This window comes from Pedobacter westerhofensis (assembly GCF_900182595.1).
GTDB classification, from domain to species: Bacteria; Bacteroidota; Bacteroidia; order Sphingobacteriales; family Sphingobacteriaceae; genus Pedobacter; species Pedobacter westerhofensis.
In genome coordinates this window covers 57,672-115,342 of sequence record NZ_FXTN01000005.1, presented here as the reverse complement: position 1 = coordinate 115,342, position 57,671 = coordinate 57,672, and the positions used below count along the sequence as shown (strand labels likewise).

50 protein-coding genes and 5 tRNA genes (2 of these 55 cut by a window edge) are annotated in these 57,671 nt (G+C 42.3%); 29 read left to right on the top strand and 26 right to left on the bottom strand.

Translation table 11 applies throughout. The features are described from left to right. On the top strand, positions 1–2,535 hold the 3' portion of the coding sequence (locus FN831_RS10790; RefSeq protein ID WP_142528242.1) for a TonB-dependent receptor. It extends 729 nt beyond the left edge of the window; only the last 2,535 of its 3,264 coding nucleotides appear in the window; its start codon lies off the left edge, out of view; its stop codon occupies positions 2,533–2,535. 460 nt (positions 2,536–2,995) lie between these two features. Here FN831_RS10790 and FN831_RS10785 read toward each other — a convergent pair whose 3' ends face one another. After that, positions 2,996–4,747, bottom strand: a complete 1,752-nt coding sequence (locus tag FN831_RS10785; protein WP_142528241.1) for a lysophospholipid acyltransferase family protein — start codon at positions 4,745–4,747, stop codon at positions 2,996–2,998. 79 nt (positions 4,748–4,826) lie between these two features. On the opposite strand from FN831_RS10785, the gene FN831_RS10780 reads away from it, so the two are divergent. The 21 genes from FN831_RS10780 to FN831_RS10680 all read left to right on the top strand — a co-directional run bounded on the left by FN831_RS10780 (position 4,827) and on the right by FN831_RS10680 (position 23,301). Next, on the top strand, positions 4,827–5,714 hold the full coding sequence (locus FN831_RS10780) for a ComEA family DNA-binding protein (protein ID WP_142528240.1): 888 nt from the start codon (positions 4,827–4,829) through the stop codon (positions 5,712–5,714). Continuing rightward, complete coding sequence (locus tag FN831_RS10775; protein WP_142528239.1) at positions 5,707–6,234, top strand: adenine phosphoribosyltransferase; 528 nt, start codon at positions 5,707–5,709, stop codon at positions 6,232–6,234. The genes FN831_RS10780 and FN831_RS10775 overlap by 8 nt, the downstream gene beginning before the upstream one ends. Positions 6,235–6,398: 164 nt before the next feature. After that, positions 6,399–7,571 carry an acyl-CoA dehydrogenase family protein gene (locus FN831_RS10770; RefSeq protein WP_142528238.1) on the top strand — a complete coding sequence of 391 codons (1,173 nt, stop codon included), beginning with the start codon at positions 6,399–6,401 and terminating at the stop codon, positions 7,569–7,571. 261 nt (positions 7,572–7,832) lie between these two features. Further along, complete coding sequence (rpsU, locus tag FN831_RS10765) at positions 7,833–8,027, top strand: 30S ribosomal protein S21 (protein WP_041878250.1); 195 nt, start codon at positions 7,833–7,835, stop codon at positions 8,025–8,027. A gap of 116 nt (positions 8,028–8,143) precedes the next feature. Next, a complete protein-coding gene (locus FN831_RS10760; protein ID WP_142528237.1) occupies positions 8,144–9,028 on the top strand; it encodes a tyrosine-type recombinase/integrase in 885 nt (294 codons plus the stop codon). A gap of 14 nt (positions 9,029–9,042) precedes the next feature. Continuing rightward, positions 9,043–9,390 carry a ribosome hibernation-promoting factor, HPF/YfiA family gene (gene hpf, locus FN831_RS10755; protein ID WP_142528236.1) on the top strand — a complete coding sequence of 116 codons (348 nt, stop codon included), beginning with the start codon at positions 9,043–9,045 and terminating at the stop codon, positions 9,388–9,390. A 177-nt stretch (positions 9,391–9,567) separates the two neighbouring features. After that, positions 9,568–9,640: transfer RNA gene (locus tag FN831_RS10750), tRNA-Thr, on the top strand. Positions 9,641–9,681: 41 nt separating this feature from the next. Continuing rightward, positions 9,682–9,764 (top strand) — tRNA-Tyr (locus FN831_RS10745). A 10-nt stretch (positions 9,765–9,774) separates the two neighbouring features. After that, positions 9,775–9,847 (top strand) — tRNA-Gly (locus tag FN831_RS10740). A 79-nt stretch (positions 9,848–9,926) separates the two neighbouring features. Continuing rightward, positions 9,927–9,998 (top strand) — tRNA-Thr (locus tag FN831_RS10735). A 130-nt stretch (positions 9,999–10,128) separates the two neighbouring features. Beyond that, a complete protein-coding gene (gene tuf / locus FN831_RS10730) occupies positions 10,129–11,316 on the top strand; it encodes an elongation factor Tu (protein ID WP_068403186.1) in 1,188 nt (395 codons plus the stop codon). A gap of 110 nt (positions 11,317–11,426) precedes the next feature. Beyond that, positions 11,427–11,497: transfer RNA gene (locus FN831_RS10725), tRNA-Trp, on the top strand. 13 nt (positions 11,498–11,510) lie between these two features. After that, a complete protein-coding gene (secE, locus tag FN831_RS10720) occupies positions 11,511–11,705 on the top strand; it encodes a preprotein translocase subunit SecE (protein WP_142528235.1) in 195 nt (64 codons plus the stop codon). Between the two features lie 9 nt (positions 11,706–11,714). Continuing rightward, positions 11,715–12,257, top strand: coding sequence for a transcription termination/antitermination protein NusG (gene nusG / locus FN831_RS10715; RefSeq protein ID WP_041878241.1), 543 nt, complete (start codon positions 11,715–11,717; stop codon positions 12,255–12,257). A 77-nt stretch (positions 12,258–12,334) separates the two neighbouring features. After that, positions 12,335–12,778 carry a 50S ribosomal protein L11 gene (gene rplK, locus FN831_RS10710; RefSeq protein WP_037443979.1) on the top strand — a complete coding sequence of 148 codons (444 nt, stop codon included), beginning with the start codon at positions 12,335–12,337 and terminating at the stop codon, positions 12,776–12,778. Positions 12,779–12,801: 23 nt separating this feature from the next. Then, positions 12,802–13,500, top strand: coding sequence for a 50S ribosomal protein L1 (gene rplA, locus FN831_RS10705; RefSeq protein WP_090559092.1), 699 nt, complete (start codon positions 12,802–12,804; stop codon positions 13,498–13,500). Positions 13,501–13,502: 2 nt separating this feature from the next. Beyond that, complete coding sequence (gene rplJ / locus FN831_RS10700; RefSeq protein ID WP_142528234.1) at positions 13,503–14,027, top strand: 50S ribosomal protein L10; 525 nt, start codon at positions 13,503–13,505, stop codon at positions 14,025–14,027. Between the two features lie 64 nt (positions 14,028–14,091). Beyond that, positions 14,092–14,466, top strand: coding sequence for a 50S ribosomal protein L7/L12 (rplL, locus tag FN831_RS10695; RefSeq protein WP_142528233.1), 375 nt, complete (start codon positions 14,092–14,094; stop codon positions 14,464–14,466). Positions 14,467–14,620: 154 nt separating this feature from the next. Beyond that, on the top strand, positions 14,621–18,424 hold the full coding sequence (rpoB, locus tag FN831_RS10690) for a DNA-directed RNA polymerase subunit beta (RefSeq protein WP_142528232.1): 3,804 nt from the start codon (positions 14,621–14,623) through the stop codon (positions 18,422–18,424). 75 nt (positions 18,425–18,499) lie between these two features. Next, positions 18,500–22,792, top strand: coding sequence for a DNA-directed RNA polymerase subunit beta' (rpoC, locus tag FN831_RS10685; RefSeq protein WP_142528231.1), 4,293 nt, complete (start codon positions 18,500–18,502; stop codon positions 22,790–22,792). A 194-nt stretch (positions 22,793–22,986) separates the two neighbouring features. Then, on the top strand, positions 22,987–23,301 hold the full coding sequence (locus tag FN831_RS10680) for a DUF3467 domain-containing protein (RefSeq protein ID WP_142528230.1): 315 nt from the start codon (positions 22,987–22,989) through the stop codon (positions 23,299–23,301). Positions 23,302–23,305: 4 nt separating this feature from the next. Here the strand turns inward: FN831_RS10680 and miaA are convergent, their stop codons facing one another. The 6 genes from miaA to FN831_RS10650 form a co-directional block, all read right to left on the bottom strand. Further along, positions 23,306–24,229: a tRNA (adenosine(37)-N6)-dimethylallyltransferase MiaA gene (gene miaA / locus FN831_RS10675; RefSeq protein ID WP_142528229.1), complete on the bottom strand. Its 924-nt coding sequence runs from the start codon at positions 24,227–24,229 to the stop codon at positions 23,306–23,308. Further along, positions 24,229–24,891: an IS1096 element passenger TnpR family protein gene (locus tag FN831_RS10670; protein WP_142528228.1), complete on the bottom strand. Its 663-nt coding sequence runs from the start codon at positions 24,889–24,891 to the stop codon at positions 24,229–24,231. Before FN831_RS10670 ends, miaA begins: the two co-directional genes overlap by 1 nt. 41 nt (positions 24,892–24,932) lie before the next feature. Next, the gene (locus FN831_RS10665) at positions 24,933–26,348 is read right to left on the bottom strand and encodes a CCA tRNA nucleotidyltransferase (RefSeq protein WP_142528227.1); all 1,416 of its coding nucleotides are present in this window, start codon (positions 26,346–26,348) and stop codon (positions 24,933–24,935) included. Between the two features lie 72 nt (positions 26,349–26,420). Next, a complete protein-coding gene (locus FN831_RS10660; RefSeq protein WP_185960451.1) occupies positions 26,421–26,987 on the bottom strand; it encodes an L-threonylcarbamoyladenylate synthase in 567 nt (188 codons plus the stop codon). A 26-nt stretch (positions 26,988–27,013) separates the two neighbouring features. Further along, positions 27,014–28,141, bottom strand: a complete 1,128-nt coding sequence (locus tag FN831_RS10655; protein ID WP_142528225.1) for a glycosyltransferase family 4 protein — start codon at positions 28,139–28,141, stop codon at positions 27,014–27,016. After that, positions 28,141–28,959: a 2,3,4,5-tetrahydropyridine-2,6-dicarboxylate N-succinyltransferase gene (locus FN831_RS10650; RefSeq protein WP_142528224.1), complete on the bottom strand. Its 819-nt coding sequence runs from the start codon at positions 28,957–28,959 to the stop codon at positions 28,141–28,143. The genes FN831_RS10655 and FN831_RS10650 overlap by 1 nt, the downstream gene beginning before the upstream one ends. A gap of 77 nt (positions 28,960–29,036) precedes the next feature. On the opposite strand from FN831_RS10650, the gene FN831_RS10645 reads away from it, so the two are divergent. Next, positions 29,037–29,453, top strand: a complete 417-nt coding sequence (locus FN831_RS10645; protein ID WP_142528223.1) for an RNA-binding S4 domain-containing protein — start codon at positions 29,037–29,039, stop codon at positions 29,451–29,453. Here the strand turns inward: FN831_RS10645 and FN831_RS10640 are convergent. Both FN831_RS10640 and FN831_RS10635 read right to left on the bottom strand, forming a co-directional pair. Beyond that, positions 29,447–29,929, bottom strand: coding sequence for a nucleoside deaminase (locus tag FN831_RS10640; protein WP_142528222.1), 483 nt, complete (start codon positions 29,927–29,929; stop codon positions 29,447–29,449). The genes FN831_RS10645 and FN831_RS10640 overlap by 7 nt on opposite strands. A gap of 70 nt (positions 29,930–29,999) precedes the next feature. Then, entirely contained in the window at positions 30,000–30,602 is a 603-nt protein-coding gene (locus FN831_RS10635; RefSeq protein WP_142528221.1) for an OmpH family outer membrane protein, read from the bottom strand. Positions 30,603–30,829: 227 nt separating this feature from the next. Here FN831_RS10635 and gyrB point away from each other — a divergent pair, with 227 nt between their 5' ends. Then, a complete protein-coding gene (gene gyrB / locus FN831_RS10630) occupies positions 30,830–32,788 on the top strand; it encodes a DNA topoisomerase (ATP-hydrolyzing) subunit B (protein ID WP_142528220.1) in 1,959 nt (652 codons plus the stop codon). A 130-nt stretch (positions 32,789–32,918) separates the two neighbouring features. On the opposite strand, the gene FN831_RS10625 is transcribed toward gyrB, so the two are convergent. From FN831_RS10625 to FN831_RS10605, 5 genes are all read right to left on the bottom strand, one after another. Then, entirely contained in the window at positions 32,919–33,848 is a 930-nt protein-coding gene (locus FN831_RS10625; RefSeq protein WP_142528219.1) for a bestrophin family protein, read from the bottom strand. A 282-nt stretch (positions 33,849–34,130) separates the two neighbouring features. Then, complete coding sequence (locus FN831_RS10620; RefSeq protein ID WP_142528218.1) at positions 34,131–35,501, bottom strand: HAMP domain-containing sensor histidine kinase; 1,371 nt, start codon at positions 35,499–35,501, stop codon at positions 34,131–34,133. Between the two features lie 4 nt (positions 35,502–35,505). Further along, complete coding sequence (locus FN831_RS10615) at positions 35,506–36,186, bottom strand: response regulator transcription factor (protein ID WP_142528217.1); 681 nt, start codon at positions 36,184–36,186, stop codon at positions 35,506–35,508. Between the two features lie 29 nt (positions 36,187–36,215). Next, complete coding sequence (locus FN831_RS10610) at positions 36,216–36,647, bottom strand: aspartyl protease family protein (protein ID WP_142528216.1); 432 nt, start codon at positions 36,645–36,647, stop codon at positions 36,216–36,218. After that, positions 36,647–37,585 carry a malate dehydrogenase gene (locus FN831_RS10605; RefSeq protein ID WP_142528215.1) on the bottom strand — a complete coding sequence of 313 codons (939 nt, stop codon included), beginning with the start codon at positions 37,583–37,585 and terminating at the stop codon, positions 36,647–36,649. Before FN831_RS10605 ends, FN831_RS10610 begins: the two co-directional genes overlap by 1 nt. A gap of 192 nt (positions 37,586–37,777) precedes the next feature. Here FN831_RS10605 and FN831_RS10600 point away from each other — a divergent pair, with 192 nt between their 5' ends. From FN831_RS10600 to trxA, 3 genes are all read left to right on the top strand, one after another. Next, a complete protein-coding gene (locus FN831_RS10600; protein ID WP_142528214.1) occupies positions 37,778–38,260 on the top strand; it encodes a lipocalin family protein in 483 nt (160 codons plus the stop codon). A gap of 156 nt (positions 38,261–38,416) precedes the next feature. Beyond that, positions 38,417–42,850, top strand: coding sequence for a DNA polymerase III subunit alpha (dnaE, locus tag FN831_RS10595; protein WP_142528213.1), 4,434 nt, complete (start codon positions 38,417–38,419; stop codon positions 42,848–42,850). A gap of 74 nt (positions 42,851–42,924) precedes the next feature. Then, on the top strand, positions 42,925–43,242 hold the full coding sequence (trxA, locus tag FN831_RS10590; protein WP_142528212.1) for a thioredoxin: 318 nt from the start codon (positions 42,925–42,927) through the stop codon (positions 43,240–43,242). A gap of 57 nt (positions 43,243–43,299) precedes the next feature. On the opposite strand, the gene FN831_RS10585 is transcribed toward trxA, so the two are convergent. Then, the gene (locus tag FN831_RS10585; protein ID WP_142528211.1) at positions 43,300–43,755 is read right to left on the bottom strand and encodes a hypothetical protein; all 456 of its coding nucleotides are present in this window, start codon (positions 43,753–43,755) and stop codon (positions 43,300–43,302) included. Between the two features lie 49 nt (positions 43,756–43,804). Between FN831_RS10585 and FN831_RS10580 the strand changes: the two genes are divergently transcribed. After that, a complete protein-coding gene (locus FN831_RS10580; RefSeq protein ID WP_142528210.1) occupies positions 43,805–44,725 on the top strand; it encodes a DUF58 domain-containing protein in 921 nt (306 codons plus the stop codon). On the opposite strand, the gene FN831_RS10575 is transcribed toward FN831_RS10580, so the two are convergent. The 9 genes from FN831_RS10575 to FN831_RS10535 form a co-directional block, all read right to left on the bottom strand. Next, a complete protein-coding gene (locus tag FN831_RS10575; protein ID WP_142528209.1) occupies positions 44,722–45,171 on the bottom strand; it encodes a hypothetical protein in 450 nt (149 codons plus the stop codon). The genes FN831_RS10580 and FN831_RS10575 overlap by 4 nt on opposite strands. Positions 45,172–45,181: 10 nt before the next feature. Then, positions 45,182–45,844 (bottom strand): hypothetical protein, encoded by a 663-nt coding sequence (locus FN831_RS10570; RefSeq protein WP_142528208.1) that lies wholly within the window; start codon positions 45,842–45,844, stop codon positions 45,182–45,184. Positions 45,845–45,954: 110 nt separating this feature from the next. Further along, positions 45,955–46,515: an RNA polymerase sigma factor gene (locus FN831_RS10565; protein ID WP_142528207.1), complete on the bottom strand. Its 561-nt coding sequence runs from the start codon at positions 46,513–46,515 to the stop codon at positions 45,955–45,957. Positions 46,516–46,518: 3 nt separating this feature from the next. Further along, positions 46,519–47,475, bottom strand: coding sequence for a transketolase family protein (locus tag FN831_RS10560; protein ID WP_142528206.1), 957 nt, complete (start codon positions 47,473–47,475; stop codon positions 46,519–46,521). Positions 47,476–47,548: 73 nt separating this feature from the next. Further along, positions 47,549–48,394 carry a transketolase gene (locus FN831_RS10555; RefSeq protein ID WP_142528205.1) on the bottom strand — a complete coding sequence of 282 codons (846 nt, stop codon included), beginning with the start codon at positions 48,392–48,394 and terminating at the stop codon, positions 47,549–47,551. Positions 48,395–48,498: 104 nt separating this feature from the next. Then, positions 48,499–48,963 carry a thioredoxin-dependent thiol peroxidase gene (bcp, locus tag FN831_RS10550; RefSeq protein WP_142528204.1) on the bottom strand — a complete coding sequence of 155 codons (465 nt, stop codon included), beginning with the start codon at positions 48,961–48,963 and terminating at the stop codon, positions 48,499–48,501. 4 nt (positions 48,964–48,967) lie between these two features. After that, positions 48,968–50,683 (bottom strand): M23 family metallopeptidase, encoded by a 1,716-nt coding sequence (locus tag FN831_RS10545; protein WP_142528203.1) that lies wholly within the window; start codon positions 50,681–50,683, stop codon positions 48,968–48,970. A gap of 4 nt (positions 50,684–50,687) precedes the next feature. Continuing rightward, complete coding sequence (locus tag FN831_RS10540) at positions 50,688–51,299, bottom strand: fumarylacetoacetate hydrolase family protein (protein ID WP_142528202.1); 612 nt, start codon at positions 51,297–51,299, stop codon at positions 50,688–50,690. Positions 51,300–51,393: 94 nt separating this feature from the next. Beyond that, complete coding sequence (locus FN831_RS10535; protein ID WP_246101469.1) at positions 51,394–51,912, bottom strand: T9SS type A sorting domain-containing protein; 519 nt, start codon at positions 51,910–51,912, stop codon at positions 51,394–51,396. 186 nt (positions 51,913–52,098) lie between these two features. Here FN831_RS10535 and FN831_RS10530 point away from each other — a divergent pair, with 186 nt between their 5' ends. Beyond that, a complete protein-coding gene (locus FN831_RS10530) occupies positions 52,099–54,051 on the top strand; it encodes a KUP/HAK/KT family potassium transporter (protein ID WP_142528201.1) in 1,953 nt (650 codons plus the stop codon). Positions 54,052–54,714: 663 nt separating this feature from the next. On the opposite strand, the gene FN831_RS10525 is transcribed toward FN831_RS10530, so the two are convergent. Both FN831_RS10525 and FN831_RS10520 read right to left on the bottom strand, forming a co-directional pair. Further along, positions 54,715–56,664, bottom strand: a complete 1,950-nt coding sequence (locus tag FN831_RS10525; protein WP_142528200.1) for an amino acid permease — start codon at positions 56,662–56,664, stop codon at positions 54,715–54,717. 61 nt (positions 56,665–56,725) lie between these two features. Further along, a protein-coding gene (locus FN831_RS10520) for a M3 family oligoendopeptidase (protein WP_142528199.1) crosses the window boundary here: on the bottom strand, positions 56,726–57,671 show its 3' portion. Its footprint extends 770 nt past the window's final position; only the last 946 of its 1,716 coding nucleotides appear in the window; its start codon lies off the right edge, out of view — the gene reads right to left on this strand; it ends in the stop codon at positions 56,726–56,728.

Sequence of the window (57,671 nt, the reverse complement as noted above, 5' to 3'; positions counted from 1 at the left end):
AACGCGGTAACACGCTCAGGTACAAATGAGGTAACAGGATCAGTTTATGGTTTTGGACGTAACGCTTCATTAATAGGAAGAAACAAAACTGGTGATAACTCAAAAGAACCGTCAGATTTCCATGAGTATCAAACTGGTTTCCGTGTAGGGTTACCGTTGATTAAGAACAAACTATTCTTCTTTACCAATGAAGAAATCACACGCCGTCAGGATCCTGTGATCTTAGGTGCAGGTTCTTCTGATAATAAAGTAATTACTGAAGCCCAGGCGCAAGCAATTACACAATTGATGGAAAGCAAATACGGTATTAATCCGGGAACTTATGGCAATTACAATATTTATTCAAACTCAAATAAGTTCTTCAACCGTTTAGATTGGAATATCAACGATAAAAACCAGTTAACGATCCGTAACAACACTATTACTTCTGACGCGACCAACTTGGAGCGAGACCAGGCCAATTTTAGGTTCGCGGGTATTGATTACAAACAAACAAATAACCAAAACTCTACAGTTGCTGAACTAAAGAGCAGACTTTCAAATAACCTGTCAAACAGTTTGGTGGTAGGTTACTCCAGTATTCACGATTACAGAACGCCAACTTCAAACCCTGCATTACCTCAGATTGAGATTACAGGTGCTGCTGGTGGAACAATCTTTCTGGGTACTGACCGGGAAGCGAGTATCTTTAACATGAAACAAAAAACAACTGAATTTACGGATAATCTTACCTGGACTAAGGGAAGACATACGTTTACTTTTGGTACACACAATGAGTTATATAATATCACTTATGGTTTCGTGAACAGCTGGAATGGACGTGTTGCTTACAGCAGTGTAGATGCTTTCCTGGCCGGAAATCCTAACCGTGTTAGAACTAACTATAACTATACTGATAACAGCAGGGATTATATTTTGAATAACCCACCTGCAGAGTTCAAAGTAAATGTGTATAGTGTGTACGGTGAGGATCAGTTCCAAATGACCGACCGCTTTAAGCTGACTTACGGTCTGAGATTTGATATGGCTGATATGCCTAACAAGCAACCGCTAAGTGTAAAAACTACAGATGCACCTGTGGATCCAAATTATGGTACCACTTATACTTATACACTTCCAAAGAATATCAAAAATGACTTCTTCGGTCAGGTACAGATTTCGCCACGCGTAGGTTTTAACTTTGACGTTTTAGGAGATCAAAGCCTGATTATGCGTGGAGGTAGTGGATTATTTACAGGTAGGGTTCCTTTTGCATGGTTAGGTTATGCTTACTATAATAATGGGGTAACTTATGGCGCATATGACAACAGGTCAAGTTCAAAACCTTTTGTTGCAGGATCTGATCCGATTGCTGATGCTTTAACAGGTAAAGGTGAAGCGGGTTTTGTAACTAAACAAGGGGTAAATGTAAATAATTCAGCAGGTGCTACCCAGGTAGATTTAATCGATAACAATTTTAAGATGCCTAAAACCTGGAGAAGCAGCTTGGCATTCGATTATAAAACTGACAACCAGTGGAGATTTACGATTGAAGGTATTTATACAAAGGTTATTCATGACCTGATGTTCCAGCAGATCAACATTAAAGATAACCCAACTTATCTGATATATGATACTCAGCACCAGCAACCAATTTATACTTCTGGTGATGCTGGAAAAACGAGTCTCCTTTATACAAATGCTTACCTGCTTTCTAATACAAGTAAAGGTTACCGTTACAGCTTGACCGGTCAGGTGGGAAAATCTATCCCTGGTGGATTTGATATCATGGCGGCGTATACTTATGGAAGATCTAAAGATGTAACTAATGGTATTCGTAACTCCATGGAATCTAACTGGCAATTAAATCAATCATTGAGCCCTAACAATCCGGGATTAGCGAATTCCAACTTTGATATCCGCAATCGTATTGTTTCAACGATGAACTACAAACATAGCTGGGATCAGGCAGGTAAATACGTGGCTAATTTCTCGCTGTACTTCAGCGCACAATCTGGAACTCCATATTCTTACGGTTTCGTAAACTCTACAATTAATAATACAGGACAAACTGTAAGTTTGGTTTACATTCCACAGGTTGGAGAAACAGCTAAATTCTTTGCTGCCAATGCAACCGGTGCTGCGCAAGCTGCCGCTTTTGATGCTTTCATCGATGGTGATAAATACCTTAAAACAAGGAGAGGGGATTTCACAGAACGTAACGCCGCACGTACACCTTGGAATTATCAAGCCGACTTCCGTTTCTCGCAGGATTTCAGAATTGTAACCAACGGTACACATAAACATACATTGTCGTTTACTTATGACATTGTAAACCTTACTAACTTGCTAAACAAGAAGTGGGGTGTGCAGTATTTCTCTCCAAACACTTTCAACTCGATGGCTAGTGTGGGGTTGTCTACCACTACTGGTGGTGCTGGATCCGCAACTGCTTATCCAACGTATACCTTCAGTCAGGCTAATACAAGTAAATACTCTAAAGATTTCTTTGCATCAAGATATCAGATGCAGTTTGGTCTGAGATACAGCTTTTAATAAACCTTAATATTATTTGCAAAAAGCCCGTACTTTATAAAAGGTGCGGGCTTTTATGATTTATGAGATGCTAGACATAAGTGATGTAATTGCAAATCCCGTAATGTTATATATTCTTAGATTACCTTCCATTTTATTATAATATTAAGGGATTTAACATAAAATAATCAGTAGAATTTTACACCCTCCGGCCCTACGGATGGGAAGCGAAATCAGCTACCATGAACTTAAGAATTTTTGCTGATTGCAGACTAAATAGTTGTAGCGCTATTGTCTGTCGTAAATATTTGGTGTTTTAAATAAACGATTTAGTTTTATAACCCATTCTTAATTTTCACTTAACATACCCACCTTACATTTGCGATGTAAATATTTGGTTAGTATTTATAAAGTTTAGGTTTAGTTGATAAACAAAAGCCAGGATGGATGTCCTGGCTTTTTGCATTTATGAGATTTACTGCTAGAAATTCTTACCGATCTTCTCCAGAATTTCCGGCGGAATATTCTGTGTATCTACAAGTAAAAATCCATCCAGGCAGTCTGAAAATTTAGGGTCCGTGTTAAAGCATATGATCTTTGCATTCAGATTCATGTATTGTCTTAACAATACCGGGATCTTGATATGTGAATTTTCAATATCAGAAATCAGTCCGTCGAGGTCTTTTAAAGATTCGCTGCTTTCAATCAGCAGGTCTTTGTCAATCGCAGAAAGATCTGCCTTGAATTTGTTCCTTGGTTTTACATACTGGCCCAGCTCATAATCAAAATGGTTCTTGGTGATAAAATCCACGATCAGTGATTTGGAGAACTTGGAGAAGTTATTACTGATACTTACAGGTCCGAACATATAACGGTATTGCGGATTATCGAGGAGGTACTTTAAGATACCTTTCCATAAAAGGAATAATGGTAAAGCTTTCTGCTGATATTCCTTACGGATCCATGAGCGTCCCAGCTCGATACCCTGGTTCAGTATCGGGTAGAACGCTTCTTTGATCTTGAATAGCTCTGAAAGATAAAAACCGCGTTTGCCCATCATATGGAGGATCTCATCTCCTTTACCGATACGGTAGGCGCCAACGATATTCTGCAGTTCCTTATCCCATATAAATAGATGGTGATAATAGATATCGTAGTTGTCCAGATCGATCTTTTTATTGGTGCCCTCGCCAACCTCCCTGAATGTAATTTCCCTTAATCTTCCAATTTCCTTGAGTACAGTGGGGATATTTGCTGTTGGAGTGATATAGACTTCGTACTGTTTTTCCGTCCATACGCGGTAAGCTTCCAGCTGACCAATTTCTTCAGCGATACTTTCCCTCGGTGTCTCTTCGATGATCGGTTCAGGCTTTTTCTTAATCTTAAAAAGGTTGATCGGGTTGAACAGTTTCTTTTCTTCCTCGATACTGGTACCTAAAGCATAAGTCCTTGCACGCAGGAAATCAAGTAATTTGTTGGTATTGTTACGGTAAGAGATATCTTCGATATTGATTGGCTTTCCGATTCTTACCTTTATTTTTAAGCCCTGCTTGTTTAGAAACTCTGAAGGCAGTTTTGCCGTACGGAGGGTAGGGTGGATAAAACTCAGGATATTAAATAATACCCCGTTGTTGCCATGAAAATAAATCGGTACCACAGGCACCTTTGCCCGCGCAATTAGCTTGCCTACTACAGGATGCCATAACCTATCGGTTATTTCTTGTTTGTCCAGGCTAAAGGTAGAAACCTCTCCAGCTGGAAAAATGCCAATTGGTGTACCTGACTTTAAAAGATCAAATGTAGCCTTTAACCCGCTGATGCTGGAGGTATGCTGTACATTCTCAAAGGGGTTAACAGCTACAAAAAACTCGTTCAGGTTAGGAATCTTCTGCAAAATGAAATTCACCATCACCTTGGCTTCGGGCCTTACCGTACATAAAAGCTTAACCAGGGCCAGACCTTCTACACCACCATATGGGTGGTTTGCGATTGCAATGAAACCACCCGTTTTTGGGATGTTCCTTAAATCATCTTCATCAAAATCAATAGAGACCCCAATCGTTTCCAGTATTTTATCTACAAACTCCAGCCCGTTAAAGTGCTGATTTTGTGAGAAAACTTTATTGATATCATTTAACTTCATTACCTCCATCAGCAGAGCCGCTAATCCCGGAACACCCAGTTTGTCGATTTTTGTGGCTTTTGCAAACTCTTTGGTTGTTATGATCTTCATATATGAATTTAAAGGAGATTTAGTTCGACCTCAAAAATAAGATTTATATTTCTAAATAACGGCAGTACATTGTTGGGCGATGAGAAAATGGCTTAATATATACTTCGATTTTTCGAAAAGGGAATATAATGGCTTGCTGGTGCTGATTTTTATACTGACCGCGCTTACCCTTATACCATCTTTTTTTGAATTCCTTCTGCCAGAGAACGATGATTTGATGCCTGATAGTATTGCAATCAGAAAACTGGAACTCGTGGAGATGGAACGTCACAGGCATGAATACAGGAAAAGCGCTGCAAAAGTGTCCCGCCTGTTCAGGTTTGATCCCAATCATACCAGCGCTTCCGACTGGCAGTTGCTTGGTTTATCGCCCAAACAGGCGGCAGTGATCATACGGTATACAGAAAAGGGCGGGCGTTTCCGTAAGAAGGAAGATTTGAAAAGGATGTTTGTGGTGCGTGCCGACTTATACGAGCGGTGGTTGCCTTATATGACTATCCGCCCTGAGGATACGGTTGCATTTGTAAAACACCAGGTTCATCAGTTTGCTGAACGCGCGGCCGTGCTTGTGTCCTTGAATAGCGCAGATACGATCCAGCTTGATGCTGTTAAAGGAATCGGCCCCGCCTTTGCAAGAAGGATCGTTAAATACAGGGAGGCAATAGGAGGCTTTTATAAAAAAGAACAGCTAAAGGAAGTTTACGGAATGGACAGTCTCCGATACAATGAAATAAAGGACCAGATTATCCTGGACAAAGCCCAGGTCAGGACCATCTTTATCAATAAGGTTGAGTTTGATGATTTGAAGCATCATCCTTATTTAAGATATAAACAGATCAATGCCATCATACAATATAGGAAACAACACGGAAATTATAGTAATATTGCGGAGTTGAAAAAGATAGCTATACTGCCTTCGGAAACGGTTGATAAGTTAGCCCCCTATATTTCATTTGATCATGATTGAAACAAAAATAAAACAGATTGTGCGCGATGTAAACGATTTTCCAAAACCGGGAATCGTGTTTAAAGATATTACACCAATATTGAAGGATGCAGTTTTATGTAATGCCATCGTTGCTGCGCTGGCAGATCAGCTCTCAGAAATTAAGGTGGATGTGGTTGCAGGAATTGAAAGTCGCGGCTTCTTATTTGGTTTGTCGCTGGCCAACTATCTGGGGGTGCCTTTTGTGCCGATGCGCAAGGCTGGTAAACTTCCCTATAAAACGGTACAGCATTCGTACGATCTTGAATACGGAAGTGCAACGCTTGAAATTCATGAGGATGCCTTTCTCCCTGGTCAGAATGTGCTGATCCATGATGATCTGCTGGCCACTGGTGGAACTGTTATTGCGGCTTCCCGGCTGATCGAAAAACTCGGTGCAGTAGTTGCAGGTTACTCGTTTATCATCGCACTTGATTTTTTGAACGGACGGGACAGACTGTTGGAGTTTTCTCCCAATAATTATGCGCTTGCGTCTTATTAAGATTTTGAGACAAAATACCCTGAACTATTTTATTTCTGATTTATGCCATTCTCTTCATTTGTACAGGGTAATTGAACTAAATACCATTTCGTTCTTCCTGTAGGCAAATATTCAATTGTTGTTGCTGCACCTATATACGTTATCATTGCATCAACAAAATAACAATGCAGGACACACTCGCTCAAAATACCGGTTACGACTTTAACGTTTCGGAGAATCAACAGATGATCCGCCAGATGGTGAAAGACTTTGCTGAGAAAAACATTCGTCCGCATGTGATGGAATGGGATGAAATACAGCATTTCCCTGTAGAAGTATTTAAAGAGCTGGGCAAGCTAGGGCTGATGGGCGTACTCGTTCCGGAAGTTTATGGTGGTTCTGGATTTGGTTATCAGGAATATGTGGATGTGATCGTTGAGATCTCTAAGGTTTGCGGATCGATCGGCTTATCTCTTGCTGCGCATAATTCTTTGTGTACCGGGCATATTATGACCTTTGGTACGGAAGAACAAAAACACAGATGGTTGTCAAAACTTTCAACAGCAGAGTGGATCGGTGCATGGGGCTTAACTGAAGCCAATACAGGTTCAGATGCCCTGAGAATGATGACCACAGCTACGCTGGAAGGCGACCACTATGTAATCAATGGTTCTAAAAACTGGATCACTCATGGTAAATCCGGCGATGTTGCCGTAGTCATGGTGCGGACAGGCGAAAAGGGGGATTCCAAAGGGATCTCTGCTATCGTGGTAGAACGCGGTACTCCAGGTTTTTCTGCCGGTAAGAAAGAGAACAAAATGGGGATGCGCGCATCCGAAACTACAGAAATGATATTTGATAACTGCCGGGTTCCGGTAGCCAATTTACTGGGCAATGAAGGCGAAGGCTTTAAACAGGCTATGAAAGTGCTTGATGGCGGAAGAATTTCTATCGCAGCACTGTCACTGGGTATTGCCAAAGGAGCATACGAGGCTGCGTTGGATTATGCACAGGAACGTCACCAGTTTGGACAACCAATCTCAAATTTCCAGGCCATCAGCTTTAAGCTGGCGGATATGGCTACAGAGATTGAGGCCGCAGAGCTGCTGATCAGACAGGCAGCAGATATGAAGAACCGCGGTGTAAAAATGACAAAGGAATCCGCTATGGCTAAATACTTTGCTTCTGAAGTATCTGTAAGGACTGCCACAGAAGCGGTGCAGATCTTTGGCGGCTATGGATATACCAAAGATTTCCCGGTAGAGAAGTTTTACCGCGACAGTAAGTTGTGTACGATAGGCGAGGGGACATCCGAAATACAAAAAATCGTAATTGCAAGAGAAATACTGAACGGGTAATACTGTTCAGCTGATCACCGAATATTCTAACCAAATATAATTAAACAATCCGGTGCGCTGAAAAGGTGTACCGGATTTTTCATTTGTATAATAAGTTCCGATGCAGTGCCTGCGACTTTTTGAATCTTTCGGGGCGGACCGTTCAATTTTCTCTCTTAATACATTGATATTTTGGAGGTTTTTAAAATTAAATGCTGATAATCCATATTAATGTATTACCTTTGCAGTCCTAAAAACAACGAGAGGAGGTATTTTAACGTTATGATCATCATTAATATTAAAGACGGCGAATCACTAGATAAAGCCTTAAAACGTTTCAAGAAGAAATTTGAGAAAACTGGTGTGTTGAGAGAACTACGTAGCCGTCAGGCATACGAGAAAAAATCTGTTGCTCGTCGTACATTGGTTAAACACGCGATTTATAAAGAAAATATGCACCTGGAAGGAAAAATTTAATCTTACCAGATATTTTTATATAAAATATATTAAGCGCCGAAGGATATTTCCTCCGGCGCTTTTTTTTTATATACATATTGTGTACATTGACCCTACAGGATACAAATTTTTGATGCATGTCAGTCGAATCCTTTTTAACATATATCCAGCACGAGAAGCGTTATTCTCCACATACCGTACTTGCCTACAGAACGGATCTTGTGCATTTTACAGACTATATCCTGGATACTTATGAACTTGCGCCCGAAGAGGCCAGGCATGTGCACATACGGGATTACATTGTCCGCCTGATGGATGAGCAGATCGGCGCAAATTCCATCGGCAGAAAACTGTCCAGCCTCCGCAGCTTTTATAAATTCCTGCACCGCCGTAAAATCATTACCGGAAGTCCGATGGCGATGATCAAAGCGCCGAAGGTGCCTGTCCGTTTGCCGGTATTTGTGGATGACGAGAAACTGGATTATCTGCTGGATTCGGGCGAGTTCTTTGATGATACCTTTCCCTCTATTCGCGATAAGCTGGTGATCGAGGTGCTTTTTGGAACAGGGATGCGGCTTGCCGAACTTTTGGGGCTGAAAGTGACTGATATTGATTTTTATGAAGAAACGATCAGGGTTTTGGGAAAAAGGAAAAAAGAAAGAATTATTCCGGTGACCAAACAGCTTGTGGTTCAGTTAAAAACGTATATTGAGCTTAAATCATTGCAGAATTTTAATAACAAAAGTGAAGACTTGTTCGTTACTAATAAAGGAACGGCAGTTTACCCGCTCTTTATCTACAAGATTGTAAACAGTTATTTGACGTATATTTCCACACAGGACAAGAAAAGCCCTCATGTATTGCGGCATTCTTATGCCACAAGCCTGCTGAACAGGGGAGCGGATCTGAACGCGATTAAGGAATTACTTGGCCATGCCAGTCTGGCGGCTACACAGGTGTACACACACAATTCTATTGAAAGATTAAAAACAATATATAAACAAGCCCATCCAAAGGCATAAAAAAGGAGGAAAACATGAAAATTACAGTTCAATCAATCCATTTCAATGCAGACCACAAATTGTTGGATTTCATTCAGAAGAAAGTTGACAAACTGGAGCAGTTCCACGACCAGATTATCAGTGGAGAAGTCTATTTGAAACTAGAGAATGTAGAAGATGAGGCTAATAAGATAAGTGAGATAAAACTGAGTGTTCCGGGAGGGGTATTGTTTGCAAAGGAACAATGCAAGAGCTTTGAGGAGGCTACGGATTTATCAATTGAATCGCTAAAAAAACAAATCACCAAACATAAAGATAAAACAAGAGCAAAACTTTCAGAGCATAAAGCGCTGCTGAATGCGAATGAAGTGACTGATTATTAGGAAACTATTTTCAGAACTTTTGAAGGAAAAACCAGCAGTACCAAAACTGCTGGTTTTTTTTTGAAAATAGTTTTGCAAGTAACAATTATTCTTGTAGATTTGCATTCCAATTCGGAACAGGGGTTAACCCTTAAAGAGCTGGTTTGTTCTGTGAATGTTTAGTAAAAAATAATAAAAGCCTCCTTAGCTCAGCTGGTAGAGCAACTGACTTGTAATCAGTAGGTCATTGGTTCGATCCCGATAGGAGGCTCTTTTAAACCTGCATTGTAAGATGAGACGGTTTAGGAGAATGGGGGGATACCAGAGTGGCCAAATGGGACAGACTGTAACTCTGTTGTCGCAAGACTTCGAAGGTTCGAATCCTTCTCCCCCCACATTATAAAAGCGAAAGTAGCTCAGTTGGTAGAGCGATAGCCTTCCAAGCTATAGGTCGCGAGTTCGAACCTCGTCTTTCGCTCTTCGTTCAAAGGGCAGTCGGCAGGATGGTCACAGTGTAAATGCCAGACCGGTATTGAGATTGTGAAGAGAATAAAAAAGCCGACGTAGCTCAGCGGTAGAGCACTTCCTTGGTAAGGAAGAGGTCATGGGTTCAAGTCCCATCGTTGGCTCAGGAATAAAACATAAACGAGGCTTTGTTAACTCTGTTAGTATGGACAGAATCAACAAGGTTTTTTGTATTGAAATTGTATTATAACAATAATTAAAAATAAAAGTTAACCTACTAATAAGTATAAAAACATGGCAAAAGAAAAGTTTGACCGCAGCAAGCCGCACTTAAACATCGGCACTATCGGTCACGTTGACCACGGTAAAACAACCTTAACAGCAGCTATCACTAAAGTGTTATCTGATGCTGGTTTATCTGAGGCGCGTTCATTTGATTCAATTGACTCTGCACCAGAGGAAAAAGAAAGAGGTATCACGATTAACACTGCACACGTTGAGTATTCAACAGCTAACCGTCACTATGCACACGTTGACTGTCCAGGTCACGCGGATTACGTGAAAAACATGGTTACTGGAGCTGCACAAATGGATGGAGCAATTATCGTTGTAGCTGCTACAGACGGTCCTATGCCACAAACTCGCGAGCACATTCTATTGGCTCGTCAGGTAGGTGTTCCTTCATTGGTAGTTTTCATGAACAAAGTGGATATGGTTGACGATCCTGAATTACTTGAATTAGTAGAGATGGAAGTTCGTGAATTGTTATCTTTCTATGATTTCCCTGGTGATGACATCCCTGTTATTCAAGGTTCTGCCTTAGGTGGTTTGAACGGTGATGAGAAATGGGTTGGAAAAATCATGGAATTAATGGATGCTGTAGATAGCTACATTCCAATTCCTCCACGTTTGACTGAGCTTCCATTCCTGATGCCTGTTGAGGACGTATTCTCGATCACTGGTCGTGGTACTGTTGCAACTGGTCGTATCGAGCGTGGTGTAATCAACTCTGGAGATCCTGTTGAGATCCTGGGTATGGGTGCTGAAAATCTTAAATCAACTGTAACAGGTGTTGAGATGTTCCGTAAGATCCTTGATTATGGTGAAGCTGGTGATAACGTAGGTTTATTGTTACGTGGTATTGAGAAAACTGATATCCGTCGTGGTATGGTTATCTGTAAACCAGGTTCTGTAACTCCTCACACTGATTTCAAAGCTGAGATCTATGTATTATCAAAAGCAGAAGGTGGACGTCACACTCCATTCTTTAACAAATACCGTCCGCAATTCTATTTCCGTACCACAGACGTAACAGGAGAAATCACGTTACAAGAAGGAACTGAAATGGTTATGCCAGGTGATAACGTTACAATCAATGTTAAATTGATCAACGCAATCGCAATGGAAAAAGGTCTTCGTTTCGCTATCCGTGAGGGTGGTAGAACAGTAGGAGCTGGTCAGGTAACTGAAATTGTAAAATAATTTTAAACCCTCCGGGGATTAAAATTTATAATAAAACAAAGTACCCGGGATAACGCCTGGGTACTTTGTTCTAAAAAATGTTTGTATTAACCTCCGGGTTGATCATATACACGGGAATAGTTCAACGGTAGAATAGAGGTCTCCAAAACCTTTGATCAGGGTTCGAATCCTTGTTCCCGTGCAAAAACTTAAATATGGCTAGCATAGTTCAATTTATTAAAGAATCGTATGAGGAGATGACCCAAAAGGTTACCTGGCCTACATGGGGAGAGCTGCAAAGCTCTGCGGTGCTGGTGCTGGTAGCTTCTTTGATTATTGCAGTTGTTATCTTTGCAATGGATAAAGGGTCTACATTTGTTTTGGATACTTTTTATAAATCACTCAATTAATATTGCTAAATGAACGATCAGCTAAAATGGTATGTAGTTAGGGCGGTAAGCGGAAAAGAGAAGAAGGTAAAACAGTATATCGATTCTGAAATAAGTCGTTTAGGTTTCTCCCATCTCGTTCCTCAGGTATTGATTCCAATGGAAAAATACTACCAGATGAAAGAGGGAAAAAAGATTGCAAAAGAGCGCAACTTTTACCCTGGATACGTTTTGATTGAAGCTACGTTAGATGGTGAGCTGGAACACATTATAAAAAATGTAAACAGTGTAATCGGTTTCTTAGGTGATAAAGGCGGCAATCCGGTTCCAATGCGCCAGGCAGAGGTTAACCGTATCCTTGGTAAGGTAGATGAAATGAGCCAGCAGGGTGAAACCATGAATGTGGCTTATTATGTTGGAGAGAACGTTAAAGTAATGGACGGTCCTTTCAACGGATTTACCGGGGTGATTGAAGAAGTGAACGAAGAGAAAAAGAAATTGAAAGTTATGGTGAAGATCTTTGGACGTAAAACTCCGCTGGAACTGAACTATATGCAGGTAGAAAAAGAATAGAATACTATTATAAAGACCTTAAATGTTACATGCTTCCAACATTTTAACATTGAGTATTACAATTAACAAAACAGAAAATGGCAAAAGAAGTCAGTGCGCTTGTTAAATTACAAATCAAGGGTGGAGCTGCAAATCCATCACCACCGGTAGGACCTGCGTTAGGTGCTAAAGGGGTGAACATTATGGAGTTTTGCAAGCAGTTCAACGCTCGTACCCAAGATAAGCCTGGTAAAGTATTACCCGTTGTAATTACTGTTTATGCTGACAAGTCTTTCGAATTTATCATCAAAACCCCTCCGGTTGCTATCCAGTTAAAGGATGCTACCAAATTAGCGAGTGGTTCTGCTGAGCCCAACCGTAAGAAAGTTGGTTCGGTGACTTGGGATCAGGTTAAGTCAATTGCTGAAGATAAAATGACTGATTTAAATGCTTTCACTATCGAATCGGCAATGAGTATGGTTGCCGGTACAGCACGCAGTATGGGAATCACCGTTAGCGGCGATGCACCCTGGACAAATTAATTAACAATAAACAGTTTACAACAGTGGCTAAATTAACAAAAAATCAAAAAAAGGCACATGCTAAACTAGAAATCGGTAAAACGTATTCTTTACAGGATGCGGCTGCTTTGGTAAAAGAAATCACAACTACCAAATTTGATGCTTCGGTTGATATCGACATCTCATTAGGCGTTGATCCGCGTAAAGCGAATCAAATGGTTCGTGGTATCGCTACTTTACCACACGGTACAGGTAAAACTGTACGTGTATTGGTTCTCTGTAATCCTGACAAGGAAGAAGAAGCTAAAGCGGCAGGTGCAGATTTCGTAGGTTTAGACGAATATGTAGCCAAGATTGAAGGTGGATGGACTGATGTTGACATTATTATCACTACTCCTGCTTGTATGGCAAAAGTAGGTAAACTGGGCCGCGTTTTAGGTCCACGTAACCTGATGCCAAACCCTAAATCAGGAACTGTTACCAACGATGTTGGAAAAGCAGTTACTGACGTAAAAGGCGGTAAGATTGATTTTAAAGTTGACAAAAGTGGTATCATTCATGCTTCAGTAGGAAAAGTATCATTCCCAGCGGAAAAAATATATGAAAATGCATTAGAAGTACTTCAGGTAATTTCTAAGCTGAAACCATCTGCTGCAAAAGGAACTTATTTTAAAAGCATTCACGTGTCTTCTACAATGAGCCCTGGAATTGCAATCGAAACTAAATCAGTAGCGGGTATCTAATTATGAACAGAGAAGAAAAAAACGAAGTAGTTTCGGCTCTTCAAGAGAAGATGCAGGAATTTGGTAATTTTTATATTGCCGACACATCAAGCTTATCTGTTGAGAAAGTTAACAACATCCGTCGCAAATGTTTCGAAAGCGGTATTGAAATGCAGGTTGCTAAAAATACTTTGATCAGAAAAGCGATCGAAGGATTGGAAGGCGATAACTCAGATATTTTCGCAGCTTTAAAAGGCCAGTCAGCGATCTTATTCTCAAGAACAGGTAACGGTCCAGCTAAGCTGATCAAAGCCCTGAGAAAAGGCGGAGCTGATAAGCCAGTATTAAAAGCAGCATTTATTGACACAGCGATCTTTGTTGGAGATAATCATTTAGATGCATTAGTAAGCCTTAAATCAAGAGAAGAGCTTATTGGAGACATCATTGGCTTGTTACAATCACCAGCTAAAAATGTTATTTCTGCCCTTAAATCAAGTGGTGGTAAAATCGCAGGAATTGTTAAAACTCTTCAGGAAAGAGAAGGTTAAGGAACACCTTATAAGTTCTATAATAATAAATTCATTTACGTAAAATATTTAAAACTCTATAATCATGGCAGATTTAAAAGCGTTTGCTGAGCAATTGGTAAACTTAACAGTTAAAGAAGTTAACGAATTAGCTCAAATCCTTAAAGACGAGTATGGTATCGAACCAGCTGCTGCTGCAGTTGCTGTTGCAGGTCCTGCTGGTGATGCTGCTCCGGTAGCTGAAGAAAAATCTACTTTCGATGTAATCCTGAAAGAAGCTGGTGGTTCTAAACTGGCAGTTGTTAAGTTGGTAAAAGACTTAACTGGATTAGGTTTGAAAGAAGCTAAAGACTTAGTTGATGGTGCACCAAAAGAAGTTAAAACTGGTGTTTCTAAAGACGAAGCTAACGCTTTGAAAACTCAATTAGAAGAAGCTGGAGCAGTAGTTGAGATTAAGTAATCACTTAATTTTAATATAACTTCAAACATAGACTCCGACTGTCCAGTCGGAGTCTATACCTGTTTATATACATTTCATCTAAGTTTGGTTGGTGGGATGTACACGGCAAACCAAACAAATAGTTTATTCTTAAACTAAATTTAACTTTAGTACCTTGGCAAATAAAGTCGACCAAAGAGTAAATTTTGCACGTAGTAAGCACATCATAGATTACCCAGATTTTCTTGATGTACAGTTGCAATCATTCAGAGAATTTTTCCAGATAGAAACTACATCAGACAACCGTCACACTGAAGGCTTGTTTAAAGTATTTGCTGAAAACTTTCCAATCACAGACTCCCGGAACATTTTCGTTCTGGAATTCCTTGATTATTTTATTGACCCGCCGCGTTATGATATACCTGAGTGTATCGACCGTGGGTTAACTTATAGTGTTCCCTTAAAGGCAAAGTTGAAATTGTCTTGTAATGATGCGGAACACGAAGATTTTGAAACTATTATTCAGGATGTATATCTGGGAACTATCCCATATATGACTCCAAAAGGTACTTTCGTGATCAATGGCGCGGAGCGTGTAATTGTTTCTCAGTTACACAGGTCACCAGGTGTGTTCTTTGGCCAGAGCCGTCACACCAATGGTACCAAGCTTTACTCGGCCCGTGTTATTCCTTTCAAAGGATCATGGATAGAGTTTGCTACTGACGTGAACAACGTCATGTATGCATACATTGACCGTAAGAAAAAGTTCCCGGTTACCACACTGTTGCGTGCGATCGGTTACGATTCTGATAAGGACATTCTTGAGCTGTTCGACCTTGCTGATGAAGTAAAGGTGAGCAAATCAGGTTTGAAGAAATACATCGGACGTAAACTTGCCGCAAGAGTTTTAAGAAAATGGGTTGAAGATTTTGTAGATGAGGATACCGGTGAGGTAGTATCTATTGATCGTAACGAAGTGATCTTGGACAGGGATACTGTTTTAGAAGATGAGCACATTGATATGATCATTGATGCTGGTGTAAAAACGATTATCTTATCTAAAGATGATGGTGCAAGCCAGGCTGATTATACAATTATATATAATACATTACAGAAGGATACTTCGAACTCTGAAAAAGAGGCTGTTGAAAACATCTATCGTGCACTGCGTAACGCAGAACCGCCTGATGAGGAAACTGCAAGAGGTATCATCGAGCGTTTGTTCTTCTCGGATAAACGTTATGACCTTGGAGACGTAGGACGTTACAGGATCAACCGCAAGTTGAAAATGGATACGCCTGATCACGTTAAAGTATTAACAAAAGCGGATATTATTGCAATTGTTAAGTACCTGATTAAACTGATCAACTCCAAAGAAGAAGTGGATGATATCGACCACTTGTCAAACCGTCGTGTACGTACAGTAGGTGAGCAGTTATATGCTCAGTTTGGTGTAGGTCTGGCGCGTATGGCACGTACAATCCGTGAGCGGATGAACATCCGTGACAATGAGGTTTTCACCCCAACTGATTTGATTAATGCCCGTACTTTATCGTCGGTTATTAACTCATTCTTTGGTACCAACCAGTTGTCGCAGTTCATGGACCAGACAAATCCTTTGGCAGAGATTACGCACAAGCGTCGTTTGTCAGCCTTAGGCCCAGGTGGTCTGTCACGTGAGAGAGCAGGTTTTGAGGTGCGTGACGTTCACTATACCCACTACGGCAGGTTGTGTACGATTGAAACACCAGAGGGACCAAACATTGGTTTGATTTCATCTCTTTGTGTGCATGCAAAGATCAATACATTAGGATTCATTGAAACACCTTACAAAAAAGTTAAGGACGGTATCGTTTCTGTTGATGAAGATGTAATTTATCTTTCTGCTGAAGACGAAGACGGAAAAACAATTGCACAGGCAAATGCTGAGTATGATGATAAAGGTAACTTCACTACGGCGCGTGTAAAAGCACGTTACGAGGGTGACTTCCCGATTATTGAGCCTGAGAAATTAGACTTGATGGACGTGGCGCCAAATCAGATTACTTCAATTGCTGCTTCACTGATTCCGTTCCTTGAGCATGATGATGCGAACAGGGCCCTGATGGGTTCCAACATGCAACGTCAGGCCGTACCATTGTTACGTCCTGAAGCGCCGATTGTTGGTACTGGTCTTGAAGGCCGTGTAGCACGCGACTCGAGAACGCTGATCAACGCTGAAGGCGATGGTGTTGTTGAATATGTAGATGCTAACGAAATCACCATTAAATATGTAAGAAACGATGCAGATCGTTTAGTTTCATTTGAAGGTGACAGCAAAACTTATAAATTAATCAAATTCAAGAAAACCAACCAGAACACTTGTATCAACCTGAAACCAATCGTTAAGAAAGGACAGAAAGTTGTTAAAGGACAAGTATTATGTGAAGGTTATGCAACTGAAAATGGTGAGCTGGCATTAGGCCGTAACTTAAAAGTAGCGTTCATGCCTTGGCAGGGATATAACTTTGAGGATGCGATCGTAATCAGCGAGCGTATTGTTCGTGAAGATATCTTTACTTCACTGCATATTGAAGAGTTTGAACTTGAAGTGCGTGATACGAAACGCGGGGAAGAGGAATTAACACCGGATATCCCTAACGTTTCTGAAGAAGCAACAAAAGATTTAGATGAAAATGGTATCATCCGTATCGGTGCTGAAGTTAAAGAAGGCGACATCCTGATCGGTAAGATTACTCCTAAAGGTGAGTCAGATCCTTCACCGGAAGAGAAACTATTACGTGCGATCTTTGGAGATAAAGCAGGCGATGTGAAAGATGCATCACTGAAAACACCTCCTTCGATCAAAGGTGTGGTAATTGATACCAAATTGTTCTCAAGAGCTAAGAAAACTACCAAAGCTGAAGAAAAAGCAGCGATAGAGAAGTTAGACAAGAGATATAACCTGGCTACAACAAATCTTAAAAATGAACTGGTAGATAAATTATTCCAGATCGTTAACGGAAAAACATCGCAGGGTGTTTACAACGTTTACAAAGAATTGCTGTTTGCTAAAGGTGCTAAGTTTACACAGAAAAGTTTATCTGATCTGGAATTTGCACACATCAACCCATACAAATGGACTACTGATGATGACAAAAATGATCAGATCAAATTATTGATCCATAACTATGGTATCCGTGTAAACGAAGAACTGGGTGCTTATAAACGCGATAAATTTGCGATTAGTGTAGGTGATGAGTTGCCTTCAGGAATTGTGCAGATGGCAAAAGTTTATGTAGCCAAAAAACGTAAGCTGAAAGTAGGGGATAAAATGGCAGGACGTCACGGTAATAAGGGTATTGTAGCCCGTATCGTTCGTGATGAAGATATGCCGTTCCTTGATGACGGAACTCCTGTTGATATCGTGTTGAACCCACTGGGTGTACCTTCACGTATGAACCTTGGACAGATCTATGAAACTGTATTGGCATGGGCCGGTAAAGAACTGGGTGTGAAATTTGCAACCCCGATCTTTGATGGTGCTAAACATGACGAAGTAGAAGAATGGATCGCTAAAGCTGGTGTTCCGGCTTCAGGAAGAACCTATTTACATAATGGTTTAACGGGTGAGAGATTTGACCAGCCAACAACAGTAGGTATTATCTACATGCTGAAATTAGGCCACATGGTTGATGATAAAATGCACGCCCGTTCAATCGGACCATACTCATTGATTACACAACAGCCATTGGGTGGTAAAGCCCAGTTTGGTGGTCAGCGTTTTGGTGAGATGGAGGTTTGGGCATTAGAGGCATTTGGTGCCGCTAATATCCTTCAGGAGATCCTGACTGTGAAGTCGGATGATGTGATCGGAAGGGCCAAAACTTATGAAGCGATTGTAAAAGGCGAGAACCTGCCGACTCCAGGTGTACCGGAATCATTCAATGTACTGGTACATGAGCTGCGCGGATTAGGTTTAGATATTACGTTAGACTAATGTTGAATTTTTTAATGCTGGAACGGGTTCATCCCGTTCCGGTTTTTTAAATTTTCAAATTCAAACAACAGAGCTATGTCTTACAAAAAGGATAATAAATTAAAAAGCAATTTCACCTCGATTACCATTAGTTTGGCATCGCCGGAGGCTATTTTAGAGCGCTCTAGTGGTGAGGTGTTAAAACCTGAGACGATCAATTACCGTACCTACAAACCAGAACGTGATGGTTTGTTCTGCGAGAGAATTTTTGGTCCGGTTAAAGATTACGAATGCCACTGTGGCAAATACAAACGTATCCGTTATAAAGGTATTGTTTGTGATCGTTGTGGTGTTGAGGTAACGGAGAAAAAAGTACGCAGAGAGCGTATGGGACACATTAATCTTGTTGTTCCTGTGGCGCACATCTGGTATTTCCGTTCACTGCCAAATAAAATCGGTTATTTATTAGGCCTTCCTACAAAAAGACTTGATTTGATCATTTACTACGAGCGTTATGTAGTTATTCAATCAGGTTTAATGGAAGAACAGGGTATCCAGTACATGGATTTCCTTACTGAAGAAGAATACCTTGATATTTTAGATAAATTACCAAAAGAAAACCAGTACCTGGATGATAAAGATCCTAATAAATTCATCGCCAAAATGGGTGCTGAAGCATTAGAGGATTTACTGAAACGTATTGACTTAGATACTTTATCTTACAACTTACGTCACCAGGCTGCAAACGAGACTTCACAACAACGTAAAAACGAAGCGTTAAAACGTTTACAGGTTGTTGAAGCTTTCCGTGGTGCAAGAACACGCATTGAGAACAATCCTGAATGGATGATTATCAAAATTGTTCCTGTTATTCCACCGGAATTGCGTCCGCTTGTACCTCTTGAAGGTGGCCGTTTTGCTACTTCAGATTTAAATGACCTGTACCGTCGTGTGATTATCCGTAACAACCGTTTAAAACGTTTGATCGAGATCAAAGCACCGGAAGTAATTTTACGTAACGAAAAGCGTATGCTGCAGGAAGCTGTGGATTCGTTATTTGATAACTCACGTAAAGTAAATGCAGTAAAAACTGAAGGTAACCGTGCATTGAAATCTCTTTCAGATATCCTGAAAGGTAAACAAGGTCGTTTCCGTCAGAATCTATTGGGTAAACGTGTGGATTATTCGGCACGTTCGGTAATTGTTGTAGGTCCAAACCTTAAATTACATGAGTGCGGTTTACCAAAAGATATGGCAGCAGAGCTGTTCAAACCGTTTATCATTCGCAAGATGATTGAACGCGGTATCGTTAAAACGGTAAAATCTGCAAAGAAAATTGTAGACAGGAAGGACCCTTTAGTGTGGGATATCCTGGAGAACGTTTTAAAAGGACACCCTGTATTACTGAATCGTGCGCCTACGCTGCACAGATTGGGTATCCAGTCCTTCCAGCCTAAATTGGTTGAAGGAAAAGCAATCCAGTTACACCCATTGGTGTGTACTGCATTCAACGCGGATTTTGACGGTGACCAGATGGCTGTGCATTTACCTTTGGGTCATGCTGCTATTTTGGAAGCCCAGGTACTGATGCTTGCTGCACACAACATTCTGAACCCTGCGAACGGTACGCCAATTACGGTACCATCTCAGGATATGGTTTTGGGTCTTTATTATATTACTAAAGGCCGTAAAACTGACGAAGGACGTGTAGTTAAAGGACAAGGTTCTTCATTCTATTCTCCTGAAGAAGTAATCATTGCTTACAACGAGAAAAGAATCGATCTTCACGCGTTTATCAAGGTTAAGGTAAATGTGAAAGATGCTGATGGAGTGATCACCAATAAATTAACTGAAACTACTGTTGGACGTGTACTGTTTAACCAAATGGTACCGGAAGAAGTAGGATATATCAATGAATTGCTGACCAAGAAATCCCTTAGGGATATCATTGGTGATGTAGTGAAGGTTACCGGTATGGCACGTGCATCCAGATTCCTGGATGATATTAAAGAGCTTGGTTTCCTGATGGCATTCAGAGGTGGATTATCGTTTAACCTGCAGGATGTAAACATCCCTGTTGAGAAACATGCTTTATTGGAGCAGGCTTCGGCAGAGGTTGATGAGGTAAGGAATAACTATAACATGGGATTCATTACCAATAACGAGCGTTACAATCAGATCATCGATATCTGGACCCGTATCAATAACCGTTTAACATCATTCGTGATGACGCAGTTATCGAGCGATAACCAGGGCTTTAACTCAGTTTACATGATGCTTGACTCCGGAGCACGTGGATCTAAAGAGCAGATTCGTCAGCTTTGCGGAATGCGTGGTCTGATGGCAAAACCTCAGAAATCTGGTTCAGGTGGTGAAATTATTGAAAACCCGATCCTTTCAAACTTTAAAGAAGGACTGTCAGTATTAGAGTACTTTATCTCTACTCACGGTGCGCGTAAAGGTTTGGCGGATACGGCGTTAAAAACTGCGGATGCGGGTTACCTGACACGTCGTTTACATGATGTTGCCCAGGATATGATCGTTAACTCTGCAGATTGCGGTACTTTGAGAGGTATGTATACTACTGCCCTGAAAGATAACGAAGATATCGTTGAGCCATTGTATGACAGAATCTTAGGTCGTATTTCGCTGCATGACGTATTTAACCCGCTGAATGGTGAATTATTGGTTTCTGCTGGTCAGGATATCGACGAGGATATTGCGAGAGCAATTGACGAATCACCGGTTGAAGGTGTTGAGATCCGTTCTGTACTGACTTGCGAAAATAAGAGAGGTGTTTGTGCATTGTGTTACGGACGTAACCTTGCCACTGGTAAACGTGTTCAGAAAGGTGAAGCTGTCGGCGTAATTGCTGCACAGTCAATCGGTGAGCCGGGTACACAGTTAACACTGCGTACATTCCACGTGGGTGGTACCGCATCAAACATTGCTGCTGAATCTCAGATCAATGCGAAGTTTGATGGTATCATCGAATTTGAGAATGTTCGTACTGTAGCAAATGATACAGGTGAAGAAGGTGTGAAACAAATTGTACTGGGACGTTCCGGCGAGTTCAAAATCGTTGAAGAAGGTACCGGCAAAGTGATCATGACCAACAATATCCCTTATGGTTCATTCCTTTACGTTGAAGAAGGAGCCAAAATTTCTAAAGGCGATAAGATCTGTTCATGGGATCCGTACAATGCGGTAATTATCTCAGAGTTTGCCGGTAAAATTGAGTTTGATGCCATTATCGAAGGTGTTACCTTCCGTGAAGAGTCAGATGAGCAAACCGGTCACCGTGAGAAAGTAATTATTGATACACGTGATAAAACTAAAAACCCTTCTGTTAGGGTTGTAGATAAAAAAGGCGAACTGATCAGACAGTACAACATCCCGGTTGGAGCTCACGTTTCAATTGATGATGGAGAAGCTGTTAAAACTGGTCAGATCCTTGTTAAGATTCCACGTGCAACAGGTAAAACAAGAGATATTACGGGTGGTTTACCACGTGTAACTGAATTGTTCGAAGCACGTAACCCATCTAACCCGGCTGTAGTAACCGAGATTGATGGTGTGGTAACCTTAGGTGGTGTGAAACGTGGTAACCGTGAGATGACTATCGAATCGAAAGATGGCGAAGTTAAAAAATATCTGGTTCCATTGTCTAAACACATCCTTGTACAGGATAACGACTTTGTAAAAGCTGGTATGCCATTATCAGACGGATCAATTTCTCCTGCGGATATCTTAGCGATCAAAGGACCTGCCGCTGTTCAGGAATACCTGGTAAATGGTATACAAGAGGTTTACCGTTTACAGGGTGTGAAGATCAATGATAAACACTTTGAAGTAATCGTTCACCAGATGATGCAGAAAGTCCACATTGAAGATCCGGGAGATACAACGTTCTTGGAGAATAACTCTGTTGACCGTTGGGATTTCATGATCGAAAATGATGAGATCTATGACAAAAAAGTGGTAATCGATGCTGGTGATTCAAATACTGTTAAACCAGGTCAGATTCTTTCTCTGCGTAAATTAAGAGATGAAAATTCTCAGTTAAAACGTAAAGATCTGAAACAGATCGAAGTTCGTGATGCAAGATCGGCAACTGCCAGTTCTGTATTACAGGGTATCACCCGTGCTTCATTAGGTACGAAATCATTCATCTCTGCAGCTTCCTTCCAGGAAACTACAAAAGTATTGAACGAAGCTGCGATTGCAGGTAAACGTGACAATATGCTTGGGTTGAAAGAGAACGTAATTGTAGGTCACTTAATTCCTTCGGGAACTGGTGTTCGTGGTTACGAACGTATCATTGTTGGTTCACAGGAAGAATATGACAAACTGTTAGCTTCTAAACAAGAAGAAGAAGTAGACGCATAGTCTTTCAGATAAATACTAAAATCCTCCCTGATGATTCAGGGGGGATTTTTTTTTGCTCAATTTTATCGTCTATTATCATAACTTATTCGCCAGAAGGATCGGCGGCCACATTAAGCATGGATTCTGATTGTGTGCTGCAAATTATTTTTTGGTTTAGCTAACAGCTTAAGCATTTAAAGAAGTAGTTTTGCTATATGGAGAATCAAAACAACGATAATCAGATTAACATCGAGCTTTCTGAAGAAGTGGCAGAGGGTATATTTTCAAACCTGGCAATCATCACACATTCGAATACAGAATTTGTAGTTGATTTCATCAGGGTGATGCCGGGCTTGCCGAAAGCAAAAGTAAAATCAAGAATTATTCTTACGCCTGAACACGCCAAAAGATTAATGCTGGCCATGCAGGACAACATAGAGAAGTTTGAGGCGCTTAACGGCAGGATAAAAACACAGGAAGAGACTACCGGGTTTCCGATGAATTTAGGAGGCCCTACGGCGCTGGCTTAGACAGTTATTTGCCCAAAATCTGATCAACATACCTGATCACTGCAGTCGCCGGGGATTGTGGTTCAAACCACTGTATATCTTTGTCACGTCTGAACCAGGTGAGCTGACGTTTCGCAAAACGACGGGTATTTTGTTTGATCTTATCTACTGCTGCTTCGTACGTGAGCGTCCCGTCCAGATAATCAAACAGTTCCGCGTAGCCTACCGTTTTCAGGGCGTTGTAGTCCCTGTACTGCGTTACGCCTTTAACTTCATCCAATAAACCTTCAGCGAGCATCAGATCAACCCTGTGGTTGATTCTTTGATAAAGCAGATCGCGGTCCAGGTTCAGTCCGATTTTAATGATATTGAAGGGCCTTTCTTTTTTGCTGTTGGTGAGAAAGGCAGAAACCTTCTTTCCGGTAGACAGAAAAAATTCCAGTCCGCGGATCATGCGTTGCGGATTAAACTGGTCTACCTTTGCATAGTACTCAGGATCTGCCGCTGCCAGCCTCTCTTTGATCGGTTCCAGCCCTTCTATCCGGAACAGGGCGTTCAGTTCTTCCCTGATCTGCATATCGGTATCAGGCAGTTCATCCAGCCCTTTTGTTACTGCATCCAGGTAAAGCCCGGAGCCGCCCACCATAATCGCTGTATTGTTTTTAGCAAAAATCCCTGCAAGCACTTCCAGCGCCTGCTTTTCAAAATCTCCGGTGCTGAAAAACGTGGTAATGGAATGGGAATCAATAAAATAGTGTTTTGCTGCAGCCAGTTCTTCAGGACTTGGTTTGGCTGTTCCGATAGAGATCTCACGGAAGAACTGCCTTGAATCAGCAGAGATGATCTCTGTAGAAAGGTGCCGGGCCAACTCAATAGCTAAAGCAGTTTTACCTATTGCTGTTGGGCCAGCGATTACAATTAATGTTTTATTTTTGCCATTGTCTGGCATTAGTAGTCTTCCTTGCTGTCAAATTCTTCGTCACCGAAATCATCGCCTTCAGCAAAATCGTCATTGTCTTCATCCTCTTCTTCGTCTGCATCATCGCTTTTTTCTGAGGTAGTAATACCCCTGCCGTCCATAGCTTCTATCTCTTCAGAATCTTCCGGAACAAAATCCATTTCATTGAGGAAATCAAAATCACTGGATGCAGGAGTTGCTGCCGTAGCTGCGATTGCTGCTGCTGCGCCGTTGGTAGAGTCAAATATTTTTGGGGCTTCACCAATACTTTTGAAAAGTACCGGGTATTCTATATTTGGATCAGTAGTCAGAATAATTTTGATCAGCTCCACATGAAAATCGAAAGGGCGGTCAAAATTATAGATGTAATAGAACTTTTGGTGCGGGTCTTCGATAAATTTGCTCAATTTTGCATTTTCCATCAGGGCAACACCACGATCAATCTTTCTTTGGTTTGGAAGATAAGCAATCTCATCGCCTTTGATCCAGTGATCAGAACTTACATAAAAAGAAGAAGACTTCTCCGCACTGTACCCTGTAGAACGATGTACGGCCTTATGCAAATCTTCAAAGGTTTGGGTTGATTTGATGTCGATCTCACGAACTACCTCATCGAAGTCTTCAAAACTAATTCTAAATCTATAAACTGCCATTTGAGCTTTATTTCTATTTATAAAATTATAAAATATTTTTATTATTTGGGTTGCTCCGTTACCGGTACCAATCCAAATTCTTTTCCCTTAATGAGCATAAATGCTAACGCTTCATCGTAAGAGTTTGTTATCTCGCCTTCGAGAATTGCTTCGCGAATGGCATTTTTGATCAGGCCAACTTCCTTTCCGGCTGCAAGTCCGAAAACTTCCATTATATCCGTTCCGGTAACAGGGGGCTGCCAGTTTCTTATTTTGTCCCGTTCTTCAACATCCTTAAGCTTTTGTTTTACCAGCTCAAAGTTATTGCGGTATTTCTTAACCTTATACTCGTTTTTGGTGGTTACATCAGCGTTGCAGAGCAGCATCAGGCTTTCAATGTCTTCTCCCGCATCAAACAGTAAACGCCTTACCGCAGAATCGGTAACTACTTCCTGTGCCAGCACAATCGGCCGCAGGTGCAGCTGTACCAGCTTCTGTACAAACTTCATTTTCTCATTCAGCGGAAGTTTAAGCTGTGTAAAGATCTGCGGCACCATTCTGGCGCCCTTATCCTCGTGACCATGGAAAGTCCAGCCATGGCCTTCTTCAAAGCGTTTGGTAGCAGGCTTGGCTATATCGTGCAGGATTGCTGCCCAACGCAGCCAGAGATCGTCTGTGACTTCACAAATATTGTCCAGTACCTGCAGGGTATGATAGAAATTATCTTTGTGCCCTTTGCCATTGATCACTTCTACACCATACAGGCCGGCCATTTGCGGAAAGATCAAATGCAGTAGACCGGTATCAAAAAGATATTTAAAGCCGATAGAAGGTACCGGTGACAATATGATCTTATTCAGTTCATCAGTAATACGTTCTTTGGAAAGGATGCTTACCCTGTCTTTTTGTTTTTTTATGGCCTCCAGTGCCTGTTCATCAATACTAAAATTAAGCTGGGCAGCAAAGCGGATGGCACGCATCATACGCAGGGGATCATCAGAAAAAGTAATTTCCGGATCAAGCGGCGTACGTATTAATTTCTCTTCAATATCTTTTACGCCATTGAAGGGGTCTACCAGCTGGCCGAAGTTTTCTTTATTCAAAGAAATAGCCAGGGCATTAATGGTAAAATCGCGTCTGAGCTGATCGTCTTCGATGGTGCCGTTTTCTACGATAGGTTTGCGGGAGTCTGCCCTGTAAGATTCTTTACGGGCACCCACAAACTCCAGTTCGAGGTCGCGGTACTTCAGCATTGCAGTACCAAAATTCTTGAAAACCGCAACTTTGCTCTTCAATGCTGCACCGGCGCGTTCTGCGAAATCAATACCGTTGCCCAAAACCACGATATCTATATCCTTGGACGGCCTGTTGAGGAATATATCCCGGACATAACCGCCGATGACATAGGCTTCGATATTACTCTCTGCGGCAATGTCGGCGAGTACCTTAAAAACAGGATGTCCTAGATTTTTTTTCAAAATGAATTATTCGTTATGGATAAAGCTATCCAGGCTTGTACTGGTTTATTGAGGTTGCAAAAGTACTAAAACTTACTTTCTAATAAAGGAAAATTGCCCCGATGGACTTAATTTCATTATTGTTGAAGATTTCTTGTTATTCCTCAGCTCCTGTTCCCAGTCTACAATATAATCAACTGAGTCTTTAATTTTTGGGTCTATCTCATCAAAAAGCTGCGGTGTAGGCTGTCCGGAGATATTTGCTGAAGTGGATGTGATGGGTTTGCGGAAGCGCTGCAGCAGCTGCTGTACAAACTCATGTTTGATGATCCTGATCCCGATGCTGCCATCAGCACTGATGACATTTGGTGCTACATTTTTTGCGCCAGAGAAAATGATGGTAAGCGGATGCTCTGCATATTCAATCAGGTCATATGCCACTTCAGGTACGTCATTTACATAACTCTGCAGTTTTGAATCATTGTCCAGCAGGATGATAAAGCTCTTGTCAGATGAGCGCCCTTTGATCTGATTGATCTTTTCCACAGCTTCGGCATTGGTGGCATCGCAGCCTAATCCCCATACGGTATCTGTTGGATAAAGAATTACACCACCATTTTTAAGTACGGCCAATGCTTTTTCAATTTCTGTTTTTAGCATGCCGTAAATTTATTAAATAATCTTTGTTATTTAAATTTTACGAGCTCTTCGTAACAATTCATCAGCTGACGGGCGAGGGGCTGTGTATCAAAATTCCGGGCATATAGTAAACCTTTTTCTTTCATCTCTGCCGCGAGTGCGGGATTTGAGACAACATCGTTGATGGCTTTTGCAAGCGCTCCTGCATCTGATGGGTTGATATACAGGCTGTCAGGGCCTCCGGCTTCTTCAAGGCAGGAGCCTGTGGCCGCAATAACGGGGATTCCACCATATAAGGCTTCGATGATCGGAATACCGAATCCTTCATAGAAGGAAGGATAAACGAATACCGTGGCCAGCTGATAGATAGCAGGAAGGTCTGAAAAAGGAATGTCTTTCAGGAAGATCACTCTTTCTGTAAGGTTCAGCCGGTCGGTTTCTGCCACAACCTGTTTTGCATAATCCTGTTTTTTTCCAACAACCACCAGCTTGTACTCCTGAGGTACATTTGCCAGTGCCTGTACAATGAGCAGCAGGTTTTTTCTTGGTTCAATTGTGCCTACGTTCAGAATATATTTTTCCGGTAACTGGTACTTCTGACGGATCTTCTCTTTGAATGGGGCCGGTAAAAGCTCCTTAAAAGAATCGTCGCAGGTCTGGTAAATTACTTCAATTTTTGCGGGATCGGTTTGATAGAGTTCAATGATATCCTTTTTTGTCTGCTCACTGATCGCAATAATCCTGTCGGCAAATTTACAGGCGTATTTGCTTTTGAAGTTATATATCGTACGGTCGATGTACTTATAGTTTTCTGGAAGACGCAGGAAAATAAGGTCGTGTATGGTTACCACTATTTTGGGCTTTCCAGTGTGCATCCCAAAAGGGATCTCATTGCTGAGGCCGTGGTAGATGTCGATATGGTCTTCCAGCAGCTGTTTTCTTACGCCAACACTTCTCCACCAGAATCCTGGTTGTTTGCCGGTTGGTAATTTGAGATGGATGTTGTCCTTTTCAAGGAAGAAGCTGATTTGTTTAGCGCTCTTTACTTTTGGGGAATAAACATAATAATGGTTTTGATGGAAAAATTCTGACAGCTGTAAGATCAGCGATCTGCTGTAGTTGCCTAATCCTGTCAGGTTATTTGCTGCCCTTTTTCCATCAAAACCAATATTCATTAAACAGCGACGTTATTTTCTCTTAATGCATCATTAAGTGAGGTTTTCTTATCTGTAGATTCTTTACGCTGCCCGATGATCAGTGCACATGGAACCTGGTATTCTCCCGCAGGGAATTTTTTAGTATAGCTGCCCGGGATCACTACTGATCTTGCAGGAACGATGCTCTTGTATTCTACCGGTGAACTTCCTGTTACATCAATGATCTTTGTAGAGGCGGTTAATACCACATTGGCACCCAGTACAGCTTCGCGTTCTACACGCACCCCTTCAACAACGATCGCTCTTGAACCCAGGAAACAATTGTCTTCAATGATCACCGGTGCAGCCTGGATGGGTTCAAGGACACCACCGATACCCACACCACCGCTCAGGTGAACATGTTTTCCGATCTGTGCACATGATCCTACCGTTGCCCAGGTATCTACCATTGTACCTTCGTCTACATAAGCACCAATATTTACATAAGAAGGCATCATGATCACTCCCTTGGCTAAATATGCACCATAACGGGCACTTGCACCGGGAACAACACGTACACCAAGCTCTTTGTAATTGGTTTTTAATTTCATTTTATCATGAAACATGAAAGGACCGTTAGTGATTTCTTTCATTTCTCTGATTGGAAAATAGAGGATAACAGCTTTTTTGATCCATTCGTTTATTCCCCAGGAATTCAGAATAGGCTCAGCAACACGAATTTCTCCTTTATCCAACTGCATTACTACAGATTCGATAGCCTCACAATATTCAGCATACTCCAATAAGGATCTGTCTTCCCAGACAGCCTCTATTAACTTTTTCAGTTCTTTGTTCATTGTAATTCTAATTTTTGCACAAAATAAATCAATTTTATCTATTGACCGATCTTTTACTTACGTATTTTTGATTTTTTATGGCAGAGCAGGAAAAATTACGGATAGATAAATACTTGTGGGCAATCAGATTGTTCAAAACAAGAACTTTAGCAACAGAAGCCTGTAAGGCTGGTCGGGTGAAGATGAACGGCCAGAATATCAAAGCTTCTGTAGTGGTAAAACCGGGAGATGTATACCAGGTTTCAAAGGGCATAGAAAAGAAAGTAATTGAAGTTGTAGAACTGCTCTATACCAGGGTAGAGTCTAAAATTGCAGTGACCAAATACAGGGATATTACTCCTGTTGAAGAAACGCATGCGTATAAATCGATGTTTCATGCGCCGGTACTGACCAGGGATAGAGGAGCGGGGAGGCCTACCAAGCGCGACCGCAGGGAGATTGACGACCTGACGGATAATCTTTTTGACGAGGAAAAAAAAGAAACGGATCAGTAATGGATCTTTCTTCCTGAATCTTCCCAGAGTTTAAATGCCTCTTGTGCTTCGTCGCGCAGCAGCTCAGTTACCTTCACTTTACGCGCATGCACAGGCTTCTCCAATTCTTCATAGATGAACTGATCATCGAAGCCGATCTCAGCGGCATCTGATTTGGTATTGCCCTGGTATATGATATCTATTCTGGCCCAGTAGATTGCACTGAGGCACATCGGGCAGGGTTCACAGCTGGTATAGATCACGCATCCTTTAAGATCATAAGTTTTTAGCTTTTTGCAGGCCAGCCTGATCGCAGATACTTCTGCATGTGCCGTAGGATCATTGGTAGTGGTTACCCTGTTCCCGCTTTTGGCCACCATTTTGCCGTCCTTTACGATCACTGCCCCAAAAGGCCCGCCAAGGTTTTCCGATACATTTTTTTCGGCAAGCGCAATGGCGATGCGCATAAACTTCTCATGTTCCTGCTCTTTATTCATTCCTGTGTTTTAAAATACAGCACAAAAAAAATGCCCCGTAATACGGGGCATCCTCAATAATTTTTAAATATTATTTTTTATCTGCTTTATAGCCTTCGTTGAGGCCAACAATTACTTCGCTGGTTACATCCAGTGAAGCATCCGCAAATAAGATAGCACTGTTACCTTTCTGGTAAGTAAGCACCATTTTATAACCTTTGTCTTTTGCGTAGATCTTCAGGTAATCGGCAATCTTATTGTATAATTTCTCCTGCTCGGTTGCCTGCTCATTTTGCAAAGCTGCACCTGCATTTTGCTGATAAGCCTGTAATTCCTGTTGTTTACGTGCAAGCCTTTGCTCTGTAGTTGCTCTCTGGTCTGCAGGCAAAGTGTTTTGTGTTTGCTGATATTGTGCTACTTCGCGCTGAAAAGCCTGTTGTTTGGATGCAAGATCAGTTTGTGCTGCTTTAGATTTCTCATCCAGTTTCACTTTCAGGTCTTTGAAGTATTCGTATTTAGTGAGTAAAGAATCAGAGTTGACATAAACAATTGGCTCGCCGCTTTTTACTGCAGGAGAATCTGTTTTAGCAGCAGTAGTTGTTGCTTTTTCGTCTTTATTCTGGCATGAAGCCATTACGGAAACTAATGCTACCGCCGTAGCCAGTGTGCTTAGTTTGAAGGATGTTCTGTTCATCTATGATTTTTTTTGTGTTTTTGCCTGTTTTATAAATCAGACAACCGTTGTCTGCCTATCCCAATGCAGGGATAAATTTTAGCAAATATAAAATTTCAAAATTAGTATCCTAAATAAGTCGTTTTTTTTGAGCTGATATTGTGTGGATTCATGTAATTAGTTATCCACAATTTGCCGTTAATTGCCCACAAATGGTTATTTTTGAATCTTATTTTTTATTAACATATATGAGCGAAGAAAAAGATCCAAAGTCAAATTATTCGGCAGATAATATACAGGTATTAGAAGGTTTAGAAGCGGTGCGCAAGCGCCCTTCAATGTATATAGGAGATACTGGTGTTAAAGGATTGCACCATTTGGTTTATGAAGTAGTAGATAACTCTATCGATGAGGCTTTGGCCGGACACGCAGATACAATTACTGTAAATATTCTTAAAGACAATTCTATACGGGTAGAAGATAATGGCCGCGGTATTCCAACGGGCATTATGCAGAAAGAACAGAAATCTGCCCTGGAGATCGTAATGACGGTTTTACACGCAGGTGGTAAATTTGATAAAGATACCTACAAGGTGTCGGGCGGTTTGCACGGTGTTGGGGTAAGTTGCGTGAACGCACTTTCTACGCACCTGAAAGCAGAAGTTCACCGTGAAGGCAAGATCTGGGAGCAGGAATACGAAATGGGTAAACCTCAGTACGACGTAAAAGTTGTTGGGGAAACAGAAAAAAGAGGTACGGTGATTACATTTACACCAGACCCTACGATCTTTACCCAAACTACGGAGTACCGTTATGATACTTTAGCTTCACGTTTAAGAGAGTTGTCTTTCTTAAATAAAGGCATCAGCTTAACGCTGACCGATGAGCGCGAAGTTGGTGAAGACGGAAAGTTCCTGTCTGAGCTTTTCCTTTCTGAAGGCGGATTAAAAGAATTTGTCCAGTTCCTGGACGGAGGCCGTCCTTCGCTGATTGCTGAGCCGATCTATGTAGAAGGAATAAAAAATGGTATTCCTGTAGAGCTTGCGCTGCAGTATAATGACAGTTATGCTGAAAACGTGCACTCTTATGTCAATAATATCAATACGCATGAAGGCGGTACACACATTGCCGGTTTCAGAAGAGGTTTAACCCGTACGTTGAAAGCATATGCTGATAAGTCTGGTTTACTTAAAAATGTGAAGTTTGAGATTACCGGTGACGATTTCCGTGAAGGCCTGACAGCTGTTATTTCTGTGAAAGTACAGGAACCACAGTTTGAAGGACAAACGAAAACCAAACTGGGTAACTCTGAGGTGATGGGCGCCGTGGATATTGCGGTTGGTGAAGCATTGGGTATCTATCTGGAAGAATATCCGAGAGAAGCCAAAATGATCGTCAACAAGGTAATCCTTGCGGCTACAGCACGTGCGGCTGCACGTAAAGCCCGTGAGATGGTTCAGCGTAAAAGTGTAATGGGCGGCTCTGGTTTACCGGGCAAGCTGGCCGATTGCTCTGACAGTGATCCGGAAAAATGTGAGTTGTACCTGGTGGAGGGAGATTCCGCAGGTGGAACTGCCAAACAGGGACGTGACCGTAATTTCCAGGCTATTCTTCCGCTGAAAGGTAAAATCCTGAATGTAGAGAAAGCGATGGAGCATAAGATCTACGAAAACGACGAGATCAAGAACATGTTTACCGCGCTTGGTGTAAGTATCGGTACTCCTGAAGATGACAAAGCTTTAAATATTACCAAACTTCGTTACCACAAGATTGTGATCATGACGGATGCGGATATTGACGGATCGCACATTACCACGCTGATCCTTACGTTCTTCTTCAGGTACATGAAGGCACTGATCGAAGCGGGTTACGTTTATATTGCAGCACCTCCCTTATATCTCGTTAAAAAAGGTAAAGAGCAGGAATATTGCTGGAACGATCAGCAGCGCGATGTAGCGGTACAAAGGTTGAAAGGCCAGGGCAGGGAAGAAAGCGTACATATCCAGCGTTATAAAGGTTTGGGTGAGATGAACGCCGAGCAGCTTTGGGATACTACATTAAATCCGGCTAACCGTACTTTAATGCAGGCTACAATTGAAAATGCAGCTGAGTGTGACCATACCTTCTCCATGTTAATGGGTGATGAAGTAGCTCCAAGGAGAGAATTCATCGAAAGAAATGCGAAATACGCGAAGATCGACGCATAGTCAGATCCTATCAGATATCAAAAAACGGGCATCCGAAAGGCTGCCCGTTTTTTTGTGAAACATACTTTGGTTTCAGTTGCTCATCAATTTACTGGTTAAATCAATGATGGTGGTATTTGGTGTGTGTTAATTACAGGATAAAATAAGTTTTGGAGGTATGAACAGGTTCCATAGCCGAGCTGTCTGCCGTGAATTTTGAATCATTCAGCATCTGGCAAAGATCACGCTCTATCGTCCGCGAAATCGTGGTTGTAGGCGTATCTGTAGGTTTATTCTCAAATGGGTCCTGCAGGTGTATGGCCATCTTTTCGATCAGCAGGAACGAAGCTGCCACAGCAATCACTACCGGAACCATAAAATATCCAAAGGTTTCTATCAGTCCGAAGGGCAGCATCAGGATGAAGAGATTGATCGTCATATTAATATACCGGCTGTAAGTAACAGGGAAAACTGTGTTTTTGATACGTTCTGATCCACCCATCCTGTCGCAAAGGTTGGACAGGGTAGTATCTATCTGCACCTGCTGGAACTGATTGATCCATCCTTCTTTTACTGCAGTTCTCAGATCTCTTGCATGCAGTTCGAGGATAGACATGGGCACATTCTTGTATTTGCTGATAAACTCAAGTTCATCCTCTTTCATCAGGCGTTCCAGTCCCTGCAGGGGGCTCGTATTGCGTAAGCCCTGGCTTAATGCATAACACCATGCAATCTGTCTTTTGATGAAGCGCTCTTTAAACAACTGGATCTCTGCGGAATAATATGGATCGTCAATAAAATAAAGTACCTGTCTCGCCAGCGATCTTGAATCGTTAACAATTGCTCCCCATAAGATTCTGGCTTCCCACCAGCGGTCGTAGGCCTGATTGGAGCGGAAGGCAAGCAAGAGGGAGATCACGGATCCTAACAGTGCCGGTACTGCGATTGGAATTGACAAGCCTGTAAAGTGATAAATCTCATACAGTACAACGATACTGACAGCATAAATTGCTACCAGGATAATTTCTTTTGTTATTTTCCCGAAAATATAGCTGAGCGGAACGTTTTTCTTTAATAGCATAACATATAATATTAGGGATCCATTTGTAAAATCCAATATATGTGCTTTACATTAGAGAGTTCTAAGAGCGAGATTAGAACCAGATTAGAAAATTAAGGTTTAAGGTCTTGCAAAATTAATTTAGCAATCATAAAGTGTTTCACGGAAGGTCGTACTGTAGCGACTTCAGTCATTAACATCCCGGCATAAATCGTACTCGATTTGCCACTCAGCAATCTAAACGATCGCGCAGTTCAGCAATGCGAAGCCAGATCAAATTAAGCAGATAAAGATTTCCTGTACCTATACTGGCCTGGAAAGCGGCAGCAGTATGCTGATTTCTGTGCCTGACTCCTGTGCAGTCTGAATAGCGATGGTTCCTTTGTGCAATCGGATAATATTGAGGGAAAGCGGAAGTCCTACGCCATAACCTTTATAACTGCTGGTATTTGAGGCCCGGAAAAAAGGTTCAAATACATGGTCCAGTTCTTCTTCAGGAATTCCTATGCCCTGATCTTTCACCGAGATGACGATATTGGCTTCGGTGACCGACAATGCCAGTTTAACGATCCTGTTATCAGAATATTTGCAGGCATTGTTCACAATGTTGGTAACTGCCAGTTTGAGGAGGTTAAGGTTTCCGTTAAGGTTGATACTTTCGGGGTTTTCGGGCAGGTGAGAGAAGTCGATCTGGATCTGGTTGTCGGGATTAACCAGGTCTATGGCATTTTTTACATCCCAGATCAGTTCATCAAGCCGGATATCTTCCCAACGTTGTTTTTGTCCGTCAAAACCTGATTGCGCCAGGCTAAGTAAACTGCTGAGAATATTCTCCAGCCTTTCGGCTTCATTTTGTATGGTAATGAGCGACTTCTGCAGTTCAACCTCCGCTGCTGAAACTTTAGATACGGCGAGTTCGGCTTCTGCGCTGATGATCGTTAGCGGCGTTCTCAACTCATGGGAGGCATTGCTGATAAAATTATTTTGTGTTTCAAAGGCAGTTTCGAGCCGGTCGAGCATGTCATTAAAAGTCTGCGAGATCTCTGCAATCTCATCTTTGCCTTTCAGGGGATCAAGGCGCTGATTTAAGTTCTCTGCACTGATCCCCTTTGCCTTTTTAATTAAGGCCCTTACCGGTTTGAAGGTGTATTCATAGAATTTTCTGCCTACTAGATATGAAAGGGCTACCGACAGGAAAAAGCCTGCGATCAATATATTTTGCAGTGCCTGCAATTCCCTGTACCCATAGGGGTCACGGGCAGAGATAATTACGATATAACCACCAGCGCCTTTTTTAAAATACCTGCCGGCATAAAATATATTCATATTTCTGTGCCTTGCCATACGGCCCATATCTATATCCTCATAAAAGCTGGAAGGGAGGTCTTCCTTTTTTGCAAGACTGGATTTACTGTTTTCATCGGCCCTGATCAGGTGTTCCTGTTCTGTGGGGAGAAATTCCAGATATTTGTGGCGTGTTTCTTTGAGCGCTTTGCCCTCGGCTCCCGCATAAAGTTTAATCCTGGCGGTTACATTTACCCGGGTCTCCAGCCGCTTATAAAAATCTTCAAAAGCAAATTCATTGGCAAAATACCAGACAAAACCACTTAACAGGGAGATAATGATCGCTGATAAAATGGCAAAAAGTAAAGTAATGCGGGTATTTAGCGTCATTAATTTATGATTTTTCCTTAAGCATATATCCCAGTCCAACCACTGTATGGATCAGATTGGTATCAAAGCCTTTGTCTATTTTCTTTCTCAGGTAATTTACATAAACATCAACAACGTTTGTTCCCATATTAAAATCAATATCCCAGACGTTTTCAAGGATATCTACCCTGGACAAAGTCCTGTTTTTGTTTCTGGCGAGAAACTGCAGCAAGCGGTATTCGGTTGCGGTAAGTGTAATTTCCTGTGCTCCCCGCGTTACTGCTTTAGCAGAGAGGTTTATTTCCAGGTTTCCAATTGTAATTACCTCTTCTGCCTGCTGAATGCCCGCATACCGCCTTAAGAGGGTGCGTATCCTGGCATTGAGTTCGGCAATTTTAAAAGGTTTTACAATGTAGTCGTCTGCCCCGTTATCCAGGCCATTTACAATATTCTCGGTACTGCCGAGTGCAGTAAGCATGATTACGGGGATCTGCGGGTGATTTTTTTTGATTTGTTTGCAGAGATCGAGCCCATTGATTCCCGGGAGCATGATGTCCAGTATGATCAGGGAAAAGGTGTGCGCAGCGATCATTTCCAGTGCAACAAAGCCGTCCGGGGCTACACTGAGTTCAAATTCTTCATGGGTCAATCCTCTTTTTAAAACAGATACAACATTGGGCTCATCTTCGACCAGGAGAATCTTCATAAATTTAATAGTATATACTGCCCTGAAGGCTATCGTTTTTTTTGGGAGAAGTAAATCTTCAGTTTTTTATAATTGATTTTTGCGTGATAGCTGTAGAAGATATCACTTCCAATAATTGCGATCACGCGGGGGTGTCCGAGCAATGCGTAGGCCTCGTTTACGGTTTCGAGGTCAAGGGCTACTGCGGGATAGTTTTTGATCGTTAATTTTCCCATTTTTAGTTTAGGGATAACAGTTTGGATAGTTGCAGAGGTGGTAAACAGCGTAGTCGCATTTGAATCCGCTGCAGTAGTAATTTCTGTACTGTTTGCTTCAATAAAAGTTTTGTCGAAGACAGATCTTGAAGCCCCCGTATCAATTACTGCGAAGTGTTTACTGCCAAAAACAGCAATTTCCACCAAAAGGTGGAAACCGTCGTCATTCAGGTTGATCAGGGTAAGCGGAACGGCAATTGTGCGCATTAAATCAGGTTCATTTCTTTAAGTACAGTATTCATACTTCTAACGGCATCCGCACTTTTGTTAAAAGTAGCCTGCTCATCATCGGTCAAATTATAGTCGATCACTTTTTCCCAGCCTGTCCGGCCAACGATAACGGGTACGCCCAGGCAAATATCGTTTTGATGATATTCGCCCTCCAGCGAGACACTGCAGGTAAATAGTTTTTTTTCATCTCGTACGATGCTTTCTACCAGTGCACATACTGCTGCACCGGGAGCATACCAGGCCGATGTTCCCAGCAAACCGGTTAAAGTGGCACCGCCAATCATGGTATCTGCAGCAACCTTGGCCAGTATCTCCTCTGCAAGAAGGTCTGTTACGTTTAAGCTCTGATAGGTAGCGTAACGGGTTAATGGAATCATTGTAGTATCGCCATGCCCGCCAATTACAAAGCCCTGGAGGTCATTTGCATTACAATTCATGGCAACGCTGAGGTAATATTTAAACCTTGCGCTGTCCAGTGTTCCGCCCATTCCAATGATCCTGTTTTTGGGCAGCCCCAGTGTTTTCAGCGACAGGTATGTCATGGTATCCATAGGGTTGCTCACAATGATCAGTATCGCATCAGGAGAGAACTTCAGGATGTTTTCAGCTACGCCCTTTACAATTCCGGCATTGATGCCGATGAGTTCTTCGCGGGTCATCCCAGGCTTGCGGGGAAGGCCGGAGGTGATTACCGCCACCGCAGAACCTGCAGTTTTGCTGTAATCGTTGGTTACCCCTTTGATTTTGGTATTAAAGCCGAGCAGCGCGGAGGTCTGCATCATATCAATGGCCTTGCCTTCTGCAAATCCTTCTTTGATATCCAGCAAAACCAGCTCTTCAGCCAATTCTTTTCTGGCAATATTATCCGCGCAGGTAGCACCTACTGCCCCAGCGCCTACAACTGTTATCTTCATACCTATTTGTTTAATAACAGGCCAGCCTGTTCGATGATTTTATCACAAAATCAGGACATGATCTCCTGCACCAAGTTATGAAATTTAAGACAGCTTTAAAAAAATGCTTTTTAAAACTTTATCTTCTATTGCGGGTTTTATGAGAAAGAATTTACATTTGCTTAACGCCAATTCAATAAGAACACAGCAATAATGGATAATACACCTGTAGAAAAAGTTGATATAATGTCCTATGCAGGGAAATGGTACTCACTATATTCCATACCAACTTTTATGGATAAAAAATGGCGTGAAACTACCGAGACATATGTGATTCATCCTGATGGTTATTATGCCGTGTTCAGCACCTACAAACTGGCAGGAGAAGATGAACCAAAATACATCAGGTCTAAACTTTATGTGGTGAGGGGCAGCAATAATGCCGAATTGAAAGCGCAGTTTGTATGGCCCGTAAAGGTTGATTACTGGATTATTGAACTTGCCGAAGATTATTCTTACGTAGTTGTAGGGCACCCGAAACATAAATTTCTTTTTATCATGGCCCGCAAGCCTGAATTGCCTGCAGACTTGCTGCAGGAGATCATTGAAAGATGCCATGCCAAAGGTTATGATACCGGCAAACTTGCGTCACAGGGGCATCGTCCAATGATTCAGAAGGGACATGCTCATACTTAGGGCCTTGTCTTAAATTTGAGTTTCTGCCTGATTTCAACATTGTCATTTTAAAATTTCTTCTACCAAAGGCATTCAAAAAAGCGTAATTTTACAGATCAGATTGTTTGGGCACCGGGATTCTAAGGCCTAAGCAATGGCGATTCTAATTACCTTTCTATGTATTTAATTTTTGATACCGAAACCACAGGTTTACCTGCCAATTATAATGCACCGGTCAGTGATACGAACAATTGGCCGCGGTGTATCCAGATTGCCTGGCAGCTGCATGATGAAATGGGTAACCTGGTAGAGCATCAGGATTATCTGGTTAAGCCCGATGGTTTCAACATCCCTTATGATGCAGAAAGGATACACGGTATTTCTACTGAGCTGGCCATGGAGCAGGGGATTGAGCTGGCCGAAGTATTAGAGAAATTTAATATTGCCCTTTCCAGATCCAAATTTGTTGTAGGGCAGAATATTGGCTTTGATGTCAATATCATGGGCTCGGAATTCTACAGGATGGGAGTAGACAGCCCAATGGCACAGATGCCGGTACTGGATACCTGTACCGAGGTAACGGCCGACTTGCTAAAGATTCCGGGAGGACGTGGCGGCAGGTTTAAACTGCCTACGCTGACCGAACTGCACAGTTACCTGTTTGGTGTGCCATTTGCTGAAGCACACAACGCAACAGCCGATGTTGAAGCTACAACAAGGTGTTTCCTGCAGCTGGTAAAAATGGAGGTTTTCAGCCCCCAGCAGCTGCAGCAGGACCAGGATTACTTCCGTGAATTCAAAACCCATAATCCTGCCGTTATACAAGGTGCAGGACTAAAGCATTTTAACCTTAAGGCTGCTTCTGACGAGATCAGAAAGAGACAGGAAAAAGCAGAGGGGTCCGGTATCTCCAGACAGGAACTTAAAGATAACAAAGAAGAACTTAAACAGGCCACATTTGTGCACCTGCATAACCATACACAGTTTTCTGTACTACAGTCTACTATTAATATTCCGGGACTGATTGCAGCGGCAGCGGCTGATAAAATGCCTGCTGTAGCGATGACAGACCATGCCAATATGATGGGCGCCTTTCACTTTGTAAACCAGGTGCTGAACCATAACAAAGGTGTAGAGGCCCGGAACAAAGCGGCTGAAGAACAGGGAGAGGTGGCACCAGAAAAGATACTCACGCCGATTGTTGGCTGCGAATTCTTTGTATGTGATAATCATCTTGACAAATCAAGAAAAGATAACGGCTACCAGATTGTGCTGCTGGCCAAAAACAAAAGAGGCTATCATCATCTTGCCAAGATGTCTTCAATTGCCTATACCAAAGGATTTTATTATGTTCCCAGGATAGACAGGGCTGTAATTGAGCAGTACAAAGAGGATATCATTGTACTTTCAGGTAATCTGTACGGAGAAATCTCCAGCAAGCTGCTGAATATGGGCGAAAATCAGGCTGAAGAAGCACTGCTCTGGTGGAAAGCGCAGTTTGCCGACGATTTCTATATGGAGATCATGCGGCATAATCAGGACGACGAGAATGTGGTGAACAAAACGCTAGTTGCCCTGGCCAGGAAACACGAGGTTAAACTCGTGGCAACCAATAACACGTATTATATCAACAAAAAGGACGCAAACGCACATGATATTTTATTGTGTGTAAAGGATGCAGAAAAACAGGCCACCCCGATCGGAAGGGGAAGGGGATACCGTTACGGCTTGCCCAACCAGGAATACTATTTCAAATCCGGTGAGGAGATGAAAGCGCTGTTTGCCGATCTTCCGGAGGCCATATTAAATATCCAGGAAGTAGTAGATAAAATCGAAATCTATAAACTGGCGCGGGAAGTGCTGCTGCCCAAATTTGATATTCCTGCAGAATTTCTGGTGACAGAGGATGAGGAAGACGGCGGCAAAAGAGGGGAAAATAAATTTTTACGCCATCTTACCTATGTAGGTGCGAAAAAAAGATACGGGGAAATTACCCCTGAAATAGAGGAACGCCTGGACTTTGAACTGCAGACGATCGAGAAAACCGGATATCCGGGATACTTTTTGATCGTACAGGATTTTATCAGGGAAGCCAGGAACCTTGATGTTTCTGTAGGGCCGGGACGTGGTTCTGCGGCGGGCTCTGTAGTTGCGTACTGCCTGTGGATTACCAATATCGACCCGATAAAGTACGACCTTCTGTTTGAGCGTTTCCTCAATCCTGACCGTGTCTCCATGCCTGATATCGATATCGACTTTGATGATGAGGGCCGGGGCCGCGTAATGAACTATGTAATTACCAAATACGGTGCAAACCAGGTAGCGCAGATCATTACCTACGGTACCATGGCCGCCAAGTCTTCAGTTAAAGATACGGCCAGGGTGCTTGACCTGCCGCTTTTTGAGGCTGACAAAATTGCAAAGCTGATCCCTAACCTCAAGCTGGCGAAGATCTTTAACCTGGATGAAAAAGCGCTGAAAGGGGTGCTGCGTGCCGATGAGTATGAGAAGGTGGTGGAATTAAAGGACATTGCCGAATCCAAGACACTGAGTGCAGAAACTATTCAGCAGGCAAGAATCCTTGAGGGCTCTCTGCGTAATACCGGAATTCACGCCTGTGGTGTAATCATCACGCCAGACGACATCACCAATTATGTGCCAGTGGCGATGGCCAAGGATTCGGATCTGTATGTGACCCAGTTCGATAACTCTGTAGTAGAGAGCGCTGGTTTGCTTAAGATGGACTTCCTTGGGCTGAAAACGCTTACCCTGATCAAGGATACGGTTAAACTGGTGAGAATGCGGACAGGGATCCAGCTGGATCCGGATGAATTTCCTATCGACGATGTAAAAACCTATGAACTTTTCCAGCGGGGCGAAACGATAGGGATCTTCCAGTACGAGAGTACCGGGATGCAGAAATATATGAAGGAGTTAAAACCAACGGTTTTCGGAGACCTGATCGCGATGAACGCACTGTACCGACCTGGCCCGCTGGAATACATCCCAAGTTTTGTGCGCCGGAAAAATGGAGAAGAAGAGATTAAATATGATTTGGATGCCTGCGAAGAGTATCTGAAAGAAACATACGGAATTACAGTTTACCAGGAGCAGGTGATGCTGCTGTCTCAGAAGCTTGCCGGATTTACAAAAGGTGAGGCCGATGTACTGAGAAAGGCGATGGGTAAAAAGCAGAAAGATGTACTGGATAAGATGAAACCTAAGTTTGTAGCCCAAGCTGCAGAAAAGGGGCATTTGCCGGCTACGCTGGAAAAGATCTGGAAAGACTGGGAAGCCTTCGCATCCTATGCGTTTAATAAATCACACTCTACCTGTTATGCCTGGATTGCCTACCAGACCGCTTATTTAAAGGCACATTATCCTGCAGAATATATGGCTGCGGTTTTGACCAATAATATGAGCGATATCAAACAGGTGGCTTTCTTTATGGAAGAGTGTAAACAGATGGGCGTTCAGGTACTTGGCCCGGATGTTAACGAGTCTATTCTTAAGTTCTCCGTAAATGTAAACGGGGAAGTCCGCTTTGGCCTGTCAGGGATAAAGGGAGTAGGGGAGAAAGCGGTAGAGAGTATCATTGAAGAAAGGACCAAAGCAGGGAAATATGTGAGTGTGTACGACTTTGCCAAGCGCTCCAACACCAGGACGGTAAACAAGAAAGCATATGAAAGCTTTGTTTATAGTGGTGCTTTTGATAGTTTTGGCTACCACCGTGCGCAGTATTTCTTTGTACCGATCAATGATAAAATGAATGGTATCGAGAAGCTGATCAAATTCTCCAATGATTTCCAGAATAGTGAATCTACCTCTCAATCGTCGTTATTTGGTGGTACGGTGGCTGATATGATCAATGAGCCTACCCTGCCTGTGGCTAATGAATGGAGCCTCATCGACCGGTTAAAGTATGAGAAAGATGCGATAGGGATCTTCCTGAGCGGTCACCCGCTGGATAATTATAAGCTGGAACTGAAAGAATTCTGCCAGCACTCTGTACGGCACCTGTCGCTCGTAAATAAAATCAGGATGGGCGATACCAATGAAGAAGTGCTGGCGGAGTTTGCCTCTTTGAAAAACAGGGAACTGGTGGTTGGCGGCCTGGTGGTGGTTTCTGCGCAAAGGATGACCAAAACAGGGAAGCCTTTTGGTACCATTGTTTTTGAGGATTACAATGACAGCTGTGAACTGGCCTTATTCGGAGACGATTTTGTGAAGTTTAAGCAGTTTATGACTGATGGATATTTCCTGCGGATCCGCGGACAGGTAGGAGAACGTTTCCGTAAGGAGGGCGACTGGGAGTTTAAGATTACAGCGATTGAGCTGCTATCTGAACTGCGGGATAAATTTGCGAAGTGTATTACCATTCAAATTCCCATACAGCGTATAAACGACGAGATTATTGCCCAGATCTATTCCATTATTGAGGACAATCAGGCAAATACCGAGCAGCAGAATTGTAAATTAAACTTTACCGTTTATGATCATGAGAAAAATATTTCATTGGAACTTCCTTCTAAATCGCTGAAAATCAATCCGAATAATGAATTTCTTGAAAGCCTGACGGAATTACATGTTGTAAATTATAAGTTGAATTAGTGTCATTTTGGCATTATATACGTGGTGGCACTCTAATTGATGATATCTTTGCGTAAATAAATTATAACAAAATTATGGCTTTAGAAATCACAGATGCCAACTTCGAGGAAGTTGTGTTGAAATCAGATAAACCCGTTTTAGTAGACTTTTGGGCAGAATGGTGTGGTCCATGTCGCATGGTAGGTCCAGTAGTAGATGAAATTTCAAAAGAATACGAAGGAAAAGCAATAGTAGGAAAAGTAAATGTGGATAATAACCCACAGATCTCTACTCAGTTTGGTATTCGTAATATTCCAGCTTTATTATTCTTTAAAAACGGTGAGGTTGTAGACAAACAAGTTGGTGCTGTTCCTAAATCAATTTTAGCAGGAAAATTAGATAAGCAATTATAATCAAACACAATATAACGAGCGGAAGGGCCGGTTCATCAGAACTGGCCTTTTTTATGTCTATTCTGATGATTCTTCCTGATCAGCGAAGGGTACAATTTTAGCAAGGAGACGGTCGCTCCGGAAACAAAAAATCCCCAGCAGCAATAATACCGCAATCTGTATATCGGTTACTTCCGCCTGTTGATGAAGGGCACTGTTAAAGATCCCCATCTTTGCGAGGACTGATATTCCAAAAGCAATGCTAAATAACCATTTGAAATTTGTGGTACTGCGGTAAAATCTGGTGATGGACTGTGGTGATAAGGAAAAGACTTTGAGCGTATTTAATCCAAGGATGATAAACAAGACACACAACAGCAGATATTTGAGCAGCCCGATCATAGGTACAGGCTTTAATCCAAGTATCCCTTTTAGCAAATATCCTGAAGAGATCAGTGCGGTTACAAACAATATGAAATAAATGATCGCAATACCCCTGATGAGGATGCGGTATGCTGGTGAAATTGAAGTCATTCCTTTAGGCTTATAGGACAAGTTATATTTCTTTTGTTAAATTTACAATATGGAGCCTTTTGAAACCCCGCCGGGGCAGCAGTTGAACAGTAACCTGGATTTATTGGCCAGGTCTGTGGTAGAAGGCTTTATCACTGGTTTGCACAAAAGCCCTTTTCACGGATTCTCGGTGGAATTTGCTGAACACCGTGCTTATAACAGTGGTGATAATGTAAGGAATATCGACTGGAAGCTATTTGGCAGAACCGAAAAGTTGTATACCAAGCGATACGAGGAGGAGACCAACCTGCGTTGCCAGTTTGTGATTGACACCTCATCATCTATGTTTTTTCCGCAGGGGGAATATAATAAGCTTACCTTTTCTGTGCAGTCGGCCGCGGCCCTGATTTACCTGCTCAAAAAACAACGGGACGCATTCGGGCTGAGTTTGTTTACGGACGAATTATGGTTGAATACACCTGCCAGGTCAACTACTACCCATCAGCAGTACGTGTTTGCACAGCTGGAGCAGGTGCTGGCAAAACCACATCTTAATGTGGGCACCAACCTTGAGCGGTCTTTACATCAGGTGGCTGAGTCTATCCACAAGCGCTCTATGGTTATCATCTTTAGTGACCTGCTTGCTTCTTACAATGATGACAAACAACAATCCGCGCTTTTTGCAGGTCTGCAGCATCTGAAGTTCAATAAGCACGAAGTCATCATCTTCAGTATCAGTGACCGCAGCAGGGAAATAAATTTTGATTTTGAAAACCGCCCGTACCAGTTTATTGATATGGAGACAGGCGAAGAGCTCAAAGCCAGTTCTGCTGCCGTAAAAGAAACTTATCTGCATGCTTATCAGGCTTACCGGCAAGGGATTGCGGTGACCTGCGCGCAATATAAGATAGACTTGATTGAAGCAGACATCAGCGAAGGCTTTTCAGGAATCCTGTCGGCTTACCTGATCAAGAGAAAAAAGATGAATTAGTTGTTCTTTTTTCCGTCCCTGTACCTGCTCAGCAACTCTCTTTTGAATGTTTCCTGTGCCCTGTAGTACTTGCCAATCGTTTTTATAGGAAGGCTGCTTTTGAGCTTGCCGTAGTATTTACGTTCAATGTTCAGGTCTTTTTGTTTAAAGTCAAGTTCATTGGTGATCAGGCTTTGTACCTGTGTATCTGAAAGGTCTTCTATCTCAGTGATTTTTCTGAAACTGATCATCCTCTCGCGGCGTTCCTGGCGCAATGCCAATTGTTCGGCCTGCCAGGCGGTATAAATTGGCCAGAAGATCTTGGACTCTTCGGGGCTGAGCTCCAGTTTTTCCTGTAAATACGTTCTTTTGTATGCATCTATTTCATTGCGTCTTCCGTTATCCCTTTGTGCGGAAACGAGAAAGGGAAGAAGTAATAAAATTGTGGCAGCAAGTATATTCTTCATGATTTTTTGTTTAGAATTCTGATGACAGATCTGTTTGAGAATAATTGTTTAATATATAAGTCTCCAGTTCTGCATTAGTCGCGGTATTTTTTGGTGCATCTGCTACATTACCTTCAACATGGTCAATGATGTCCTGTTCGTCTATGTCGTATAGCATTTGCTCATTTGCAATTTCTGCGGCTGTAGCAGCTTCAGGTTTGTAGGTCTGCTTGTTTAAATAAAATCCAAAGGCAGCAACCAGCACAAAGCAGGCAGCAGAAGCGTATTTCAGCAGGCCTGAATGCCATAAGCGTACAATTTTAGATTGCTTCAGCACAGGTGCAGCTACTTCAACAGTCTGCGCAAGAATTTTTGACTGCAGCTTTTGAAAATACTGATCAGGGGTACTAAAACCCTCTGATGATGGCAAACGTTTCAAAGTTTCTTCGGTATCGGATTCTTCGCTGGTTTGGGCCAGGATACGATCTTTTAAAGAACTGAAATAATGATCGGGAACGGTATATCCGGGGGCAGGAATAACCTGCTTCAGTTCATTCGTATAAACAGTACCGGTTATTGCCTCTGGCAGTGTATCAAAATAATGTTCCGGAACAATAAATGGATTCTTTACAGGCAGACTGGCCAGATACGGGGCCTCTGCTTTCCATTCGTTGTTTTCTAAATCAGTTTTCATCTTTTTGTAGTTTTTCGTCTCCGTCATCGCAGTCCCGCTGAACCCGGTTTAGCCTATCAGGGCCCGGGATTATTTTGTATCCTATATGGATAGAAAAAACGGCAAAAGGTTTAAAGACTAATTTCATCATTTAGCATAAAAACTTCAATTTTTTTAACGGCGATATGAAAAGATGCTTTAAGTGCACCTACGGAGGTTCCGAGTATTGCGGAGATCTCATCATATTTCAGATCGTCGTAATATTTCATATTGAAGATCAGCCGCTGTTTCTCCGGTAGGGTAAGCAATGCCTGCTGCAGCTTCATCTGGATTTTATCTCCGTTAAAATAAGAAGAGGCGACCAGGCTTTCTGATAATTCTTCAGATACCTCATCCAGAGGGGTCTGGTTGCGCTGTTTCTTTTTATTCAGAAAAGTGATGCTTTCGTTTGTAGCGATGCGATAGATCCAGGTATATAACTTAGAGTCGTTACGGAATTTCGCCAGACTTTTCCACACTTTAATAAAAACCTCCTGAACAAGGTCGTCCGCATCATCATGATCGATTACTAACCTGCGGACATGCCAGTAGATCTTTTCCTGATATTTGGATATAAGCAGGTTAAAGGCTTCATTACGTGTGTTCTCCTGAGAGAATTTTTCTAATATTTCGTCGTCTTCAACCTGCTTCATCAATTATTTCTTTCTTTTTATTACTTTTTGAACTGCTTCTACAATGTTGATTGTATCCAGTCCGTATTTAGTCATCAGCTGGTCTGGTGTTCCGCTTTCACCGAAACTGTCGTTCACTGCCACAAATTCCTGGGGTGAAGGAAGTTCTGTAGAAAGTAAACGCGCAACGCTTTCACCCAATCCACCAAATTTATTGTGTTCTTCACAGGTCACCACGCAACCAGTTTTTTGAACTGATTTTAAGATCGCCTCTTCATCTAACGGTTTAATTGTGTGAATGTTTATAATTTCTGCATCAATACCCAGTTCAGCAAGTTGTTCTCCAGCTTCAATAGCTTTCCAAACCATATGTCCGGTAGCAATGATGGTCACATCCGTACCTTCATTTACCATCCATGCTTTTCCAATTTCAAATACCTGGTCAGGATCTGTAAATACAGGAATAGACGGTCTTCCGAAACGCAGGTAAACAGGTCCTTCGTATTCAGCAATAGCCATTGTAGCGGCTTTAGTCTGGTTGTAATCGCAAGGGTTGATCACTACCATGCCCGGAAGCATTTTCATCAAACCAATATCTTCAAGGATCTGGTGGGTAGCACCATCTTCACCCAAAGTTAAACCTGCATGTGAAGCACAGATTTTTACATTTTTATACGAATAGGCTACAGATTGTCTGATCTGGTCATAAACCCTACCTGTAGAAAAGTTTGCAAATGTACCAGTGAAAGGAATTTTTCCTCCGATAGTCATACCTGCGGCAATACCAATCATGTTGGCTTCTGCGATACCAATCTGGAAAAATCTTTCAGGGAAATCTTTTTCAAAGGCATCCATTTTCAAAGAGCCTTTTAAGTCAGCAGTAAGCGCAACGATATCAGGATTTAGTTTAGCTGCCTCATGCAGGCCTACACCAAAACCAGAGCGTGTATCTTTCTTTTCTGTATATGTATATTTTTTCATTGCTTGTTCTCTATAATTGTGAATGGTCATGAAGCAATATGCTTCAATCGTAAAGTCCTGTTAACAGGAGCTATTAATAATCCCCTAAAGTTTCCTTGTTCTGGTTTAATGCCGATGCCAGCTGCTCATCATTAGGCGCTGTACCGTGCCATTTGTGCGAGCCCACCATATAATCCACACCATAACCCATCTGAGTACTCATGAGGTTAAGAATTGGCCTCCCTTTACCTGTTAGCGATTTTGCATATTCAAGAGATTTTACGATCTCTTCCATGTTGTTACCGCTTGAAGTAATTACATGCCAGCCGAAAGCTGTAAACTTCGCTTCAAGACTTTCCAGAGACAATACTTTTTCCGTAGGGCCGTCAATCTGCTGACCGTTATAATCAATGGTAGAAATCAGGTTGTCTACTTTATTGTGAGGCGCAAACATAATCGCTTCCCAGTTCTGGCCTTCCTGTAACTCTCCGTCACCATGTAAACTGAATACCAGTGAATGGTCTTTATTTAGTTTTTTTGTTAATGCAGCACCAATGGCAACAGACATTCCCTGTCCCAAAGATCCGGAGGCAATCCTGATACCCGGTAAACCTTCATGCGTTGTAGGGTGTCCCTGAACGCGTGAGTTTAGTTTTCTGAAGGTCGCAAGTTCACTCACTTCAAAATAACCTGATCTTGCCAGTACGCTGTAAAATACAGGGGAAATATGACCATTGGAAAGGAAGAACAAATCTTCTCCCACACCATCCATTTTAAATTCCGGAGAGTGGTTCATGGTTTCAAAATAAAGGGCAGTTAAGAATTCGGCACAACCCAATGATCCGCCGGGGTGTCCTGACTGACAGCCATGTACCATTCTAACAATATCTCTTCGTACCTGAGAAACAATGTCCTCTAATTCATTGATTGTATGTTTCATTTAATTTGGATTGTAGTAAAAGTAATGATGGCAAATATAGTTTATTCTGCCATTTCTCGTTAAAAATCGGGCCTTTAAAGGCCTTTTATTAAATAATTAGGCTGTCATTTTTCTAAAAGTTCCAAAACCTGCGCCGTTGAGTTCTTGGTATCTACTTTTTTGATGATATGACTGATGGTGCCCTCTTCATTGATCAGGAAAGTAGTACGGTTGGTGCCCATATATTTTTTTCCGTACATATTTTTCTCTCCCCATACACCATATGCTGTTACGATCGACTGATCGGTATCTGCCAGCAGGGTAAAAGGAAGACTATGTTTGGTAGCGAACTTCTGGTGTGATTTCTCGTCATCAACACTTACACCAAGCACCACAATACCTTTGGATTTTAGTCCGGCGTAGTTGTCCCTGAAATCACAGGCTTCGGCCGTGCAGCCCGGAGTATCATCTTTAGGATAAAAATACAAGACCACTTTCTGGCCTTTAAACTGACTGAGGGTAATGGTATTACCTTCCTGATCCGTCCCTTTAAATTCAGGGGCTTGCTGACCTTCTTTTAATTCGCTCATATCTTTATTTATAAAAATTAATTGAATACGTTTTAATATTGCCCTTCATGTCTTCTGCTTCAAGCCTCAGCTGGTGTTTCCCCGGTCCGGTATGGTTATCAAATGAATGCCACAGAGTAGCTGTTTTTGTATCAAATTCCATCAGCACCCAGTTGCCGTCAATATAGCCGTTAAAACTTTTGATGCCAGAAAGGTTATCACGGATTTTAAACAGCATTTTTGGGATGCCCGACATATTCCTGCCCTCCAGTATGTTTACGGGAACGATGGTGGGCGCAACGGTATCTACCGCAATATAGTAGCTGCCAAAGTTTCTCGCTGTAGCTTTTACATATCCATTGTCGAAAACACCTCCCTGAGAGGAGCCTCCGGTACTCACAATTACGGCCTTGTCTTTCAGGTTCCCCAGGCTGGCATCTGCTTTAATCCAGAGTTCGAACCCTACATGCAGGGGAGTAAGGTTATTATGGATCTGGTGAATTTCTGAATAAGCGCCTCTCACTGGCCTTGGCTTGACCTTATATATCAGGTTAAGATTGTTGTACAGCGTTCCTTTTGGCATTACTACTTTAACGCTCTCCGTAGAGAATTCGTTCTCTTTGTTGTAGAAAAAAGGAATTCCGTCCGGTTCATCGGGAGTGCTGATCGTTTTGCCATCAGATTTTACTGTAAAATTCAGGACGCTTTTGTTGCCTTTGGAATCTGTAACGATGTATTTCATTTCATGCAGTTCCTGATCAGTTAAGTCTATTCTGCCATTGTTAACCAGATTATAATAGATCTTCATTGGGTTACCGGGATCAACAAAGCTCTTCTGAATGCTCCGGCGGCTGGTCATGAATGCGGGGTAGTCTATATGTGAATTGATCCCCTTGCTGTTTTCAAATGCAAAACGTTCAAGGGCGGAGGTAAATACTGTTTTTCCATCCAGGAGCAATTCAATGGAATATACACCATTAAGGCCGGAATTGCCGTTGTGCCGGTCGGTTGTAGTAATGCCGAAGCCAACTTCGCCGCTTACGATAATTGTGTTCGCAGCCAGGCGATATTTGCCTGCACCACCTGTAACCTGGAAATTCTGTTTTGGGGTATATTCATTAAAAGTCTTTTTATTGAGCTTATACAGATATACTGAATAAATAACCGGCGGAATATCGTCAGGTATCTGAATACCAAACAGCTGTGGGTTAATGGTGTTTTCTGTTTTAGAGTCCCTGATCTCAAAGTGAAGATGGGGGCCACCTGAACTGCCTCTGTTGCCCGACCAGGCGATCACATCTCCTTTGTGTACAGGGAACTGATCTGCCGGCGGATACTCATCCATTTCAAAGGTCTTTTTCTGATAGGATATAGATTTCACAGCATCGGCAATCTTAGGCGAGAAGCGTGACAGGTGACCATAAACGGAAGTATATCCATTGGTGTGAGTGAGATATAATGCCTGTCCGAAGCCGCTGTTCTGCACCCTGATCCGTGATACATAGCCGTCGGCTATGGCATAAACAGGATATCCTTCGCGCTGGTTGGTACGGAAGTCGATACCCGAGTGAAAATGATTTCCCCTCAGTTCGCCGAACGACCCTGCCAGTGCAGGAGGTACAATGTCCAGCGGAGGACGGAAGTCTACCAGGGGATAGGTGTTACTGCTAAAGATTTGCTGTGCTTCTGCACACAGGGTAAATGCGCTGAAAAGGAAGAGGAAGAAACTTGATTTGATCATCAACTTATTTTATATCGAAATTCAGAAATTGCTCTTCGCCAATCCAGGCTTCCAGCTTATCGCCCTGATGGACCTGTCCCACTCCTTCAGGTGTTCCCGTAAAAATCAGGTCTCCTTTTTTGAGGGTGATGTATTGTGAAACGAAAGAGATAATCTTTTCAAAGGAGAAGAGTATATTCCTGGTATTTCCGTTCTGGCGCGTTTCTCCGTTGATCTTTAACTCAAACTGCAAATCGTTCAGATCTGCTATTTTGTTTTTTGGTATAAAATGGCTGATGGCAGCAGAATTATCAAATGATTTTGCCAGTTCCCATGGAAGCCCTTTTTCTTTATGGATGTTCTGTATATCACGCGCAGTAAAGTCAATCCCCAGTCCTACCTCATCAAAATAATTGGAAGCGAATTTCTCGGCAATGTGTTTTCCCTCCTTGCAGACCTTAAGGACTACTTCGAGTTCATAATGGATATCAGAAGAGAAATCAGGGAGATAAAAGGGTTTGTTATCTTTCAGTACTGCAGTATCTGGTTTTAGAAATATGACAGGGCTTGAAGGCAATGGGTTGTTTAGTTCTTTGGCGTGTGCAGCGTAGTTACGGCCTATGGCAATTACTTTCATATCGGGTGGTGATAGTTTTAAATTGGCTCATGCAGACAGCATGATGCGTAAAAGTAACTTTATATCCACTAAAAAGGAAAGGAATAAGGGAAAATTATAAAACGGAAATACGTTTTACGATGGTTTCAGAACCGGCAACAAAACGCAGAAAGTAAATTCCGCTGTTCAGCCTGTTTGGAATGGTAAAGGTTTTGGTTTGCTCACCGGCAGACAAACGTTCGTTTGAAAGCGTTACAACTTCATTTCCCAGAAGGTCCATTATCTTTATTGAAATATTGGATTCGCGTTCGAGGCGAAGAATGAAATTGATCTGATCATCAACCGGGTTAGGATAGACCCTCAATACAGACAGGATTTTATCCGCTTTGCCTCCGCCGGGTTTATTGTGTGACAGCAGGCTGTTATAAGATGCGATTTGGGAACCAGGGGTGTAGTTTGGTTTGTACGAAGGAACATCGCCCTTAATCTGAGGGGTCTTAATGATTCTTTTGTACTTGGATGTTGCGGCAATACTATCAGAACGCTGGGCAAAAACAGGGACACTGCATAATACACTGATGCATATGATGCAAATTAAGTGAATGAGTGAGATCGTTTTTGTTTTTGTATTCATGTATCTTCAGCAAAAGTAGAAATAATTCCACAGAAAAATTAAAGATTTTGTAGGTAAGACAATATTTAACACAATTTAACAGTTGCTGCTGTTAAATAATGCGGTGATTGCATTTAATTCAACGTTAATCATCTTAATTATCATTTTTAATTAACATTACATAAAGTTTTAATTAACATACTTAAAGTGTCTGAAACAAAAAAATTAAACAAACTTTCAGCATCAGGACTGCTGATCAGTTTGGGAATCGTTTATGGCGATATTGGTACATCACCCTTGTATACTTTAAGGGCTATCTTTAATACGGTAAGTGATGGCGGACAGCAGATTACGCCGATGACGGTGCTGGGTGCGCTATCCTGCATCATATGGACACTGACTTTACAAACAACCATCAAATATGTAGTAATTACGCTTCGTGCCGACAATAATGGTGAAGGCGGAATTTTTTCTCTTTTTTCACTGGTACGCCGAAAGGCTAAATGGCTGGTGATCCCTGCGGTCCTTGGTGGATGTGCATTACTTGCAGATGGGATCATAACGCCAAGTATTACCGTTACAACTGCTATTGAGGGGCTGCAGGTAAAGTTCCCGTATCTGCATGTGGTCCCGATCGTACTGGTTATTATCACCCTTCTGTTTATCATACAGCAATTCGGTACCAGCCTGGTAGGTAAGTTATTTGGTCCGATTATGTTTCTCTGGTTTGCTACCCTGGGCATTTTGGGACTGATGTATGTGGTGCAGGACCTCAGTATCCTTAAAGCGTTAAATCCATATTATGCAGTGCACCTGCTTACTACCAACCCCATGGCGCTGGTGATTTTGGGCGGCGTGTTTCTGTGTACCACAGGAGCTGAGGCCTTATATTCTGATCTTGGCCACTGCGGAAGAAATAACATCAGAGTGAGCTGGATATTCGTTAAGGCTACCCTGATCGTGAATTACCTGGGACAGGGCGTATGGCTGTTACAGCATCCGCATTATGACAATAATTTAAACCCTTTCTATCAGATTGTGCCGCCGCCTTATCTTTTGTCTATGGTAGCGCTCGCAACGGTTGCTGCGGTTATTGCCAGTCAGGCGATGATTACGGGCTCTTTTACGTTAATATCTGAAGCAGTAAGGCTTAATTTATGGCCCAAAGTGAGGATTAATTACCCCAGCAATGAAAAAGGACAAATCTATGTCCCTTCTATCAACTGGCTGCTCTGCGCAGGCTGTCTTGCTATCGTACTGGTATTTAAAAAATCCATCTTTATGGAGGGGGCTTATGGACTGGCGATCAACATGACTTTCCTTGCAACAACTATTCTCGTTGCCGTATTTATGCGGATGAAGAAAGTACCGCTCTATGCTGTCGTAATTTTTGTAGGGGTATATGGTTCACTGGAACTGGCTTTTCTGGCCGGTAACATGACTAAGTTCTTGCATGGGGGCTTTGTAACGCTGCTGATCGGGGCCGCTTTATTTACCGTAATGTGGGGCTGGTTTGTAGCCCGGAGGATCAAAAACAGGTTTGTAAAGTTTGTGGATATCGGAGATTATTTTGAGATCATCAGCGAGCTGAGCGAAGATAGTACTGTTCCCAAATATTCATCGCAGCTGGTATACCTCACCAGTGCGAATTTCAAAAACGAAGTAGAATCAAAGATTATGTATTCCATCTTGCAGAAGGAGCCCAAACGGGCCGATGTATACTGGCTGGTGCATGTTGATGTAGTAGATGAACCGTTTACCCAGGACTACACCGTAGATTTCCTGATACCGGGGAAGCTGATCCGGATTGATTTTAAACTGGGATTCAGGGTAGAGCAGCGTGTAAACCTGTTGTACCGAAAAGTGATTGAAGAGCTGGTGAAAAATGGTGAAGTAGATATTACAAGTCAGTACCCTTCTCTGAAAAAACATAAAATCGCCGGGGATTTCAGGTTTATCTTACTGGAAAAACACTTGTCAAAGTTTTCAAAACTGAGTTTCTATGAACGCACGATCATGGGTTGGTATATCATCCTGAAGAAACTGAGCATGTCTGAAGAGCGGAGTTTTGGACTCGATTCCAGTTATGTGGAGATTGAGAAGGTACCGCTGAATTTTGTTTCTACAGATGATATTGACCTGAACCGATTGAAGGTTTAATTTCGTTTTCCCTTCCTGAAACAATTGCATAGTCTGCATCATAATATATGTAATCATTTGCTTCTCTGAATGTGACGGATTATCTACGGTTTTTTGCCATAGATAATCTTATTTCAAAAAAACAGGTATGCTATATGATGGCTGCATTAATTTGCTGCGCAAAAGAACGCAAGGCCGTCATATAGCATACCTGTTTTTTTGAATGAGTTACTATTTGGGGATGTGAAAGGGATCGTCTGAGGGGCCATCATGCGACAGAACATCTCTGAAAAAAGCATTGTACTGTATGAAGGCCTGAGCGTTCTTTTGCGCAGCAAATTAATGCAGCCGGAATACAGTACAATGCTTTTTTAGCGCAGCTGGGAGACACTCAATTTGCATGTACACGGGATATTAATGCAGCCGGAATACAGTACAATGCTTTTTCAGCGCAGCTGGGAGACACTCAATTTGCATGTACACGGGATATTAATGCATCCGGAATACAATACAATGCTTTTTCAGCGCAGCTGGGAGACACTCAATTTGCATGTACACGGGATATTAATGCAGCCGGAATACAGTACAATGCTTTTTCAGCGCAGTTGGGAGACACTCAATTTGCATGTAAACAGGATATTAATGCCGCCGGAATACAATACAATGCTTTTAGCGATCCATTAGCTATACCTGATTATCCGTATTCAACTTACTATGTTTAAACCCATACAGGAAGTAAACCACTAAGCCAATTACCAGCCAGATACCAAATCCTATCCAGTTGGATATACCCAGTTCGCACATCATGTACAGGCAGCAGAGCAGGCCGAGCACCGGGATGAGCGAGAGATTTTTGGTGATACAGTAGTAAGTTACAACCACACAGATTACAAAGAAAATCCACATCGGGATCTTATGCTTGAAAAGGCTCCAGCCACTTTCAAACTTCTTATCCGTGCTTACATTGCTTTTCTCCACAAAGCTCTGATACTGCGTTTCGGTAAGTCCGTTGAGGTACGCTTCGGTATCGATGTTTTTTTCGATGATGGCAGAAGGTGTTTGTTCCAGTTTAATCTGACGCTGAACAGCAGAAAGTTCTGTACCGTTCAGGGAAGTGATAAAGCTGATCGGATCATTTACCTTCGCTTTATTGCTAAGAAAAGCAGTAGTTTCAGCTTTGAAGAAAATGAATGAAGCAGCAATGGAACCGGCAAATACAACAGGAATGATATACTTTGAATTGGCATAGGGAATCCTGAATTTACCGCGCTGGATATTGGGTTTGTTTTGCAGCACCAATACTCCTGCACACACTAGCACAAAGGCGAATAATGTTCCGATAGAGCACAGGTCCGTAACAATTGTGAGGTTCATGAACAGCGATGGAACGGCTACTACAAAACCTACTACGATCGTGGCAAAGGAAGGCGTTTTATAAACCGGGTGAATCTTTGAGAATCTCTTTGGCAACAGGCCGTCGCGGCTCATGCTCATCCAGATCCTGGGCTGGCCCATTTGAAAAACCAGCAGTACACTGGCCATGGCGAAGACAGCACTTACGGCAATGATGCCGCTCATCAGTTTCAGATTGATATGGTCAAATACAAAGGCTAAGGGATCGCCGACAGCGAGGTTATCATATTTAACAATACCTGTAAGTACCAAAGCGATTGCCACGTAGAGGACAGTACAAATGATGATGGCCCACATCATACCCCTGGGTAAATCTTTTTGTGGGTTTTTACATTCCTCTGCCGTGGTAGAGATGGCATCAAAACCAATATAAGCGAAGAATACAGCTGACACCCCTTTAAGTACTCCAGATACACCGTTTGGTGCAAAAGGGTTCCAGTTGGCGGTATCCACATAGAAAACACCTACAGATAATACCAGCAGGATTACTGCCAGTTTAACCACCACCATGGCATTACTTGCATTTTTGGATTCTTTCATCCCACGGTAAACCAGCCAGGTAATCAGGATGATGATACCCAATGCAGGGAGGTCGGCCACTACGTGGAAGTTTCCTATCTGTGGTGCAGTGATCCAGGCATTGTTGGTGATCCTGACAGATTCATCCAGGTTGGCATAGCTTTTTCCGGCATTCAGCAAAGCCTGCGCATGCTGATGGCCATTGTAGGCCGTAAGATAATCCATCGTCATCCAGTCGGGCAGGTGAATACCATTGATCCCCAATGCCGGTATATGGATGGAGGAGAGGAGGCCCGTAAAATAGTCAGACCAGGAGATGGCCACGGTAATATTGCCAATGGCATATTCCATGATGAGCGACCAGCCGATGATCCAGGCAACAAGTTCGCCGAAGGCTACATAAGAATAGGTATAGGCACTTCCTGACACAGGAACCATCGATGCAAATTCTGCATAGGCAAAGGCAGCGAAACTGCAGGCAATAGCCGTAAAAATAAACAGGAAGATTACTGCCGGGCCACCATCGGCACTTGCTTTTCCAATAGTGCTGAAAATTCCGGCGCCAATGATAGCAGCAATTCCAAATGCGGTAAGGTCTTTTACGCCAAGCGTTTTATTCAGGGACGCATGGTCGCCATAGCCTTTTTCTGCATCTTCTAATATCTTGGTGATCGACTTTTTCCTGAAAAGATTTTCAAACATTTGGGTGAAAGCGTTTTTAGTTTTTGCTCAAATTATAAATAAAAATATAAATTATGGCAAACTAGCCTAATTTATCGAGTTCATTCTTAACGAAGGATGCCAGTTCCCTGATATAGCTGCTGCTGAAATCAAATTTAATACCCGCAGTTTCATAGATCTCGTTCATCGGTTTGGTATACCCAAGGGCCAGCGCATCAAGATACTGCTGTATCGCCTTTTCAGGATTTTCCTTGTAATTTTTCCAGATCGCTATCGCACCCAGTTGTGCTATACCATATTCAATATAATAAAATGGCAGTTCAAATACATGCAGTTGTTTCTGCCATAGGTTGCCAAATTCGTGATCAAGACCTTCCCAGTTTGCAAATCCGGCACCAAAGGTGCTATATATCTGCTTAAAAGCCTCTTCACGGTCGGCCGCATTGTGTGAAGGGTTGGTATAGATCCAGTGCTGGAACTGATCGATAACCGCTACCCATGGCAGGGTTTTCAACACATCAATCAGCTGTTCCCTTTTCGCTCTTAAGAGGTCATCTTCATTGTCAAAATAGATGTCCCACTGATCCATGGAGATCAATTCCATACTCATGGATGCCAGTTCGGCAACTTCAGAAGGGCAGTGTTTAAAGTCGTTCAGTTCAAGGTCTGCAGTAAGGAAAGTGTGTACCGCATGCCCGCCCTCATGTACCATTGTTGTAAGGTCTCTCATCGATCCCGCAGAGTTCATAAAGATAAAAGGGGCGCCGGTTTCTGCCAGCGGGTAATTATATCCTCCGGGAGCTTTTCCTTTTCTGCTTTCTACATCAAACAGGTTGTTTGCTTTCATAATTGAAAGCATCTGTCCCAGCTTGGGGTCAATAGCCGTAAAAGCGGCAATACTTTTATCGATCAGTTCTTCACCGCTGCCGAAAGGTTTCAGTGCAGGTTTACCGGTAACGTCAACATCAGTGTCCCATGGTTTCAGGATCTCAAGTCCCAATGCTTCTGCCCTTTTCTCTGCCTGTTCT

Coding starts and splice junctions, on each gene's coding strand:
- FN831_RS10670 (WP_142528228.1), bottom strand. CDS start 24,891: ATGGCAGTTTATAGATTTAGAATTAGTTTTGAAGACTTCGATGAGGTA.
- FN831_RS10575 (WP_142528209.1), bottom strand. CDS start 45,171: ATGAAGAATATACTTGCTGCCACAATTTTATTACTTCTTCCCTTTCTC.
- FN831_RS10570 (WP_142528208.1), bottom strand. CDS start 45,844: ATGAAAACTGATTTAGAAAACAACGAATGGAAAGCAGAGGCCCCGTAT.
- FN831_RS10565 (WP_142528207.1), bottom strand. CDS start 46,515: ATGAAGCAGGTTGAAGACGACGAAATATTAGAAAAATTCTCTCAGGAG.
- FN831_RS10555 (WP_142528205.1), bottom strand. CDS start 48,394: ATGAAACATACAATCAATGAATTAGAGGACATTGTTTCTCAGGTACGA.
- bcp (WP_142528204.1), bottom strand. CDS start 48,963: ATGAGCGAATTAAAAGAAGGTCAGCAAGCCCCTGAATTTAAAGGGACG.
- gyrB (WP_142528220.1), top strand. CDS start 30,830: ATGAGCGAAGAAAAAGATCCAAAGTCAAATTATTCGGCAGATAATATA.
- miaA (WP_142528229.1), bottom strand. CDS start 24,229: ATGCCAGACAATGGCAAAAATAAAACATTAATTGTAATCGCTGGCCCA.
- FN831_RS10585 (WP_142528211.1), bottom strand. CDS start 43,755: ATGACTTCAATTTCACCAGCATACCGCATCCTCATCAGGGGTATTGCG.
- FN831_RS10560 (WP_142528206.1), bottom strand. CDS start 47,475: ATGAAAAAATATACATATACAGAAAAGAAAGATACACGCTCTGGTTTT.
- FN831_RS10605 (WP_142528215.1), bottom strand. CDS start 37,585: ATGAAGATAACAGTTGTAGGCGCTGGGGCAGTAGGTGCTACCTGCGCG.
- FN831_RS10660 (WP_185960451.1), bottom strand. CDS start 26,987: ATGCTAAAAACAGAAATTGAAAAAGCATTGGCCGTACTTAAAAATGGT.
- FN831_RS10535 (WP_246101469.1), bottom strand. CDS start 51,912: ATGAATACAAAAACAAAAACGATCTCACTCATTCACTTAATTTGCATC.
- FN831_RS10600 (WP_142528214.1), top strand. CDS start 37,778: ATGGATAATACACCTGTAGAAAAAGTTGATATAATGTCCTATGCAGGG.
- FN831_RS10775 (WP_142528239.1), top strand. CDS start 5,707: ATGATTGAAACAAAAATAAAACAGATTGTGCGCGATGTAAACGATTTT.
- FN831_RS10525 (WP_142528200.1), bottom strand. CDS start 56,664: ATGTTTGAAAATCTTTTCAGGAAAAAGTCGATCACCAAGATATTAGAA.
- FN831_RS10540 (WP_142528202.1), bottom strand. CDS start 51,299: ATGAAAGTAATTGCCATAGGCCGTAACTACGCTGCACACGCCAAAGAA.
- dnaE (WP_142528213.1), top strand. CDS start 38,417: ATGTATTTAATTTTTGATACCGAAACCACAGGTTTACCTGCCAATTAT.
- FN831_RS10650 (WP_142528224.1), bottom strand. CDS start 28,959: ATGAACAAAGAACTGAAAAAGTTAATAGAGGCTGTCTGGGAAGACAGA.
- tuf (WP_068403186.1), top strand. CDS start 10,129: ATGGCAAAAGAAAAGTTTGACCGCAGCAAGCCGCACTTAAACATCGGC.
- FN831_RS10770 (WP_142528238.1), top strand. CDS start 6,399: ATGCAGGACACACTCGCTCAAAATACCGGTTACGACTTTAACGTTTCG.
- FN831_RS10640 (WP_142528222.1), bottom strand. CDS start 29,929: ATGAATAAAGAGCAGGAACATGAGAAGTTTATGCGCATCGCCATTGCG.
- FN831_RS10785 (WP_142528241.1), bottom strand. CDS start 4,747: ATGAAGATCATAACAACCAAAGAGTTTGCAAAAGCCACAAAAATCGAC.
- rplK (WP_037443979.1), top strand. CDS start 12,335: ATGGCAAAAGAAGTCAGTGCGCTTGTTAAATTACAAATCAAGGGTGGA.
- nusG (WP_041878241.1), top strand. CDS start 11,715: ATGAACGATCAGCTAAAATGGTATGTAGTTAGGGCGGTAAGCGGAAAA.
- FN831_RS10545 (WP_142528203.1), bottom strand. CDS start 50,683: ATGATCAAATCAAGTTTCTTCCTCTTCCTTTTCAGCGCATTTACCCTG.
- FN831_RS10610 (WP_142528216.1), bottom strand. CDS start 36,647: ATGCGCACAATTGCCGTTCCGCTTACCCTGATCAACCTGAATGACGAC.
- FN831_RS10580 (WP_142528210.1), top strand. CDS start 43,805: ATGGAGCCTTTTGAAACCCCGCCGGGGCAGCAGTTGAACAGTAACCTG.
- FN831_RS10645 (WP_142528223.1), top strand. CDS start 29,037: ATGGCAGAGCAGGAAAAATTACGGATAGATAAATACTTGTGGGCAATC.
- FN831_RS10625 (WP_142528219.1), bottom strand. CDS start 33,848: ATGCTATTAAAGAAAAACGTTCCGCTCAGCTATATTTTCGGGAAAATA.
- FN831_RS10635 (WP_142528221.1), bottom strand. CDS start 30,602: ATGAACAGAACATCCTTCAAACTAAGCACACTGGCTACGGCGGTAGCA.
- rpsU (WP_041878250.1), top strand. CDS start 7,833: ATGATCATCATTAATATTAAAGACGGCGAATCACTAGATAAAGCCTTA.
- FN831_RS10760 (WP_142528237.1), top strand. CDS start 8,144: ATGTCAGTCGAATCCTTTTTAACATATATCCAGCACGAGAAGCGTTAT.
- trxA (WP_142528212.1), top strand. CDS start 42,925: ATGGCTTTAGAAATCACAGATGCCAACTTCGAGGAAGTTGTGTTGAAA.
- FN831_RS10680 (WP_142528230.1), top strand. CDS start 22,987: ATGGAGAATCAAAACAACGATAATCAGATTAACATCGAGCTTTCTGAA.
- FN831_RS10655 (WP_142528225.1), bottom strand. CDS start 28,141: ATGAATATTGGTTTTGATGGAAAAAGGGCAGCAAATAACCTGACAGGA.
- hpf (WP_142528236.1), top strand. CDS start 9,043: ATGAAAATTACAGTTCAATCAATCCATTTCAATGCAGACCACAAATTG.
- FN831_RS10615 (WP_142528217.1), bottom strand. CDS start 36,186: ATGAAGATTCTCCTGGTCGAAGATGAGCCCAATGTTGTATCTGTTTTA.
- FN831_RS10620 (WP_142528218.1), bottom strand. CDS start 35,501: ATGACGCTAAATACCCGCATTACTTTACTTTTTGCCATTTTATCAGCG.
- rpoC (WP_142528231.1), top strand. CDS start 18,500: ATGTCTTACAAAAAGGATAATAAATTAAAAAGCAATTTCACCTCGATT.
- secE (WP_142528235.1), top strand. CDS start 11,511: ATGGCTAGCATAGTTCAATTTATTAAAGAATCGTATGAGGAGATGACC.
- rplJ (WP_142528234.1), top strand. CDS start 13,503: ATGAACAGAGAAGAAAAAAACGAAGTAGTTTCGGCTCTTCAAGAGAAG.
- FN831_RS10780 (WP_142528240.1), top strand. CDS start 4,827: ATGAGAAAATGGCTTAATATATACTTCGATTTTTCGAAAAGGGAATAT.
- rplL (WP_142528233.1), top strand. CDS start 14,092: ATGGCAGATTTAAAAGCGTTTGCTGAGCAATTGGTAAACTTAACAGTT.